Source organism: Micromonospora qiuiae (genome assembly GCF_016863555.1).
Lineage (GTDB): Bacteria > Actinomycetota > Actinomycetes > Mycobacteriales > Micromonosporaceae > Micromonospora > Micromonospora qiuiae.
Map to the genome: position 1 here is coordinate 1 of NZ_BOPC01000060.1, position 56977 is coordinate 56977.

At 70.9% G+C, this 56977-nt stretch carries 55 protein-coding genes and 3 pseudogenes; 16 read left to right on the forward strand and 42 right to left on the reverse strand.

From position 1 onward, the window contains the following. Positions 1–216: 216 nt before the first annotated feature. The 3 genes from Vqi01_RS20770 (at position 217) to Vqi01_RS20780 (ending at position 2487) form a co-directional block, all read left to right on the forward strand. Positions 217–402 carry a DNA-binding protein gene (locus Vqi01_RS20770; RefSeq protein ID WP_204036548.1) on the forward strand — a complete coding sequence of 62 codons (186 nt, stop codon included), beginning with the start codon at positions 217–219 and terminating at the stop codon, positions 400–402. 150 nt (positions 403–552) lie between these two features. Beyond that, positions 553–1596 (forward strand): DUF4192 domain-containing protein, encoded by a 1044-nt coding sequence (locus Vqi01_RS20775; protein WP_204036493.1) that lies wholly within the window; start codon positions 553–555, stop codon positions 1594–1596. Positions 1597–1776: 180 nt separating this feature from the next. After that, positions 1777–2487: a GAP family protein gene (locus tag Vqi01_RS20780; RefSeq protein WP_204036494.1), complete on the forward strand. Its 711-nt coding sequence runs from the start codon at positions 1777–1779 to the stop codon at positions 2485–2487. Here Vqi01_RS20780 and fdhD read toward each other — a convergent pair whose 3' ends face one another. Then, positions 2488–3342 carry a formate dehydrogenase accessory sulfurtransferase FdhD gene (gene fdhD, locus Vqi01_RS20785; RefSeq protein WP_204036495.1) on the reverse strand — a complete coding sequence of 285 codons (855 nt, stop codon included), beginning with the start codon at positions 3340–3342 and terminating at the stop codon, positions 2488–2490. It lies immediately after the preceding gene. A 396-nt stretch (positions 3343–3738) separates the two neighbouring features. On the opposite strand from fdhD, the gene mobA reads away from it, so the two are divergent. The 3 genes from mobA (at position 3739) to Vqi01_RS20805 (ending at position 6063) form a co-directional block, all read left to right on the forward strand. Next, positions 3739–4599 (forward strand): molybdenum cofactor guanylyltransferase, encoded by an 861-nt coding sequence (gene mobA, locus Vqi01_RS30910; RefSeq protein ID WP_239098548.1) that lies wholly within the window; start codon positions 3739–3741, stop codon positions 4597–4599. Next, positions 4596–4853 (forward strand): DUF6457 domain-containing protein, encoded by a 258-nt coding sequence (locus tag Vqi01_RS20800; protein ID WP_204036496.1) that lies wholly within the window; start codon positions 4596–4598, stop codon positions 4851–4853. Before mobA ends, Vqi01_RS20800 begins: the two co-directional genes overlap by 4 nt. A 91-nt stretch (positions 4854–4944) precedes the next feature. Continuing rightward, positions 4945–6063, forward strand: a complete 1119-nt coding sequence (locus Vqi01_RS20805) for a T3SS (YopN, CesT) and YbjN peptide-binding chaperone 1 (protein ID WP_204036497.1) — start codon at positions 4945–4947, stop codon at positions 6061–6063. Positions 6064–6069: 6 nt separating this feature from the next. Here the strand turns inward: Vqi01_RS20805 and Vqi01_RS20810 are convergent, their stop codons facing one another. From Vqi01_RS20810 to Vqi01_RS20820, 3 genes are all read right to left on the reverse strand, one after another. Further along, positions 6070–7020: a zinc-binding dehydrogenase gene (locus tag Vqi01_RS20810; protein WP_239098549.1), complete on the reverse strand. Its 951-nt coding sequence runs from the start codon at positions 7018–7020 to the stop codon at positions 6070–6072. Between the two features lie 220 nt (positions 7021–7240). Further along, positions 7241–9166 (reverse strand): beta-propeller domain-containing protein, encoded by a 1926-nt coding sequence (locus Vqi01_RS20815; protein ID WP_204036499.1) that lies wholly within the window; start codon positions 9164–9166, stop codon positions 7241–7243. A 51-nt stretch (positions 9167–9217) separates the two neighbouring features. Beyond that, positions 9218–9676: an Lrp/AsnC family transcriptional regulator gene (locus Vqi01_RS20820; protein WP_204036500.1), complete on the reverse strand. Its 459-nt coding sequence runs from the start codon at positions 9674–9676 to the stop codon at positions 9218–9220. 59 nt (positions 9677–9735) lie between these two features. Here Vqi01_RS20820 and ddaH point away from each other — a divergent pair, with 59 nt between their 5' ends. Then, a complete protein-coding gene (gene ddaH, locus Vqi01_RS20825; protein ID WP_372444393.1) occupies positions 9736–10569 on the forward strand; it encodes a dimethylargininase in 834 nt (277 codons plus the stop codon). 37 nt (positions 10570–10606) lie between these two features. Here the strand turns inward: ddaH and Vqi01_RS20830 are convergent, their stop codons facing one another. After that, positions 10607–11806, reverse strand: coding sequence for an ABC transporter substrate-binding protein (locus Vqi01_RS20830; RefSeq protein ID WP_204036501.1), 1200 nt, complete (start codon positions 11804–11806; stop codon positions 10607–10609). Positions 11807–11825: 19 nt separating this feature from the next. Continuing rightward, positions 11826–12683 carry an alpha/beta hydrolase family protein gene (locus tag Vqi01_RS20835; RefSeq protein WP_204036502.1) on the reverse strand — a complete coding sequence of 286 codons (858 nt, stop codon included), beginning with the start codon at positions 12681–12683 and terminating at the stop codon, positions 11826–11828. A gap of 166 nt (positions 12684–12849) precedes the next feature. Between Vqi01_RS20835 and Vqi01_RS20840 the strand changes: the two genes are divergently transcribed. Beyond that, positions 12850–13443 carry a bacterial proteasome activator family protein gene (locus tag Vqi01_RS20840; protein ID WP_204036503.1) on the forward strand — a complete coding sequence of 198 codons (594 nt, stop codon included), beginning with the start codon at positions 12850–12852 and terminating at the stop codon, positions 13441–13443. A gap of 71 nt (positions 13444–13514) precedes the next feature. Here the strand turns inward: Vqi01_RS20840 and Vqi01_RS20845 are convergent, their stop codons facing one another. The 3 genes from Vqi01_RS20845 to Vqi01_RS20855 all read right to left on the reverse strand — a co-directional run bounded on the left by Vqi01_RS20845 (position 13515) and on the right by Vqi01_RS20855 (position 16045). Then, a complete protein-coding gene (locus Vqi01_RS20845) occupies positions 13515–14330 on the reverse strand; it encodes an HAD family hydrolase (RefSeq protein ID WP_204036504.1) in 816 nt (271 codons plus the stop codon). Next, positions 14330–15151, reverse strand: coding sequence for an HAD family hydrolase (locus tag Vqi01_RS20850; RefSeq protein ID WP_204036505.1), 822 nt, complete (start codon positions 15149–15151; stop codon positions 14330–14332). The genes Vqi01_RS20845 and Vqi01_RS20850 overlap by 1 nt, the downstream gene beginning before the upstream one ends. Positions 15152–15310: 159 nt before the next feature. Next, the gene (locus Vqi01_RS20855) at positions 15311–16045 is read right to left on the reverse strand and encodes a hypothetical protein (RefSeq protein ID WP_204036506.1); all 735 of its coding nucleotides are present in this window, start codon (positions 16043–16045) and stop codon (positions 15311–15313) included. Positions 16046–16185: 140 nt separating this feature from the next. Between Vqi01_RS20855 and Vqi01_RS20860 the strand changes: the two genes are divergently transcribed. Both Vqi01_RS20860 and Vqi01_RS20865 read left to right on the forward strand, forming a co-directional pair. Beyond that, positions 16186–16617, forward strand: coding sequence for an OsmC family protein (locus Vqi01_RS20860; protein ID WP_204036507.1), 432 nt, complete (start codon positions 16186–16188; stop codon positions 16615–16617). A 133-nt stretch (positions 16618–16750) separates the two neighbouring features. Next, entirely contained in the window at positions 16751–17089 is a 339-nt protein-coding gene (locus Vqi01_RS20865; RefSeq protein WP_204036544.1) for a metallopeptidase family protein, read from the forward strand. 17 nt (positions 17090–17106) lie between these two features. On the opposite strand, the gene pheA is transcribed toward Vqi01_RS20865, so the two are convergent. The 4 genes and pseudogenes from pheA to Vqi01_RS20885 form a co-directional block, all read right to left on the reverse strand. Beyond that, entirely contained in the window at positions 17107–18063 is a 957-nt protein-coding gene (gene pheA / locus Vqi01_RS20870; protein WP_204036508.1) for a prephenate dehydratase, read from the reverse strand. Between the two features lie 152 nt (positions 18064–18215). Next, positions 18216–18767, reverse strand: a pseudogene (locus Vqi01_RS20875) (hypothetical protein); the annotation flags it as partial. 67 nt (positions 18768–18834) lie between these two features. Beyond that, positions 18835–19293, reverse strand: coding sequence for a PAS domain-containing protein (locus Vqi01_RS20880; RefSeq protein WP_204036509.1), 459 nt, complete (start codon positions 19291–19293; stop codon positions 18835–18837). A gap of 168 nt (positions 19294–19461) precedes the next feature. Then, positions 19462–20202: a hypothetical protein gene (locus Vqi01_RS20885; protein ID WP_204036510.1), complete on the reverse strand. Its 741-nt coding sequence runs from the start codon at positions 20200–20202 to the stop codon at positions 19462–19464. A 164-nt stretch (positions 20203–20366) separates the two neighbouring features. On the opposite strand from Vqi01_RS20885, the gene Vqi01_RS20890 reads away from it, so the two are divergent. After that, complete coding sequence (locus tag Vqi01_RS20890; RefSeq protein ID WP_239098550.1) at positions 20367–21566, forward strand: arginine deiminase; 1200 nt, start codon at positions 20367–20369, stop codon at positions 21564–21566. A 161-nt stretch (positions 21567–21727) separates the two neighbouring features. On the opposite strand, the gene Vqi01_RS20895 is transcribed toward Vqi01_RS20890, so the two are convergent. From Vqi01_RS20895 to Vqi01_RS21005, 23 genes and pseudogenes are all read right to left on the reverse strand, one after another. After that, on the reverse strand, positions 21728–22612 hold the full coding sequence (locus tag Vqi01_RS20895; RefSeq protein WP_204036512.1) for a DUF5926 family protein: 885 nt from the start codon (positions 22610–22612) through the stop codon (positions 21728–21730). An 84-nt stretch (positions 22613–22696) separates the two neighbouring features. Further along, entirely contained in the window at positions 22697–23110 is a 414-nt protein-coding gene (locus Vqi01_RS20900; protein ID WP_372444394.1) for an ATP-binding protein, read from the reverse strand. A 67-nt stretch (positions 23111–23177) separates the two neighbouring features. Beyond that, positions 23178–24404, reverse strand: a complete 1227-nt coding sequence (locus tag Vqi01_RS20905; RefSeq protein WP_204036514.1) for a sensor histidine kinase — start codon at positions 24402–24404, stop codon at positions 23178–23180. A 48-nt stretch (positions 24405–24452) separates the two neighbouring features. Continuing rightward, on the reverse strand, positions 24453–25244 hold the full coding sequence (locus Vqi01_RS20910) for a glycerophosphodiester phosphodiesterase (RefSeq protein WP_204036515.1): 792 nt from the start codon (positions 25242–25244) through the stop codon (positions 24453–24455). Between the two features lie 9 nt (positions 25245–25253). Next, positions 25254–25589 carry a rhodanese-like domain-containing protein gene (locus Vqi01_RS20915; RefSeq protein ID WP_204036516.1) on the reverse strand — a complete coding sequence of 112 codons (336 nt, stop codon included), beginning with the start codon at positions 25587–25589 and terminating at the stop codon, positions 25254–25256. A gap of 78 nt (positions 25590–25667) precedes the next feature. Further along, the gene (locus Vqi01_RS20920) at positions 25668–26738 is read right to left on the reverse strand and encodes an LCP family protein (protein ID WP_443673857.1); all 1071 of its coding nucleotides are present in this window, start codon (positions 26736–26738) and stop codon (positions 25668–25670) included. A 76-nt stretch (positions 26739–26814) separates the two neighbouring features. Then, the gene (locus tag Vqi01_RS20925) at positions 26815–27996 is read right to left on the reverse strand and encodes an LCP family protein (RefSeq protein WP_204036517.1); all 1182 of its coding nucleotides are present in this window, start codon (positions 27994–27996) and stop codon (positions 26815–26817) included. A 175-nt stretch (positions 27997–28171) separates the two neighbouring features. Beyond that, complete coding sequence (locus tag Vqi01_RS20930) at positions 28172–29392, reverse strand: LCP family protein (RefSeq protein WP_204036518.1); 1221 nt, start codon at positions 29390–29392, stop codon at positions 28172–28174. Positions 29393–29457: 65 nt separating this feature from the next. After that, a complete protein-coding gene (locus Vqi01_RS20935) occupies positions 29458–30432 on the reverse strand; it encodes an NAD-dependent epimerase/dehydratase family protein (RefSeq protein ID WP_204036519.1) in 975 nt (324 codons plus the stop codon). A gap of 95 nt (positions 30433–30527) precedes the next feature. After that, complete coding sequence (locus tag Vqi01_RS20940; protein WP_204036520.1) at positions 30528–32204, reverse strand: monocarboxylic acid transporter; 1677 nt, start codon at positions 32202–32204, stop codon at positions 30528–30530. Beyond that, positions 32182–32554: pseudogene (locus tag Vqi01_RS20945) on the reverse strand (DUF485 domain-containing protein); the annotation flags it as partial. The pseudogene Vqi01_RS20945 and the gene Vqi01_RS20940, both read right to left, overlap by 23 nt. 161 nt (positions 32555–32715) lie before the next feature. Beyond that, positions 32716–33252: pseudogene (locus Vqi01_RS20950) on the reverse strand (flavin reductase family protein); the annotation flags it as partial. Positions 33253–33271: 19 nt separating this feature from the next. Then, entirely contained in the window at positions 33272–34363 is a 1092-nt protein-coding gene (locus tag Vqi01_RS20955) for a TFIIB-type zinc ribbon-containing protein (protein ID WP_204036523.1), read from the reverse strand. Between the two features lie 38 nt (positions 34364–34401). Further along, the gene (locus Vqi01_RS20960; protein ID WP_204036524.1) at positions 34402–35529 is read right to left on the reverse strand and encodes an SPFH domain-containing protein; all 1128 of its coding nucleotides are present in this window, start codon (positions 35527–35529) and stop codon (positions 34402–34404) included. A 109-nt stretch (positions 35530–35638) separates the two neighbouring features. Next, positions 35639–37330 (reverse strand): ABC transporter permease, encoded by a 1692-nt coding sequence (locus tag Vqi01_RS20965; protein ID WP_204036525.1) that lies wholly within the window; start codon positions 37328–37330, stop codon positions 35639–35641. After that, positions 37315–38079, reverse strand: coding sequence for an ABC transporter ATP-binding protein (locus Vqi01_RS20970; RefSeq protein WP_204036526.1), 765 nt, complete (start codon positions 38077–38079; stop codon positions 37315–37317). Before Vqi01_RS20970 ends, Vqi01_RS20965 begins: the two co-directional genes overlap by 16 nt. 160 nt (positions 38080–38239) lie before the next feature. Beyond that, positions 38240–39880, reverse strand: a complete 1641-nt coding sequence (locus Vqi01_RS20975; protein ID WP_204036527.1) for a sodium/solute symporter — start codon at positions 39878–39880, stop codon at positions 38240–38242. A 1-nt stretch (position 39881) separates the two neighbouring features. After that, positions 39882–40283, reverse strand: a complete 402-nt coding sequence (locus Vqi01_RS20980) for a DUF485 domain-containing protein (RefSeq protein ID WP_204036546.1) — start codon at positions 40281–40283, stop codon at positions 39882–39884. A gap of 587 nt (positions 40284–40870) precedes the next feature. Beyond that, positions 40871–41110, reverse strand: a complete 240-nt coding sequence (locus Vqi01_RS20985) for a flavin reductase (RefSeq protein WP_204036528.1) — start codon at positions 41108–41110, stop codon at positions 40871–40873. Positions 41111–41463: 353 nt separating this feature from the next. After that, the gene (locus Vqi01_RS20990; protein WP_204036529.1) at positions 41464–42237 is read right to left on the reverse strand and encodes a LytR/AlgR family response regulator transcription factor; all 774 of its coding nucleotides are present in this window, start codon (positions 42235–42237) and stop codon (positions 41464–41466) included. After that, a complete protein-coding gene (locus Vqi01_RS20995) occupies positions 42234–43460 on the reverse strand; it encodes a sensor histidine kinase (RefSeq protein WP_204036530.1) in 1227 nt (408 codons plus the stop codon). The genes Vqi01_RS20990 and Vqi01_RS20995 overlap by 4 nt, the downstream gene beginning before the upstream one ends. A gap of 51 nt (positions 43461–43511) precedes the next feature. Continuing rightward, complete coding sequence (locus Vqi01_RS21000; RefSeq protein ID WP_204036547.1) at positions 43512–45083, reverse strand: sugar transferase; 1572 nt, start codon at positions 45081–45083, stop codon at positions 43512–43514. 268 nt (positions 45084–45351) lie between these two features. Next, positions 45352–46212: an Fpg/Nei family DNA glycosylase gene (locus tag Vqi01_RS21005; protein ID WP_204036531.1), complete on the reverse strand. Its 861-nt coding sequence runs from the start codon at positions 46210–46212 to the stop codon at positions 45352–45354. A 24-nt stretch (positions 46213–46236) separates the two neighbouring features. Between Vqi01_RS21005 and Vqi01_RS21010 the strand changes: the two genes are divergently transcribed. Next, on the forward strand, positions 46237–47505 hold the full coding sequence (locus Vqi01_RS21010) for a glycosyltransferase (protein ID WP_204036532.1): 1269 nt from the start codon (positions 46237–46239) through the stop codon (positions 47503–47505). A 456-nt stretch (positions 47506–47961) separates the two neighbouring features. Here Vqi01_RS21010 and Vqi01_RS21015 read toward each other — a convergent pair whose 3' ends face one another. The 5 genes from Vqi01_RS21015 to Vqi01_RS21035 form a co-directional block, all read right to left on the reverse strand. Beyond that, on the reverse strand, positions 47962–48309 hold the full coding sequence (locus tag Vqi01_RS21015; RefSeq protein ID WP_204036533.1) for a hypothetical protein: 348 nt from the start codon (positions 48307–48309) through the stop codon (positions 47962–47964). Between the two features lie 132 nt (positions 48310–48441). Continuing rightward, positions 48442–49155: a CDP-alcohol phosphatidyltransferase family protein gene (locus Vqi01_RS21020; protein ID WP_204036534.1), complete on the reverse strand. Its 714-nt coding sequence runs from the start codon at positions 49153–49155 to the stop codon at positions 48442–48444. Continuing rightward, positions 49139–50206 carry an iron-containing alcohol dehydrogenase family protein gene (locus Vqi01_RS21025; RefSeq protein WP_204036535.1) on the reverse strand — a complete coding sequence of 356 codons (1068 nt, stop codon included), beginning with the start codon at positions 50204–50206 and terminating at the stop codon, positions 49139–49141. The genes Vqi01_RS21020 and Vqi01_RS21025 overlap by 17 nt, the downstream gene beginning before the upstream one ends. Continuing rightward, positions 50194–50925, reverse strand: a complete 732-nt coding sequence (locus Vqi01_RS21030; protein WP_204036536.1) for a phosphocholine cytidylyltransferase family protein — start codon at positions 50923–50925, stop codon at positions 50194–50196. The genes Vqi01_RS21025 and Vqi01_RS21030 overlap by 13 nt, the downstream gene beginning before the upstream one ends. A 165-nt stretch (positions 50926–51090) precedes the next feature. Beyond that, positions 51091–51540, reverse strand: a complete 450-nt coding sequence (locus Vqi01_RS21035; RefSeq protein ID WP_204036537.1) for an NUDIX domain-containing protein — start codon at positions 51538–51540, stop codon at positions 51091–51093. A gap of 112 nt (positions 51541–51652) precedes the next feature. Here Vqi01_RS21035 and Vqi01_RS21040 point away from each other — a divergent pair, with 112 nt between their 5' ends. Further along, a complete protein-coding gene (locus tag Vqi01_RS21040; protein WP_204036538.1) occupies positions 51653–52747 on the forward strand; it encodes an aminotransferase-like domain-containing protein in 1095 nt (364 codons plus the stop codon). Positions 52748–53265: 518 nt separating this feature from the next. Further along, a complete protein-coding gene (gene corA / locus Vqi01_RS21045) occupies positions 53266–54324 on the forward strand; it encodes a magnesium/cobalt transporter CorA (RefSeq protein ID WP_239098552.1) in 1059 nt (352 codons plus the stop codon). Positions 54325–54419: 95 nt separating this feature from the next. Here corA and Vqi01_RS21050 read toward each other — a convergent pair whose 3' ends face one another. Further along, positions 54420–55232 (reverse strand): hypothetical protein, encoded by an 813-nt coding sequence (locus Vqi01_RS21050; protein WP_204036540.1) that lies wholly within the window; start codon positions 55230–55232, stop codon positions 54420–54422. Between the two features lie 59 nt (positions 55233–55291). On the opposite strand from Vqi01_RS21050, the gene Vqi01_RS21055 reads away from it, so the two are divergent. Both Vqi01_RS21055 and Vqi01_RS21060 read left to right on the forward strand, forming a co-directional pair. Next, positions 55292–55822 carry a peptidylprolyl isomerase gene (locus Vqi01_RS21055; protein ID WP_204036541.1) on the forward strand — a complete coding sequence of 177 codons (531 nt, stop codon included), beginning with the start codon at positions 55292–55294 and terminating at the stop codon, positions 55820–55822. 165 nt (positions 55823–55987) lie between these two features. Continuing rightward, positions 55988–56896: a rhomboid family intramembrane serine protease gene (locus tag Vqi01_RS21060; RefSeq protein WP_204036542.1), complete on the forward strand. Its 909-nt coding sequence runs from the start codon at positions 55988–55990 to the stop codon at positions 56894–56896. Positions 56897–56977 lie beyond the last annotated feature (81 nt).

Sequence of the window (56977 nt, forward strand, 5' to 3'; positions counted from 1 at the left end):
TGCGCACAGGACACCGCAACTCGCGGTCTCAACCGCCCCGGAAACCCCAACATGCCGCAAGCCGTGCCACCCTAGGACGGGATAGGCCGACATGCCGCAACCTGTGCCCGCCCTGGGTACCCGAACACCCCGAGATGCCGCAACCCGCGCCGTCCATATCCCAGGCACAGGGTAAGTTGCCTACCCGGTTCACCGGAGGGTCCGCCCGTGCGGGTCATGGCGCTTTCCGAGGTCGCCCAGTATCTGGGCGTCTCGCGTCAGCGGGCCGTGATCCTGGTCGACCGGCCGGATTTCCCCGCGCCCATCGACACGCTCACCGTCGGCCGGATCTGGGATGCTGCCGACGTGCGGACGTACGCCAAGCTGCGCCGGCAGCGCCTCGCTGACTCAGAAGGCGACTGACGACGCCTGCTGCGTGCCGTCGCCCAGCTGCTCACCCAGCAACGTCCTCGATCGGCCCTGAGCAGGAAAACTACCGTGAGTAGCTGTGGATAACCCGCGTGTCGTCCACAGGGACAGCGGCGGGCGCCGGCCGGCTCGCAGGCTGTTCCCATGAACTCGACCGACCTTCCTCGGCTCACCGTCCGCTCACCCGCCGACCTGATTGCCGCCGTGCCGTACCTGCTCGGCTTCCATCCGGCCGACAGCCTCGTGGTGGTGGCGCTCTCCGGCTCGCGGATCGTCTTCGCCGCCCGTGGCGATTTGCCCGGCGATGCCGATCCCCGCGAGGCGGCGGCGCACATCGCCGCTGTGACCGCCCGGCAGGGTGCCGACTCGGCCACCGTGATCGGGTACGGTCCCGCCGCCCAGGTGACTCCGGCGCTCGACGCGCTCCGGGACGCGTTGACCGACGCCGGGCTGGCTGTCCTCGATGCCCTGCGGGTCACCGGCGGACGCTGGTGGTCGTACCTCTGCACCGAGCCGGACTGCTGTCCGCCGGAGGGCAGCCCGTACGACCCCCGGGCCAGCGCCGTCCCAGCGGCGGCCGTCTTCGCCGGCCAGGTCGCGCTGCCCGACCGGGACGCGCTCGCCTCGCAGGTGGCGCCGGTCGGGGACGCGACGATGCGGCCCGCCGTCGAGCGGGCGGAGCAGCGGTTGAGCGACCTGCTCGCCGGAGCACCCGCGAACGACCTGCTCGGTGGGCGGGCGCTGCGTGCGGCCGGCGTGGCCGCCCACCGCGCCGCCCGTCGCCGGCACCGCAGCGGCGAGCGCCTGACCGACGACGAGGTGGCCTGGCTGTGCCTGCTGCTGACCCACCTTCCGGTACGCGACCACGCCTGGGAGCGCACCGACGGCCGGGTCGAGGACGTGGCGTTCTGGACCGAGATCCTGCGCCGGGCCGAGCCGGAGCTGATCGCCGCACCCGGCGCGCTGCTGGCCTTCGCCGCATGGCGGGACGGGCAGGGTGCGCTAGCGGCGGTGGCGCTGGAGCGCGTGCTGGCCGAGCACCCCGACTACTCGCTCGCGCTGCTGATGGACGACCTGCTCCGTCGCGGTGTGCCGCCGTCGCGGCTGGACGGCTGGCCCGCGGACGGGACGACGGCGGTGCCGCGCCGGGCCAGGGGAAGGCGCCGCCCCCGTCGCCGTCCCCGATGAACGCCGCCGTCCCCGATGAACGCCGCCGAACCCGACCACGCCGCCCCCAGACGATCACGTCGTCGCCGGTCGGGCCAGAAGACGCCGACCAGGGGCGGCAGGAGGGCCGGCGGCGTGGCCGTCAGGGGTAGCGGTGGTACCGGATAATCGCGGGATGTCCGAACAGGCACCGGATACCGAATGAGTGCCGTCCTGCTGCTCTCCCTCGCCGGCCTTGCCCTGATCGACAGCACCAGCATCGGGACCCTGTTCATCCCGGTCTGGCTGCTGCTCGCCCCCGGCCCGGTCAGTGTCCGGCGGATGCTGACCTACCTCGGCACGATTGCCGGTTTCTACTTCCTGGTCGGACTGTTGCTCTACTTCGGTGGCACGGGGTTGGCCGAGGCGCTGGGCGGGGCGCTGGACAACCGGCCAGTGCTCTGGGGCCAGTTGGCGCTCGGGGTCGGCTTGTTCGTGCTGAGCTTTCGTTACGACGGCAAGCGTGGTGCGGGTAGCGGCCGGGTGCTGCGGTGGCGGGACCGGGTCACCGCGGGTGACTCGTCGGCGCGTTGGCTGGTCGGGCTGGCGGTGTTCGCCGCGCTCGCCGAGGTGGCGACGATGCTGCCGTACCTCGGCGCACTCGGGCTGCTGACCACCTCAGGTCTGGGCGTACCGACCGTGGTGGCGCTGCTGGGGGCGTACTGCCTGGTCATGGTGCTGCCGGCGGTGCTGCTGCTCGGTGCGCGGGTGGCCTGGCCGAGGCGGGTCGAGCCGCTGCTCGGCCGGCTCAACGCGTGGATCGTCCGGTCGTCGGGGAGCATGCTCGGCTGGGTGCTGGGCATTGCCGGCTTCCTGATCGCCCGGGACGCCGCCGTCCGGCTGGGACTGTTCGAGATGCTCGCAAACCGCTGATCAGCCTTTCACCCGGTGTGGGCCGGTGTAGACGTTCATCGTGCGGCCGCGCAGGAAACCGACCAGGGTCAGCCCGGCCTCGGCGGCCAGGTCGACCGCGAGCGTGCTCGGTGCCGAGACCGCTGCGAGCAGCGGCAGCCCGGCCATCCACGCCTTCTGGGTCAGCTCGAAGCTGGCCCGGCCGGAGACCAGCAGGACGTGCCCGGCCAGCGGCAGTCGGCGCTCGCGTACCGCCCAGCCGACCACCTTGTCCACCGCGTTGTGCCGTCCTACATCCTCGCGGAGCACCACCAGTTCGCCGGCGGCGGTGAACAGGCCCGCGGCGTGCAGCCCGCCGGTACGGTCGAAGCCGCGCTGTCCGGCACGCAGTCGTTCCGGCAGCTCGGCCAACATCTCGGCCGGCACGGTCAGTGGGTCGTCGGCCACCGTGAACAGTGACCGGGTACGCACCGCGTCGATGCTCTCCTTGCCGCACACCCCGCAGGCGCTGGTGGTGTGGAAATGGCGGCTCGCCTGGGCGGTCGGCTCCGGCACGCCAGGCGCCAGCGTCACGTCGACCACGTTGTAGGTGTTCGGCGTCTCGGCACCCGAGCACAGCTGCGCGGTGAACACGTCGTCCGCCGACCGGATCAGCCCTTCGGTGAGCAGGAACCCGATGGCCAGATCAAGGTCGGCACCCGGGGTACGCATGGTGACCGCGAGCGGCGGTCGTCGGCTCGGTCCGGCCGCACCGACCCGGATCTCCAGCGGCTCCTCCACCGCGAGGCTGTCCGGCCGCCGCACCCGCCCTCGCCCGCCACCACTCGCGTCGAGGTCCACGCGAAGCACCCCGCGCCGCTCACTAGCCCGTCCCACCCCACCATCCTGCCCGCCCCCCAAGCCGAAAACCCACCCTCCCCCGCACACCCCCCTCCGCCACCAGCCTCGCTCGCCGGCAATCGTCGCGGTCGGGGTCGCGGCGGGGGCCGCGGCGGGGGCCGGCGGCGATCTTGCACTTATGGTCGGCGATTCACGGGTATTTGTTCGTGTTCGTGCCGACAAAAAGTGCAAGATCGCGGTCTCGGTGAACGGCCTCGTAGGCGTGAAGACCTGCATCGGCGGGGTGTCGCTCGATCTATTGCTTTGAGCAGGCAATCTTGGACACTTTCGGCCCTCGGAGGGGCCACTCTGGTCCAAGATCCCCCGGTGGGGAGGCGTGGGGACGATCAAAAAGGTAACGAGGGTGGGTGAGGAGCGAGTTAGCGTGGCGGGGTGAGGGCGTACGCGGCGGTGGTGCTTGCGGGCGGCGCGGCGCGGCGAATGGGTGGGCGGGACAAGCCGGGGCTGCCGGTCGGCGGGGTGCCGATGCGCGAGCGGGTGCTCGCCGAGGTGGCTGACGCGTCGCCCCGGATCCTGGTCGGCCCTGGACCGGCACCCGCAGGGGTACGCCTGACCCGGGAGGTGCCACCGGGAGGCGGCCCGGTCGCCGCCATCGCCGCCGGGCTGGCCCTGCTCGACGCCGACGTACCGGCTGTCGCTCTGCTCGCGGCCGACCTGCCGTTGCTGACCCGCTCCGCCGTCGGCGAGCTGCTGCGCCGTCTTGACGAGCCACCCGTCGGCGAGCTGCTGCGTCGCCTCGACGATCGACCCGTCGGTGGGCTGCTGCGTCGCCTCGACGAGCCACCCGCGGACGTGCTCGGCACGGTCGACGGGGTGTGCTTCGTCGATGGGGTCGGGCGGCGGCAGACGCTCTGCGGCGTGTGGCGCCCGGACGCCCTGCGCACCGCCGTCCATCAGCTCGCCGCCCGACGTGGCGTGGAACGGCGTGGCGTGGAACGACGTGGTGTCGAAGTCGCGGCCCGGCGTTGCGGCGAAATCGTCGTCGGGCAGGGATATCAACCTGTCGACCCGCGGGCGGCCGAGCCCGTCGATCCGCGGGCGGCCGAGCCCCTCGCCCCGCAGGCTGTCGAGCCCGTCGACCTGCTCGGTTCGGGACTGGCCGGTGCGTCGCTGCGGGAGTTGCTCGGCGGGCTCGCCGTACGTGAGGTGACGTGGTCCGGCGGCGGCCCGCCGCCATGGTTCGACTGCGACACTGAGCGCGACGTACGCCAGGCAGAGGAGTGGATGCGATGACCGTTATGGACGACTGGGTCACGGCGGCCTGCGCGGAGTTGGACCTCGACCCGGCGCTGGTGCCGGTGCCGGCCGTGCTCGACCTTGCCAGGGACGTGGCCCATCAGGTGCTGCGACCGGGCGCCCCGGTCACCGCGTACCTGCTCGGTCTGGCCGTCGGTCGCGGCGCGGATCCCGCCGCGGCGGCCGCCCGCCTCGCCGAGCTGGCCGGCACCTGGCCGGTCGAACTGGGCGGTGAACGTTCCACCGACTGACGTCCTGCGCATCGACCCTGTCCGATCACCGTCCGGGCCGATCCGTCTCCCGGTCCGCTCGGTAGGGTGACCGGAACGGACGGAGGCGATCATGACGGCAGACCACCCCTCGGCGCCGCCCGACACACCGGCGCAGCAGCATCCGCTGGCGCAGCACGGCACCCCGGCGCACCACGAGTCGATCCTGCTCGACGAACCGAGCACGGCCGACCTGCGGGCGAAGGTGACCCAGGCGTGGCAGGAGTTCGCCCGGGCGCTGGCCGACCGGCTGGCCGCTCTGCCGCCGGGAGCGCACGTTGAGCTGACCCTGGATCCGACCGCCTCCGGCACCGATGATGCCGTCTACTCCGTCGGCGTCGACATCGGCTCCGACGGTCGGTTCGAGGCCCGAGCGGTGGGCAACGCGGCCCTGCCGCAGGGGCACCGGCTGGACCGGGCGGCTGTCGCCGACATGGTCGCGCTGGGCTGGTCACCACCGGGCGTGGTGGAGGGCTCGGGGGACCAGTTCGGGCTGCACTGCGCGGCCGGGGAGAACAGCCGGCTGGCCGCCCTGCTGTCGCGTACCCTGCGTGACATCTACGGTGCCCCGCACCCGGCCTTCCTGGTCTATCTGATCGAGGACGCCGATGGTGAGTCGCTGCCCGGACCACCGCTCGGCACCGCGCGCAGCGGGTCCGGCCTGGTTCGGGAGATCGCGACGGACCTGGAAGAGGCGCTGGCCGGCGCTGGTGAGGCCGGCGCGGAGACCGAGGTGCTGGAGTTGGCCGAGCGGGTCCGGACGGTCGTCTCGACGATGCTCCGGTCGGACTCGGACCGGGTCCAGGTGGACTCCGACGGTGACATCAACATCCGCGCCGGATCGGCGATGGTCTTCGTCCGGGTCCGCGACAATCCACCGCTGGTCGACGTCTTCTCCCCGGTGCTCACCGAGGTCGAGCCCACCGAGCGGTTGTACGTCAAGCTCTCCGAGCTGACCAACCGGATGCCCATCGGGCGCCTCTACTGCGCCGATGACACCGTGTGGGCATCGATTCCGGTCTTCGGCCGGAACTTCCAACCCACCCACCTGATGCTCGCCGTGCAGGTGATGACCGGTCTCGCCGACGAGTTGGACGACCGACTGCACGGCGAGTTCGGCGGCAAGCGCTTCTTCAGCGAGGGGGACACGCCGGTCCGGCGGGGGGAGCACCGCACCGGCATGTACCTGTGAGCCCGGTCAGCGCAGGTCGAGCAGGGTCTTGCCGACGGTCGCCCGGGAGCCGATCGCTGCGTGCGCGTCGGCCGCACGTTCCAGCGGGAACCGCTGCCCGATCACCGCGCGGAGCCGGCCGGCCGCCGCCTCCGCCAGCGCCCGCTCGGTGTACGCCCGCAGCTGCTGCGGCGTCGGCGTCGGCCGGATCAACGTCACGCCCCGCTCGGCGGCCGTCTCCTCGCTGATGTCGGCCCATTCGCCGCTGGCCAGCCCGAAGCTGAGCATCCGGCCGCCCGGGTCGAGTAGCTCGAACGCCGCCCGGCCGACCGTGCCGCCCACCCCGTCGAAGACGACGTCGACTCCGCCGATTTCCGCGCGCACCCGGTCGGCCCAGTTTGGCTTCAGGTAGTCGACGGCGACCTGCGCGCCCCACCTGGGCAGCAGCGCCACCTTTCGGGCTCCACCGGCGAGCCCGATCACCCGCGTGCCGGCCGCGCCCGCCAGCTGGACCAGCAGGCTGCCCACTCCACCGGCGGCGGCCTCGACCAGCACCCGATCGCCCGCCCGAAGCCCGGCCGCGTCGGTCAGCATCAGCGCGGTACGCCCGTCGGCGAGCACTGCGACCGCCTCGTCGAGTGGCAATCCCTCCGGTACCGGTACGGGCGCGGTGGCGTCGACCACGACCTGCTCGGCGTACGCTCCGGACCCGCCGGTGCTGGTGACCACCCGGCGACCGACCAGGCCCGGGTCGGCGTCCGGCCCGACCGCGCCGATCACGCCGCCCACCCCGTTGCCGGGGATCACCGGCAGCGGAGCGGACGGAAAAGGCCCGAAGCCGGTGGCCCGGAACAGGGTCTCCACGAAGGTGATGTTGACGTGTGCCACGTCGATGAGTACCTGACCCGGGCCGGGTACCGGATCGGGCGCCGGACCCGGCACCAACATCTCCGGCCCGCCGAACTCGCGCAACCACACCGCCCGCACATCTCCCCCTCACCGGTCTGCCGAAGCTCAGTGGACTACCTCAACCAAGGTTGAGGTCAAGGCGGGCAGGCCGGAGAACCCGACGGTCAAGGCGGGCGGGGCCGGGAAACCCCGACGGCCAAGGCGGGCGGGGCCGGGAAACCCCGACTGTCAAGGCGGGTGGGGCCCGGAAACCCCGACGAAACCGGGCCCCACCCACGGCGAGGAAGGTTCAGGTCGCGGCGATCCAGTGCAGGCTCTGCGCCGTGGTCGGATCGGTGGCCCGTAGGCCCGCCTCGGAGACGGTCCAGAGCACGTCACCGATCACCAGCGATCGGCGCACCGGCGGTGACCACGTCGACCGACCGTCGTCCTGCCGTACGGCGGGGTGGGTCACCTCGCCGATCTCGCTGATCGTGTCGCCGCTGACGCGCAGCAGCCGGACGCCGTCATCGACGGGTATCGCCAGCAGGCCGGTGTCCGGCCAGTACAGAAAGGCGTGTGGATCGTGCTCGGCCCTGGACCAGGCGCGGGGCAGGTGCCACTGGTCGAGCCGGGTCGGCCGGGCCGGATCGCGGACGTCGAAGAGGGACACCTGCACACCCTCGGTCCGCCCCTCCCGGTCGGCCTCCTGACCCACCCCGAGCAGCCGTGCGTCGGGCAGCGGATGCAGGTACGCCGAGTAGCCGGTGATCTTCAACTCGCCGGTGACCCTCGGTGCGGTCGGGTCGGCCAGGTCGAGGGAGTAGAGCGGGTCGGTCTGCCGGAAGGTGACCACGTACGCGACCGGCCCGAGGTAGCGCACCGAGTAGATGCGCTCGCCCCGGCCCAACCCACCGACCATCCCGGTCGGCGCCAGCGCGGCACCCTCGCGGCGCAGCACCCGCACGGCGGACTCGGAGGTCCGGCCCTCGCCCCACAGGTCACCGGTGGTGGTGGCCACCCGCAGGTGACCGTCCCATTCGGAGAGGGCGTACTGGTTGATCAACCAGCCGGGCACGGAGCCGGCGGCCAGGAACCGGGGACGGCCGGGCGTACCGGTGTCGAACTGGTAGATCTCGGTGACCTGATCGTCCGGCGACGGCCGTCCACGGGGCGTGAGGGTCATCGGCATCGGTCGTTGGCCAGCCAGGTAGAGGCTGGTCGCCGTGCCGTAGACGGTGTCGGCGTCGGCCACGACGCCGACCGGATCGCCGTCGCCGAGCCGATCGGCGGTGAGGTCGAAGCTGAGCACGGTGAGGGTGGACGAGGCACTCATCCGCTTCGGGCGGCTGAGCCGGTCACAGCCGACCCGTCCGGTGTGCCGCTCGCTTCCGGCCGTCCACTCGTACTCCGGCAGCCATGCCTCGATGCCGGCCCGGGCGATCACCTTGCGGTTGTGTTCGGCCCGGACCCGGTCGCTGCCCTTGACGTCGAACGGGAAATCCAGGCGGGCGCTCGCGCGGACCACCACCCGGGCGGTGTCGCCGGTCAGCCGGGCGTCGACGGTGCTGCCCTGGATCCGGTACGTGCCGAGCAGCCGGGGCGCGCCGGCCAGGTCGACCAGCAACAGGCGGGTGGCACCGACCCGTCGGACGGACCGGAAGGCGTCGGCCGGGCCCAACGTGTCCTCGGCCAGCACCAGCGCACGGTCACCGAGCAGCAGGAGCGGGTGCTCGGCCCAGCGCAACTCCTCCCGGCCATCGGTCAGGTCGAGTTTTCCGATGAGCCGACGGTTGACCGGGTCGACCACCCGCAGCACGCCATTGGTGGCCGTGACGATCCGCCGGCCGTCGGTCTTGACCAGATCGGGCTCGTCCACGCCGGCCTCGTGGTTGTTCGTCGTCGAGTGCTGTGCTCCGGGGGCCGGGCCGGCCGATTTGCCTTGTGCGTCGGCGAAGGTGCGTGCGCTCGATTCGGCGCTGAGTGCCGCCCGGTCGCCGAAGAGCATCGCCTCACCGGCGAAACCGTAGGGGCCGACCGCTGCGCTGGCCGCCGCGCGCAGTTCGGTGAGGGCGTCGGCGCAGGAGTCGAAGTAGGCCAGGCTGACCGGCACCATCGACAATGTGGCGCTGCCGCCTCCGGACGGCATCGGGGCCGGCGCGGCCACACTGGAGGCGAGCAGGGTGAGCGCCACCAGCGATCCGCCGGCTGCGGCGAGCTTGCTTCCCCGTCTCATGGCCGGTTCGACGCGGCCACCGCGCATTTGGTTCCCGCCGTCGTCACGTGGTCAGCGGGTGGACGGTCCGACGCCGGGGGACTCGACCAGCCGGGACAGCACGATGGTGCTCCGGGAGGAGGTCACGAACGTCTCCGCCCGCAGCCGTTCCAACGCCTCCTCCAAGTGGGCGATGTCGGCGGCGCGCAGGTGCACCAGCGCGTCGGCCTCCCCGGAGACGGTGTAGGCCCCGACCACCTCCGGGTGCCGCCGGACGGCCGCCCCGATCTGGGCCGGAGTGGTCCGGCCGGCGCAGAACAGCTCGACGAACGCCTCAGTGGTCCAACCGACTGCCGCGGGGTCAACGATCGTGGTGAATCCCCTGATCACCCCGGCCGCCCGTAAGCGGTCGACCCGTCGCTTCACCGCCGGGGCGGAGAGTGACACCCGAGAGCCGATGTCTGCGTACGATGCGCGAGCGTCTGCGACCAGCAACGCAATGATTCGCTGGTCTACGGCGTCGATCTGCAATGTTCCGCCTCAAATAAGCAATGGTTCTGGCTGTTCCGGAAGTCCTACCCTACCTACTCTTGGTCACCGTGGAACAGCAGCGAGTGCCGCGAAAGCGGACATACCTCATGTGCTCGCCCGAGCACTTCGCGGTCGAGTACGCGATCAATCCGTGGATGGACGTGACCGCCCCGGTCGACTCGGAGCTGGCGGTCAAGCAGTGGGATCGCCTGCGGGAGACCCTGGTCGGCCTCGGTCATGAGGTCCATCTGCTGACCCCCGAGCCCGGCCTGCCCGACATGGTCTACGCCGCCAACGGGGCGTTCGTGGTGGACGGGACGGTCTACGGTGCGCGGTTCAAGCACCACCAGCGGACCGCCGAGGCGGCGGCGCATCGAGCCTTCTACGAGTCGCAGGGTTGGCGGTTCGTCGCGCCGAACGAGACGAACGAGGGCGAGGGCGACTTCGCGTACCTCCCGGAGGCGCACGGCGGGCTGATCCTGGCCGGGTACGGGTTCCGCACCGAACTGGCCGCGCACGCGGAGGCGCAGGAGGCGCTGGGCCGGCCGGTGGTCTCGCTGCGGCTGGTCGACCCGCGCTTCTACCACCTGGACGTGGCGCTCGCCTCGATCGACGACGCAAACGTCGTCTACTACCCGGGCGCGTTCTCCGCGGCCAGCCAGAAAGTGCTCGCTCAGCTCTTCCCGGATGCCGTGCTCGCGGACGCCGACGACGCCCTCGCCTTCGGCCTGAACCTGGTCAGCGACGGTGCCAACGTGGTGCTCAACAGCGAGGCGACCCGGCTTGCCGGCCGGCTCAAGGCGGCCGGCTACACGCCGGTGCCGGTGGAGTTGACCGAACTCAAGAAGGGCGGCGGCAGCGTCAAGTGCTGCATCGCCGAGCTGCGGCACTGAGCCATCCGCAGGCGCGGCGTCACTCGCCCGCACCCCGTCAGCCGAGCGTGGCCAGCTCGTTGACCAGCACGTTCGACAGCACCTGGCCGTCGCGCTGCACCTCGCGCAGATACCACTTCTGCTGTGGGGTGCGCGGCTGGTTGAACTGCCACACGCCGCGCGGGCTGTCGATCTGGCCGATCCGGCCCAGCGCGAGGTTGACCTGCTGCGGCGTGAGTGTCGGGCCGGCGAGGCGGATCGCCTGGTCGAGCACGTTGGCCGCGTCGTAGGAGGCCATCGCGTACGTCGTCGGCGAGACGTTGTGCTTCTTGCGGTACGCCGAGGCGAACCGCCGATTCGCCGCGTTGTTGAGGTCGGCGGAGTAGTTCAACGCCGTGCGGATGCCCAGCGCGTCGCTCGATGGCCGGATGCTCTCCAGCACCGGGCCCTCGGTGAGGAAACCGGGCGCGTAGATGGTGCCCCGGAAGCCGGCGTCGCGCAGCTGCATCACGAACTGGGCCGCCGCCGTGCCGGAATAGGCGCAGAAGACGACCGTGGGGTTGCGGCGAAGCGCCCGGCCGATGTCGGAGACGTAGGCGGTCTTACTCGGGTTCGGGCTGTTGGACGTCCAGGTCACCGGGTCGGCGATGCGCGGGTCGGACTCGCCGAACTCCTGGCGGAACCCGCGCAGCACGTCCTCCACCCCGAAGGCCGCCTCCGGCAGGATCATTGCAACTCGGTCGCCCTGTCCCAGCTCGTCCCTGAGGTAGCGGCCGAGCGCCCGGCCCGCCTCGTCGAGCACGTACGAGGTACGCCAGATGTAGACGACGCTCTGCAGGCTGGTGGGCGATGCGTTCGAACCGATCAGTGGGACCCGGGCCTGCTCGATGAAATCCCGGATGCCGACCATGACCGACGAGCTGGCGACCCCGGTCAGGGCGAGCACGCCCTGCTTGATCAGCCCGTCGGCGGCGGCCTGGCCGCTCTTGGCGCTGTTGCCCTCGTCCGCCACGAGCAGGTCGACCGGGCGGCCGCCGAGGCTGTCGTCGTTGAGTTCCAGGTACAGCTGGAAGCCGTTGTTGAGTTCGTCGCCGATGGCTTTGCCGGGGCCGGACTGCGGCGCGATCAGGCCGATCTTGATCGGCTCGACGGAGGCGGTGTCGGTCTTCTCGGTGTCGGAGCCGCAGCCGGCGGCGAGTCCCCCCGTACCGAGTGCAGCCAGCAGCTGGAGTGCCCGCCTGCGGTTCATCTGCGACACCGGGTTCCCTTTCAAAGACTCACCGGGCGGCCGTTCGCCCCTCCGGCGTTCTACCTGCTCGGCGACGGTGCGTCAATGGCTGTTGATCTTCAAGTAACGACCGCAATGCGCTGGTTATCTTTGGCCAGGCCGTCGACTCCGGGTCGATAAGACCGAAATGTTCACATTCCGGCAGTTCGACAAGGTGCATATCGGCACCCACTGCCTGAGCTGCGGCGACGTACGAGCGGCTCAATTCGACCGGGACCTGTTGATCCAGAGTGCCATGGATCACCACGGTCCGTGATGGGAGAGATGTCAGGGCACGTGGATCGGCCTCCGCGTACCGCTCGGGCACCTCGGCGGGCCCGCCGCCCAGCAACGCGGCCACCGCACCGGCGTCCAGGTCCAGTCGGTACGCCTCGGCCAGGTCGGCGACCGGGGCGAGGGCGAGCACTCCGCCGACGGCGGCCGGCGCCCGCGCTGCCGCGTACAGCGCGAGGTGCCCACCGGCCGAGTGACCGACCAGGATCGCCCGCGCCGGCGCGACCTGGCCGGGCAGGGCGGCGGCAGCCAGCCGGGGCAGCGCGGTCACCCCGGACAGCACGTCACTGAGCGTGCCCGGCCAGCCGCCGCCCGGCTGCCCCGTCCGGCGATATTCCAACTGGGCGACCGGGTGCCCGAGCGCCGCCAGCGCGGCGGCCAGCGGGCCGGTGTGCCGCCGGTCGTACTCGACCCGCCAGAACCCGCCGTGCACCACGATCAACAGCGGCCGGGGCGGGCCATCGCCGGCCGGCCGCCGCAGATCGGCGATCTGGTCGGGATGCTCACCGTAGGCGACGGTCATCTCCGGCTCGGGAGCTGGCCGGGTCAGCACGGCGCGTGGGTCGAGTGACATCGGCCGACGGTAGCGCGATTCGTCATGGATCAGCAGGTGGCACCTGTCGGCCGGGTGGGCCGAGAGCCGGTTCACCCGGTGCGGTGGACCGGAAGCCGTTCCTCTCAGACAGGCGGGATGCGGGCCGGGGGGCGTCGAGCAAGTCCGCTGGGTAAAGATTGATGCCATGACCGAAGCACGCTCCGCTGGACAAGACGACGAGCCCGGCCGGGACGGCACCGGGCACCCCGGCACGGTGGTGGTGGTCGGGCCGGACGGCCGACCGGTTGGCACGATGCACACCGACGACGGACCGGGTGAGGATCCGTCCCGCCTGGTCGAGCAACCGGCCAAGGTCATGCGGATCGGCAGCATGATCAAGCAACTGCTGGAGGAGGTCAAGGCGGCCCCTCTCGACGACGCCAGCCGACACCGGATGCGCGAGATCCATCAGCGGTCGATCGTCGAGCTGAAGGAAGGGCTGGCTCCCGAGCTGCGCGAGGAACTCGAACGGATATCCCTGCCGTTCACCGAGGACCAGGCGCCCAGCGAGGGCGAACTGCGGATCGCCCACGCCCAGCTCGTCGGCTGGTTGGAAGGGCTGTTCCACGGCATCCAGGCCGCCCTGGTCGCTCAGCAGATGGCGGCCCGCGTGCAGCTTGAGCAGATGCGTTCCGGCCGGCAGGCGCTGCCCAGCGGGCCGGGCGGGGCGGCGCTGCCGGGGATGCCCGGCCTCGGGCACCAGGGCGGCGAGGGCCACAGCACCGGCCAGTACCTCTGACGGAAGGCCCGTCCGAGCGACCGCGACCGCGCGGGCCGACGATGGTCGGGCCGCGCGGTCCGGCGGCCGGCTCAGTCCGCCCCGAAAACCTTCTCCAGGTACGCCGCGACCCCGTCCGTGGAGTTCGCCGAGGTGACCTCGTCGGCGACGGCCAGCACGGCGGGGTGCGCGTTGGCCACCGCCACCGCCCGGCCGGCCCAGGTCAGCATCGGCACGTCGTTCGGCATGTCGCCGAAAGCCAGCACGTCGCTCGCCGCGATCCCGATCCGGTGGCAGTACCAGGCCAGGCCGGCCGCCTTGGTCACGCCGGCCGCCGAGATCTCCACCAGGCCGGAGCGCGAGGAGTGGGTGGCCTCGGCCAGTCCGGCGAGGGCACCGGCGATCAACTGGGTGAACCGGTCCGGATCCCGGTGCCCCTCAGCTCGGGCCAGCAGCTTCACCGCTGGCAGCGAGAGGAGCTCCTCGGGGGTCTCCACCACCCGGATCGCCGTGTCGTCAGCGTCCCAGCGCAGCGGGTAGTGCGTCTCGTGCCGCATCTGCCGGCTGTCGAGGATCTCCACCGCGAGGCTCACCCCCGGCACTTCGGCCCGTAGCCGGCGAGCCACCTCGGCGAGCAGCTCCGGGGCCAGCGGGTCGGCCCGCAGCACCTCGTCGTTGATCGGGTCGTAGACCACCGCACCGTTGGCGCAGACCGCGGGCAGCGGCTCGGCCAGCTGGTCGTAGACCAGTCGGAGCCAGCGGATCGGGCGGCCGGTGACCAGCACGACCGGCGTGCCCCGGGCGGAGATCCGGGCCAGCACGGCGGCGGTGTGGGCACTGAGCGTACGGTCGTCACGAAGCAGCGTGCCGTCGATGTCGCTGGCGACCAGGCCTGGCGTCGAGTCCATCACCTGGACAGTAGCCGGTCCAGATAGACCGCTACACCGTCGTCGTCATTGCGCAAGGTGATCTCGTCGGCGGCGGCCCGCAGCGCCGGATGGGCGTTCGCGACCGCCACCCGGCCCCAGCCGGCCCACTCGAACATCGGCAGGTCGTTGGGCATGTCGCCGAAGACCAGCACCTCGGCGGGATCCACGCCGAGGCGCTGCGCCACCACGCTCAGCCCGGTCGCCTTGTCCGTCCCGGGCGGGCAGATCTCGATGAAGCCCAGGCCGGCCTGGGTGAGCGTGGCGATCTGCGGCGGGACGATCTCCTGGGCGATCGCCAGCAACTCGTCCACGTGATGGTCGGCGGTCCGGGCGAACGCCTTGATCACATCGCCGGCGAGGCACTCGTCGCGGGTGCGTACCTCGAACCGGTCCTGGTAGGGCCAGGCCGGGTGGTAGTCGCCCCAGAGTGGGGCGTCGTGCTCCTCGGACGCCTCGACCATCACCGTCAGCGGGCCGACCGCCGCCTCCAGGTCGGCCAGCAGCGTGGCCAGCACCTCGCTGGTGAGACGCTCGTCACGCAGCACCACCGGCCCGGCCGGGTCGCTCTGGTCGACGACCCGGCCGCCGCCGGCCATCACCAGGAAGTCCGCAGCACGGATGTCGTTGCGGGTCAGCTCGGTCAGTCGGGGACCGCGACCGGTCGCGCCGACCACCGGGATGCCGGCGGCGCGGACCCGGTCGAGGACCGCGTGAGTGTACGCCGAGACGGTGTCGTCGCTGCGTACGAGCGTTCCGTCGAGGTCGGTGGCGATCAGCTTGGGCAGGCCCGGGCGGGTCAACGTTCCTCCTTTGCCCGCCGCCGTGGCGGCCAGCCGACGGTCATGGCTGGACGACCCGGCGTGACGGCGGGCAGCAACCGTATCTCGCGGAACGGGCCGCAACCATGACTTCCCGGCTAATCGGGTGCCAACGGACGGCGGATCGCAGGTGGGCGTCGCTCAGCCGATCGAACCTGGACGGGGTGGTGCCTCCCGGGCGAAGGGCACGGTCGGCGTGACGGTGATATCAACCCTTTGGCCCTGCTCGTCCGGCTCCGCGTCGTTCGTGCCGGAACGGTGACGGCGCGGGCGGCCTTCCGGCTCGGCGGCAGACTCGGCCGGCTGCGGAACCGCCCGGGCGAGCGCGGCGGCGAAGAGCAGGACGGCGGCGAAGGCCATCACCAGTCCCCGCCCATGCTCGATCTTGAAGCCGTCCTCGGCAGAGTAGAACGGGACCCGCCGGCTGTCGTCGAGCGTGGCCGCGGTCGCCGCCAGCACCGCGAGCAGGCCCGCGGCCAGGGCGAGGCCGGCCACCCGAGCGTTGGCTCGCACGACGGCGGTGCCGCGCAGCGCGAGCGCGACCACGGCTGCCAGCACGAGGATCCCGACCACATAACCGACGGCCAGCCCGCCGAGCTCGGACACGCTGCTGGGCACCTGGACCGGGGTGACCCCGTCGTGCTCGTTGGCGGGAAGCGTGACCGTCACCCATTCGCCGAGCAGCGAGACCAGGGCGGCCAGGGCGCCGAGGCCGGCCAGCAGCAGCGGCCCTCGGTGATCGCCGCCGAGGCCGGAGATGGCCCGACGGAGCCGCCCGATGGCCGACGACTGCTCATCCTCCGTGCCCCACTCGACGACGCTGGTGCCGTCGGCGCGCTCGTCCTGCCGAGGGATGGGGAGGTCGTGGGCCGTCACTCACTCACCTCTCCTCATGAGACCGCGCCAGGTCTGTGTCGAATGATGGCACAGTTCGTCGTCAGCGCCGGGGAACCTGGCACAGGCAAGCCGGACCGGTCGGTCGCCGAACGGGGCGTCGGTGCACTAGCGTCGGGTGCATGCCTATCCGTACCGCTTCCGCACGCTGGCAGGGAAATCTTCCCGAGGGTTCCGGCACCATCCGCACCGGCAAGGGCGGGCTGCAGGGGAACTACTCCTTCAAGTCCCGCTTCGAGGAGGGAGAGGGCACCAACCCCGAGGAGTTGATCGGCGCTGCCCACGCCGGCTGCTTCTCGATGGCCTTCTCCAAGGCGCTCGCCGAGGCCGGCACGACGCCGACCTCCGTCGAAACCACGGCGAAGGTGCACCTGGACAAGACCGATGCCGGCTTCACCGTGACCCGGATCGACCTGGACACCGTCGGTGAGGTGCCCGGCATCGACGAGGCGAAGTTCGCCGAACTGGCCGAGACCGCCAAGCAGAACTGTCCGATCTCCCGCCTGCTCTCGCCCGGCGCCGAGATCACCCTGACCGCCCGACTCACCTCCTGACCCTCTTCGCCGCCCGACCCCGCGCCGATCTTGCACTTCTGGTCGCCGAAATGTCCCGTTGATGGCTTTTCGTCGCGACCGTGAGTGCAAGATCGGCGCATAGGTGGGGAAGAATGGCGGCGTGGCGGTCGAGATGGGGCGCGAGCGGTTCGAAGAACTGGTGGGGGAGGCGCTGGACGAGGTTCCGGAGGAACTGCTGGCGCTGATGAACAACGTGGTGATCCTGGTGGAGGACGATCCACCCCCCGGAGAGGACCTGCTCGGGCTCTACGAGGGGCACGCGTTGACCGATCGGGGCTGGGATTACGCCGGCGTCCTGCCGGACCGCATCCTGATCTACCGCAACCCGATCCTGCGCATCTGCGACACCGAGGATGACGTCATCGACGAGGTGGCCGTGACCGTGGTGCACGAGATCGCCCATCACTTCGGCATCGACGACGCGCGCCTGCACGAACTCGGCTGGGGCTGAGGGCCGGCCCCGGTTGCTCAGCTCAGCTCGCCGGCGCGCAGCCGGGCGAGCCAGGCGGCGGCGTCCGCGTAGTCGGCGTCGGAGAGGCCGGCCGGGGCGGAAACCGGGCGCTCGCCCGTCGTCGGATTCCACCGGTGCCGGGGGTACGAGCCGAGAAAGCGCAGGTCGGCGCAGACCCGGCGCAACCCCTGCAACGCCTCGCCGAGCCGGGCGTCGGCCACGTGACCGGTGCAGTCGAGGAAGAACACGTATCGCCCGAGCGCCTCGCCGGTGGGCCGGGACTCGATCCGGCTCAGGTTGACGCCGCGGACCGCCAATTCCATCAGCACGGACAGCAACGCACCCACCCGGTCGTGCGCGATGTACACCGCGAGGGACGTCACGTCGTCGCCGGTGGGTGGCGGTGGTGGACCTGGCCGGGACAGCAGCGCGAACCGGGTCACCGCATCGGGGTGGTCGGCGATCTTGTCGGCCAGCACGACGAGCCGATGCCGGGTCGCGCCGATCGGGGCGCAGATGGCCGCGTCGTACTCGCCGGTGGCCGCGCCGGCTGCCGCCGCGCCGTTGGAGAGCACGTCGACCACGACCGCGTCCGGCAGGTGTGCGCGCAGCCAGCCCCGGCACTGGGTGGACGCCTGGGGATGGGCGGCGACGGTCCGTACGGCCGGCAGGGGCGTGCCCGTACGCGCGCCGAGGACGAACTCCACCGGCAGGATCACCTCGCGGGTGATGACCAACGGATCTCCCTCGGCCAACTCGTCGAGGGTCACCCCGACCGCGCCTCCGATCGAGTTCTCCAACGGCACCAGCGCGGCATCGGCATCCCCGGCGCGGACCGCCTCCAGGGCCTCGCCGACGCTGCGGGCCGGCGTACGGGTGCCGTGCTCGGCGGCGGGCACGGTGCGCAGTGCCTGCTCGGCGAAGGTGCCCTCGGGCCCGAGGTAGACGAAACGTATCGGCGGCGTTCCCGGCATGGCGCCCAGCCTACGCACCCTGGTTTGGACGAGGAGGCCTACCGCGCCGACCCGGCGATCGTCGGCGTCGGAGTCGGGAAGAACGGCGTCGGTACGACCGTCGTCGGTGCGGCCGGCATCGTGGGTGCTGGCGGCGGCACCCCTTCCGAGACTCCGTCGCCGCAGGCCAGCGTCCGGATCCCGGGCGGACTGGTGACGCGTACCTCGATCGAGCACACGTCGGTGCCGGCGGTGACCAGGCGCAGGGTCCCGGCCTGGTCACGGGTGACCACCTGGAGTGGCTCGTACCCGGTCACGTCGAGGGCGGTGAACTGCCAGTCGGCGGCGCAGAGCGGGCCGTTGCGTACGCGTACCTTGGCGTCCCGAGGCAGCAGGTCACGGCGGCCACGCACCAGGTCGATGATCCGCTGCCGCGTCGGTCCGCCCCGGCAGGCGGCCGCCACCAGGCCCGCGTCGGCGGTCGGGCTGGGCGCCACCGTAGCCGGTAGCCCGGTGGTCGGTGGCGGTGTCGACGCGGCGGGACCGGTCGCACTCGGGGTGGCCGCCCGGGTGGGCAGGCCCGGCGTGGGGTCACTCAGCTCCGGGGGCGTGCCACAGCCGGCCAGCAGGAGCGCGACCAGCGCCAGCGCGGCGGGTGACCGTCGACGCTTGAACGGATCGAGACCGTACGACGGACGACCGGCGGCGGCGCGACGGACGGGCATGGGCGGCACGTGGCGGTCCTCAGGGCAAGCAGCGAGCATCGGGGTGGCCGAGCCCATGGTAGGAGGATCAGACCTCGGAGAAGAAGGTCAGTGAGCCCGCGACCGCCCCGTCGGCGAGCACCGGCGTGGAGATGGCATCGACCGTCGCGTCGGTTGTGCCCTCCCCAGCGGCCTCGATCCTGAGCAGGCCACGGGCCAGCCGACCGGAGGTGAGCGCGAGCAACGGCGGAATCTTGTCGATCTCGGGATCGGCCAACTCGCCCCGGTTGGCGGTGAAATCCAGCAGGCGCAGCCCACCTTCGAGCAGCGGCAGCCCGATCAGTTCTTCCGGCGTGCCCAGGCAGAGCAGCTCGCAGCCGGCGGCGGAGACGGCCAGCACCCGGGTCTCGGCATCGATCAAAAGGCAGGGCTCGTCAGCGCTGGAGACCGTCGCGGACCAGCGGCCGATGTTGTCGCACCCCGGCTCTGGCGGTGTCCTCGTCGTGGGCGCGAACACTTCCGAGAGCGAGAGTTCGACGTGGGCCACCGCGCCTCCTATGTACACCGATGGTACGTCCACGCTAGCCGGTCGTCGCGGCGCTCGCCGACCGTGCGCTGGGCATCCGTGCCGTCGGTGCTGATCGGTGCCGGGTTTGGCGACGGCGCGGGCCAGCGGGTGCTGGGCCGGCCCGGCCGCGTGGCGTCGCCGCAGACGTTACCGATGGGTGGCCCGCTTGTCAGCGGCCGTTCGGCCGTCCTCGTACCACCGGTAGTCCGCCGCCGGTGGGTACGTGCCGTTCGTCCAGGTGCTGGGGTGCTGTGCAACCCGGGAGAGCTTTTCGGCGGTGGACGGGCTGATCCGGTTCCCGCCGGCGACGAGTAGCCGGTCGAGTTCCCGGTGCGTCGCCATGAGACAGTCCTTCGGGAGGCCGTAGACGCTGATCACGCCGGAGCCGACGAAAGTGAGCACCGGCGTCACCGGGATCGGATGGCCGACCGCGGCGGTGAGCGCCTTGCTGGCCCGCCTGGCGTCACGCCGGGCCTCGGTGACGTACGGCGGGCGCTTGCCGTTGATCTGCACCACGTCGCCGGCGACCAGCACCCGCGCCCGGCCGTGGTCGGCGATGGTGACGGCGAAGAGCCCGCTCGGGCCGATGGCGAGGAATCCGGCTCGATCGTCTTCGCTCTCGCTGAGCAGGGCGTCGACGCCGTCCGTGCGAGGCCAGTCGATGACGTGCCACGCCGGCCCGAGATGGCCGAGTTGGCCGAGCGCCCGTGCGCCGGCCGCCTCCAGCCGCCGGGCGCCCCGCTCGGCTCGCCGCCGGCGAGCCCACGCCAACGGGGATGGACGAGACGCCGTGGTCACCCCTGGCGCCTCCACCCTGGGGTGCGGTACCGCCACGGGCGGTAGTGCCCGAGAGGGCGGTGCGGCTCGACGAGCGGGGAAGACAGTCATCGTGACCTCCGGCAAAAGGTCCCTCGAAGTTACCTACTCACTACCCTACGTCGCTGGTCCGGGTGGTCGGCAAGCCGGAGCGCCGGAATGAGTACGGATGAATGCCATATTCATCCACAGGCTTTTTACCGGATGCCGCCAAACCCTGCCCTACGCTGCCAAGAGTGAGCCACCACGTGCACAGTGAGGTCGGCCGGCTGGGCACCGTCCTGTTGCATCGGCCGGGGCCGGAACTCGCCCGGCTCACCCCGCGCAACAACAACTCCCTGCTGTTCGACGGCATCCCCTGGGTGGGGCGTGCACAGGAGGAGCACGACGCCTTCGCCAACACCCTACGCCAGCGCGGCGTCGAGGTGCTCTACCTGACCGACCTACTCACCGAGGCGCTGGCTGTGCCGGATGCCCGGGCCGGGTTGTCCGAGCAGGTGCTCAGCTCGCCCCGACTCGGCGACACCCTGCGCGCCCAGGTCGCCGCGCACCTGTCGTACCTCGACCCGGCCGCGCTCGCCGGTGTTCTCGTCGCCGGTCTGGCCCATGAGGAGCTGCGGCTCGGCCCGGACCGCCGCGGTGGCCTGGTCTACACCATGATGGACCGGCACGACTTCATCATCGATCCGCTCCCGAACCTCGTGTTCACCCGGGACTCCTCACTGTGGATCGGCAACCGGGTGGGAGTGACCAGCCTGGCCATGCCGGCCCGACGGCGAGAAACCACGCTGACCGACGCGATCTATCGGTACCACCCACGGTTCGCCGGAACCGAGTTCATCTACCACCCGGGGCTCGAGCCGCTGGAGGGCGGCGACGTGCTGCTGCTGGCCCCCGGGGTGCTCGCTGTCGGAGTGGGTGAGCGGACCACCCCGGCCGGGGCGGAACGGTTGGCCCGCCAGGTCTTCGCGGCCGGCCTGGCGCACACCATCCTCGTCGTCCCGATCGCTCAGGAACGGGCGACCATGCACCTGGACACCGTCTGCACGATGGTCGACGTGGACGCGGTGCTGATGTACCCGAACATGGCCAGCACGCTCTCCGCGTACACGGTGATCGCCGGCACCGACGGCGACACCCCCCGGGTGGACGGCCCGGCGCCGTTCCTGCGGGCCGCCGCCGACGCGATGGACCTGGAGCGCCTCCGGGTGATTCCCACCGGACTGGATCCGGTCACCGCCGAGCGCGAACAGTGGGACGACGGCAACAACAGCTTGGCGCTGGCTCCCCGGGTCTGCGTCGGCTACGAACGCAACGTCGAGACCAACGCCCAGTTGGAGCGCGCCGGCATCGAGGTCATCCCGATCGCCGGCTCCGAGCTCGGTTCCGGCCGAGGCGGCCCCCGCTGCATGTCCTGCCCCCTGCTCCGCGAGTAAGGAAGGGCCCCTTTTTAACGCCTGCGGTAGAGAAAGGGCCCCCTATTAACACCATGGGCGCCGGATCGGCAGCGAGTGCGCCGGCTGGGCACGGAGCGCGCCGGCTCGGCATGAAGCGCGGGCTCGGCATGAAGCGCGGGCTCGGCAGCGAGCGCGCGGGCTCAGCGCAGGGTGAGTTGGCGGCCGAGCAGGCCCTGTCGGGAACGCCGGGCGGCGGCGTCCAACTGATCGGTGTCAACCAGCGCCTCGGCGTAGCGCTTGGCGAAGTCGGCAACCGGGGTCTCCCAGTCGGTCGCCGGAGGCTCCTCGGGCAGGTCCCAGACCGGCACCAGCCGTCCGTGGGCCCGGAACATGCCGGCGAATTTGGTCCCCTCGCCGAGGGTCAGCGAGCCGGCCGCGCCGAGCCGGGCCAGCGCGTCCAGAGCTGCCTCCTCGGCCTCGGGCAGCACCCAACGGACGTGTGCCTTCTCCGGCACTCGGCACCAGTAGGCGGCCTGGGCGGTGGCCAGCCGTACGGTGGGATAGATCGCCGCGTTGGCCCGCTCCAGGGACGCCTGCACGGTCGGGTCACCGGCAGCCTCCGGAGCGAGCCAGAACTCGAAGCCCTCGTGCAGGGTGATCTCCAGTGGGCCGTCGACCAGGATGTCCTGGAGCCGGGGCCCGGGGCCGGGCAGCGGCGGCACCGAAACCGGGGCACCCGGCTCGGTGCGGATCGCGCAGAGCAGCGACTCGGCCAGATCACGGGAGATGTCACCGGACTGGAGGTGTCGCTGGAGGCCGACGAAGACGTGCCCGTCCGACCGACTCATCGCGGGCACGGCCATCGGCAGCACGGTGGCCAGCGTGACCGGCCGGTCGCCGTACTCCTCGACCAGCGCCGGCGTGAGCCGCAGCGGCGCGGAGGCGGCGGGGACCAGTTCCCGCAGGGCGATCCACTCCGGCTCGTCGGCGAGCCCTTCGAAAGGGCGGGGAACGAAGACGTCCCGTACCCGCTCCCGCTTCCCGCCCGGCGCGGCTGCCCGCTGGTTCTTTCGACGCTTGCTCACGGCGAGACAGCCTAGATGTCCTCACGACCCGATGGGGCCACGACCCACCTCTGACCGCCGCCGATGACCGGCAGCTCGGCCGGGTCAGCCGGTGACCAGCAGGCCTGGCCGTGCGGGGACCGGATCGAAATCGGCCCAGACGCTCTGGCCGAGACCGTCGCGCTCCACCCCCCACCGGCTAGCCAGGCCGGAGACGATGTGCAGGCCGCGACCGTCGGCCGCGTCCGCGTCCGCCGGGCGGATCCGCGGGCCGCCAGCGGCTCCGCCGTCGGTCACCCGCAGCCGGACCTGTGCTCCCTCGGGCGTCGTCCGTAGCCGCCAGGCCACCCGGACGACCCCGCCAGGCAGCGGGTCGGCGTGCCGGACGGCGTTGCCCACCAGCTCGGCCAGGACCGCCACCAGATCGGCCAGTACGGCCGGGGACACCACCTCGGCCAGTTCGGCGGCGAGTCGGTGCCGGGCCAACCGGGCCCCACCGGCATGGTGCGGCACCACCACGCACCATGCTCGTTCGACCGCTCCCGTCGACACTTCCAGCCCTTCTTCCGCCCCGTGACCCCACCGTTCACCTGCGGGGCAGCCGCACCTCTGCGACCGTACCGCCACCTGTCCTCGGACGGAGGAATACCCACCCATTCTGCTGTTCAACGATCCGACGGACGAGATACAGGCCGAGACCGGTGCCGGGATAGCGCCGCCGGTCACCGGAGTCGCCCTGCCAGAAGCGGTCGAAGGCCCGTTCGACGTGCTCGGGGCGTACGCCGATGCCGCGGTCGCTGACCCGGAAGCAGACGGTCTGGTCGTCCGCCTCCGCGCTGATCTCGATCGGCGAGCCGGGTGGGGAGTACTTGGCGGCGTTGGTGGCCAACTCGGTCAGTACGGTGCCGAGACTCTGCCGGTGCCCGACCGCCCTGGGTAGCTCGGCCGGCAGTTGGAGGGTGGCCCGGCGACGCAGGTCCGCAGGTAGGTCGGCGACGGCGAGCCGGAGTGTCTCGGCGAGGTCCAGCGGCGCCGGGGGCCCGTCACCCGGCCACGCCTCGGCGGCGGACGCGAGCAGCCGGTCGAGCAGCCGGGCCAGGTCGTTGGCGCGCTGCCCGATCACCCGGGCCGCCTGCCGCCGATCCGTCTCGCTCAGCGACTCCCAGTGGTCGGTGAGGGTGTCCGCGTACCCCTTGATGACCGTCACCGGGGTACGAAGCTCGTGGCTGGTGACCGCCACGAAGAGGTCCCGCTCGTCGTCGACGACGGCCAGCCCGTCCGCGAGCGCCGCCACCACCGGACCGTCGCCGCGCACCGGAAGGCCGCTCTGGTAGCCGTACATGTGAGCGATGCAGGAGCCCAGATAACCGACCACCGCGTGCTGGTCGGTGCTGGCCTCGTCGTCACCGGCGAGGTAGAGGGCGTGCAGGCTGCCGACGGTGTGCCCGGCGATCTCCGCCCGGGAGACGACCATCCGCCGCAGGCCACGCTCGGCCAGCTCGGCGGCGAGCTGGTTGGTGCAGCGATCGGTCCGTACGTGCCGCACGCGGGGCCCGGTGAGCAGACAGCTGGTGATCGGGTCGCTGGCTGGCAGCGGCCGGCCGAGCGTCCACTCGGCGGCACCGGTGGCGGCGATCACCCGACCGCCACTGGGCGCGAACTCGACGAATGCCATGCCCGCGGCACCGAGCGCCGGCTGGGCCACCTGGAGCAGTTGGTTCAGGACCGGCAGGCCCGCATCGCCCGAGTTGATCATCTCGATGATGACGGTGTGCCCGGCGATCAGAGCGGCGTAGTCGGTGCGGTCCGGCATGCCCCGAGTGTGCACCGACATCCGCGTTGTTGGGCATCCCCGAATGGGTCACCGAGGTAACCGGGCCAGAGTCTGCGCCGGGCGATCGGTGATCACGCCGTCCACGCCGGCGGCCAGCACGAGTTCGAGATCGGCCGGCTCGTTCACGGTCCAGACGTAGACCTGGTGACCGGCCGCCCGCAGCGCCGGCACCAACGTTGGCCGGGCCCGCACCAGCCCGATGCCCGGACCGGCGATACCGGCGCCGAACGGCAGTCGGCCCAGCTGCGGCCAGCGGGGCAGCACCTCCAGCAGCAGCACGGTCGGCAGCGCGGGAGCCAGGGCCCGGATCCGGCGTACGGCCAGGGGGGAGAAGGACATCACCGTCACCCGTACCGGATCTTCGGGGCGCGGCTCGGCCAGGCCGTACCGGCGCAGCAGCGCGACCAACCGGCGCTCGACGTTGCCGCCGTAGCGGGACGGGTGCTTGGTCTCCACCAGCAGCCGGACCGGCCGACCGGCGGCGAGGACCGCCTCCAGCAGGCGTTCGAGGGTGAGCAGCCGGGTGTGCGACGCGTCGAGCACCTCGTCGCCGTCGGCCGGTACGCAGCCCGGATGCCAGGAGCCGAAGTCCAGCTCCTCCAACTCGGCGAGGGTACGCGTGCTCACCAGCCCACGGCCGTTGCTGGTCCGGTCCAGCCGGCGGTCGTGTACGCAGACGAGGTGCCCGTCGCGGGTCAGCCGGACGTCGCACTCCAGCCCGTCGGCGCCCTCCTCGAGGGCCCGCAGGTAGGCGGCCAGGGTGTGCTCCGGCAGGTCGTACGACGCGCCACGGTGCGCGAAGACGAGGGGTGAACCCATCGCGACCGCCTACCGGACCTGGCCCGGCTGCCCGTCAGCGCCGACCACCGGCCGCCCGACGGCCTCCCACTCGCCCATTCCGCCCGCGACGTTGCGCACCTGCTCCCAGCCGTTGCGCAGCAGGTAGGCGACCACCTGGGCCGATCGCCCGCCGGAACGGCAGATGACGGCGACGTCGCGGTCGGTCGGCACCTCGGCGAGCCGGGCCGGCAGCTCCATCATCGGCAGGTGGTGGGCGCCCGGTGCGTGACCGGCGGCCCACTCGTCGTCCTCCCTGACATCGAGCAGGTACGTGTCGTCGCTGATCTCGGGCACGGTCACGGTGGGTATCTGAGGTCCGAACACGGGTACCAAGCCTAGAACCTCGTCGGGCCGACCGGCGCGGGCGGCGCGATCCGGTGAGCCGGCATTGCCGGCCGGCGGTCACAGCCGGGTGACCCAGCGCGGGTGGGCTTCGGCCCACTCGGGCATCCGGGTGCCCCGGACTGCTTCGAACAACCCCCGGCCGCCACCGTCGAGTACGACGTACGACACCTGGTTGATGGTCTGTGCGTGCGACGGCACCTGCACGCCGTGCAGCGCCTCGGCGGACAGGCCGTGCATCGCGAGCAGCAGATCCTCCACCGGTATTCCGTTGGTGTCCAGGGTCAGGGAGTTGCCGACCGCCTGGATGAGTCGGTGCACCTGGATGGGATCGCTACGCAGCCGGGTCTCGCCCGCGCGTTTGAGCATGGCGCCCAGCAACTGCTGCTGGTGGGTCTGCCGGTCGTAGTCACCGCCGGGCAGGTCGTAGCGCTGGCGTACGTAGTCCAGCGCCTGCGCGCCGTCCATCTGCTGACAGCCGGGGTGGAAGACCCGGTCGGTGTGGATCGAGTGCACCTCGGTCCGTACGCACATGTTCACTCCGCCGAGCAGGTCGATCACGTTGCGCAGGCCGGCGAAGTCGACCAGGGCGGCGCCGTCGAATCGGATCCCGGTGAGCCGGGCCAGGGTGGCGGAGAGCAGTTGCGCGCCGTGCTGGCCACCCCCGCCGTACTCGTACGCTGTATTGATCTTGTCTTCGCCGCCCGGGTAGCCGGCGCCGGGCGGGATGGTGACCAGCAGGTCCCGGGGTACGGAGACCAGATAGCCCGTGCGCAGCCCGGCCGGGACGTGCACGATCAGGATGGTGTCGGTGCGCTGCTGCGGCCCGATGTCGCCGGGCCGACGGTCCGAGCCGACGAGCAGGTAGTTGATCGGGCCGTCCAGGTCGGTGCGGGCGGTGCGGGCGGCGGGGGCCAGCAGTTGTTCCCGGGTGATCGTGCGCTCGTACCGGTCCGCGAGCACCCTGAGGCCGACCACGGCGAGCGCGGCCAGCAGCACCACGGCCAACCCCGCGCCGAGCAGTACGCGGGCCCAGCGCGGACGTCCTGGGCCGCCGCCCGGTGTCCGCGCCGCGCCGCCTCGCGCCGTCCTGGCCGTGACGCCCCTCCCGCGAGAGCCTGAGATGAACATTGCTCATCTCAGGCTACGAAATGCTCACGGAGCGTGACGGTGATTCCCGGATCCGAGTGCCGCGACGGCCGCCCGGTCAACTCCGGGAGGAAGAGATCACCTCGGGGTTGTAGAAGACGAACTCAGCGAGTTTGTCCTGCCGGACGGCGCGGAACATGTCCATGGTCTGCTCGTCGAGCGCCTCGTTGCCGTTGCCCCGGGCGTGGAACGTGCCGCCGTTGGTTTTCAGCATGATCAGTTCGTTGCCGGTGACCCCGCGCATGGTGAAGATGAAGTCCTCCGGCGGGACACCGCCGGTGTCGAGGATGAACGCCTTGCCGGCCGCCTTGATCAGCCCGTTCAGCTTGACCGGGTTGGTCAGCACGCCGTCCTGGGTGGCCTTCTTCGCCATCGCCTTGATCAGTTGCTGCTGGTTCGCCTGGCGGTCGTAGTCGCCGTCCTTGAGCCCGTAACGTTGGCGGGAGTAGTCCAGCGCCGCCCAGCCCTTCATGTTCCGGCAGCCCTTCTTGTGCACCACCGGAGTCCTCGGCTTGCCGGTCTTCTTGGCGTCGGCGTTCCACATCGGCTTGCCGTCGACGTACGACATGTGGTGCGACGCGACCTCCTGCTTGACGCAGATGCGCACCGAACCGAGGGCGTCGATGATGCCCTTGAAGCCGCCGAAGTTGATGATCGCGGCACCGTCGAAGCTGATGCCGGTCATGCCTTTGATCGTCTTGGCCATCAGCTGGGCGCCGCCCTCCCAGCCGCCGCCGTTGCGGGCGCCCGCCTGGAAGGCGCCGTTGATCTTGCCGATCCCACCCGGGTAGCCGGTCTTCTCGAAGGCCGGGATCCGCGCCTCGGTGTCGCGCGGGATCGAGATCAGGTATGCCTGGTCGTGGGTGGCCGGAATGTGCAGCACGATGATGCTGTCCGCCCGGACGTCGTCGGCGTCCCACCGCTCGCGGGCGTCCACGCCCAGCAGCAGCAGATCGATCGGGCCCTTGAGGTCGCCACCGCCCTCCGCCTGCGTCTTACCCGCCTCGTCGAGCAGGTTGCGCTGGGAGATGTTGCCGGTGGCCTGGCTGATCACCGCCTTGCTGCCGACGATGGCCACACCGCTGGTCATCATCAGCACGGCACCGAACACCACGGTCAGCCGGGCCCAGAGGGGATCCTTACGGCGCTTCTTCTTGCCGGGCTTCTTCTTGGCGACGGGTGAGGGTGGCGTGGCGGACGCGCGAGGCGGCTCGAGCAGGGCGGGGCCGTGAACCGGCATGCGTGCTCCAGTTCGTGTTCTGGCGAAGGGGGCGGAAACACTTTACGTACGCCGATCGGTCGTGGCGAATTCGGGTAGCGGTCAGCCAATGTTTCCTGCCACGTGATCCTGCTGAAATGCCCGAACGGACACATTGAACTGGATGGTCGGGGGTTGGTGCGCAGGAGGCGGTACGTCAGCCGTTGTCGGTCGCCGGTTTCTTGTTCGCCTTCACCCAGTCGGCCATCGTGTCGGCGGACATCGCGCGGTACATGGTCAGTGCCTTCTCCCGGTCGGAGACGACCACCGACTCGCCGTTGATGGTCTGGCTCCCCAGGTGCGGGCTGGTCACGAAGGTGAGGTTCTCTCCCCGCAGGTTGCGGAACTGCACCGCCATGTCGGTCAGCGAGAAGTCGTGGTCGACCGTGACCGCGTCGGTCACCGCGCGGAGGAAGGCGTTGAGCTTTTTCGGTTTGGTCAGCGTGCCCGTGCTCGCCGCCTTGTCCATCAACGCACGCAGGAACTCCTGCTGGTGGCGCATTCGGGCGAAGTCGCCGTCGGGGAACTGCTTGCGCTGCCGGATCCAGTCCAGGGCCTCGGCCCCGTTCATGTGGTTGGTGCCCTTGGTGAATTTCCGGTACGGCTTGTGGATCGAGGTGATGGTCCGCTCCACCTTCAGATCCACCCCGCCGAGCGCATCGGTGACCTGCTTGAAGCCGCCGAAGTCGATCGCCATCACATGATCGATGTGCACGTCGGTGAAGCACTCGACGGTGCGTACCGCCAGCGGCAGCCCGCCGAAGGCGAAGGCTGCGTTGATCTTGCGGCGCTGACCGGACCCGCAGTCGGCACCGGCACTCTCCGGGATCGGCACGTACAGGTCGCGCGGGATGGAGACGAGGTACGCCTCCTGGTGGTTGGCGGGGATGTGCATGACGATGATGGTGTCGGCACGCCACTCGCCGGCCCGGTCCATCGGCGCGTCCGGATCCCGCGAGTCGGTGCCTACCAGCAGGATGTTCAGCGCGCCGTCCACAGCCTTGGCGGGCCGGCCACCGGTGATTTCCGAGAAGGGGTCGGTCCGGGCCAGGTTCTTGTCCAGGCTGCGGGCGTAGAAGAAGGCACCCGCGGTGCCGGCCAGCGCCAGCACCAGCACGACGACACCGGCCACCAGGGCGATCCGGCGCCACCGGGGTCGACGGCCGCGCGGTGGGATCGTTCCGCCGGGCCCGCCGGGCCCCACCGGTCCGCGTGGGCCGCCCGGCCCGCCGGGGTGTGTCGGCTCGTCGTGCGACGGGTACCAGCGCGTCTCGGCCGGGCCGGTGCCGCGCCCGCCGGGACCCGGCACCGTTGCTCGGCCTGCGCCGCGCCACAGGTGGGAGAAGGGCAGCGCGGCGGGGATGGTGGCGGCTGACATGTAACTCAGGGTACGCAGCCGCGGCCAGTGTCGCCGTCAGGCGAAATCGCGTCGTGGCGAATCCATCACGCCAGCCGCTCGCGGAAGTGCTCGATGGTGCGCCGCAGACCCTCCTCGGGCGTGACGATCGGCTCGTATCCGAGCAAGTCACGGGCGAGAGTGAGGTCGGGCCGGCGCATTTCCGGGTCATCGGCGTTGCGGGTGACATACGTCACTTCCGACTTGCTCTCGCACAGTGACACGATCGTCTCGGCCAGTTGTCGCATGCTCATCTCGTGCTCGGTGCCGCAGTTCACCGGCCCGCTCTCAGTGGAGTCCAGCAGCAGCAGGATGCCCCGGACCAGGTCCGCCACGTAGCAGATCGAGCGGGTCTGGTTGCCGGTGCCGTGCACCGTGATCGGCTCACCGCGCAACGCCTGCGAGATGAAGGTCGGGATGGCCCGGCCGTCGTCCGGCCTCATCCGCGGTCCGAAAGTATTGAAGATGCGGACAATCGCCGTGTCCACGCCCCGGCTGCGGCGGTACGCCATCGTGGCGGCCTCGGAGAAGCGCTTGGCCTCGTCGTAGACGCTACGCACGCCGATCGGGTTGACGTTGCCCCAGTAGGTCTCCCGCTGCGGGTGTTCCTTCGGGTCGCCGTACGCCTCGGAGGTGGAGGCCATCAGGAACCGGGCGCCGTCGGTGGCCGCGCGCTCCAGCAGGTGCAGGGTGGCCAGCGAGCCCACCCGCAGGATCTCCACCGGCAGCTTCTCGAAGTCCGTCGGGCTCGCCGGGGAGGCCATGTGCAGGATCGCGTCGAAGCGCTCGGCCAGCGCCGGATGATCGGGCAGTCCGTCGGAGACGTCCGCCTCCACCAGGGTGAAGGTCGGCGTGCCGAGCAGGTGCGCCACATTCTCCCGTGACCCGGTGACGAAATTGTCCAGCGCGACCACCGCGCAGCCGCGGGCGATCAGCGCGTCCACCAGGTGCGAGGGAACGAAGCCGGCTCCACCGGTGACCAGAATTCGATGACCGGGCCCGAACCGCTGCTCAACCTTCATGCGGTGAGCATATAAGGAAGGGCCCCCTGTTAACGCCTGGCGTGGTAAAGGGGGCCCTTCTTAACGCTTACATCCACCCGCGTACGCGGCGCCGGTCAGTGCGCGCCGGCTCCGGTCAGGGAGCGCACCTCCAACTCGGCGTACTTCTCCTCGTCACTCTCCTTGGAGATGACCGTGCCGATCCAGCCGCAGAGGAAACCGATCGGGATGGACAGGATGCCCGGGTTCGACAGCGGGAACCACTGCCAGTCGTGGTCGGCGAACATCGCCGTGGGCGCCCCGGACACCACCGGTGAGAAGAACACCAGCACCACGGCCGCCAGCAGGCCGCCGTAGATCGCCCACATCGCGCCGGAGGTGTTGAACCGCTTCCAGAACAGGCTGTAGAGGATCGCCGGCAGGTTGCCCGAGGCGGCCACCGCGAAGGCCAGCGCCACCAGGAAGGCCACGTTCAGGTTCTGCGCGAAGATCGACAGTACGATGGAGACCGCGCCGATCACCAGCGCGGAGATCCGGGCGACGTTCACCTCCTGCCGCTCCGACGTTTCGCCCCGCTTGATGACGTTGGCGTAGAAGTCGTGCGCCAGGCTGGACGAGGAGGCCAGGGTCAACCCCGCGACCACCGCCAGGATGGTGGCGAAGGCGACCGCCGCGATGATCGCCAGCAGCGCCGCGCCACCCAGGTCACCGCCGAGGAAATCGATCCCGAGTGCCTCGGCGAGCTGTGGCGCCGCCGTGTTGCCGGCCTTGTCCTGCTCACGGATGGCGTCGCCACCGACCAGCGCCGCCGCACCGAAGCCGAGCGCCAGGGTGAACAGGTAGAAGGTGCCGATGATGCCGATCGCCCAGAGCACGCTCTTGCGGGCCGCCCTCGCCGTCGGGACGGTGTAGAAGCGGATCAGGATGTGCGGCAGGCCGGCGGTACCGAGCACCAGGGCGATACCGAGAGAGAAGAGATCGACCTTGTTGTAGAAGGTCTGTGTCGCGTTGCCGGCCACCTCGACGCCGTACCGTAGCCCGGGTTCCAGGAACGCGGTGCCCTGGCCGGAACTCGCCGCCGCGTCGCCGAGCAGCGACGACAGGTTGAACTTGTACTTGGCGAGCACCAGCAGTGTCATCAGCAGCGCGCCGCCCATGAGCAGGAACGCCTTGACGATCTGTACGTAGGTGGTGCCCTTCATGCCGCCCACGGTGACGTAGATGATCATGAGTGCCCCGACCATGATGATGGTCGCCACCTTGGCGGTTTCCGCGTCCATGCCCAGGAAGGTCGTGCCGGGCCGGATGCCGAGCAGCAGCGCCACCAGGGCACCCGCGCCGACCATCTGGGCCAGCAGGTAGAAGATCGACACCGTGATGGTGGAGACCGCCGCCGCCGTACGCACCGGACGCTGCCGCATCCGGAAGGCCAGCACGTCGGCCATCGTGTACCGGCCGGAGTTCCGCAGCAGCTCCGCGACCAGCAGGAGCGCCACCAGCCACGCCACCAGGAAGCCGATGGAGTAGAGGAAGCCGTCGTATCCGTAGAGCGCGATGAGGCCGGCGATGCCGAGGAAGGACGCGGCGGACATGTAGTCGCCGCCGATCGCCATGCCGTTCTGGAAGCCGGAGAACGACCGACCGCCTGCGTAGAAGTCGGTGGCGGTCTTGGTCTGCCGGCTGGCCCAGATCGTGATGGCCAGGGTGGCCGCCACGAAGGCCAGGAAGAGCACGATGGTCAGGTTGCGGGCGGTGGTGTTGCCCGCCTCGGCCGCGAGGATCGTCGTGGTCACGAGTCACCTCCGGTGAGTTCGTCGCGGATCTTGTCGGCCACCGGGTCGATCTTCCGGTCCGCGTACCGGGAGTAGTACCAGGCGATGAGGAAGGTCGAGACGAACTGGAGCAGGCCGAAGACCAGCGCCACGTTGATGTTGCTGTCGAACAGTCGCGCACTCATGAAGCCTCGGGCGTACGCGGAGAGAATCACATAGAGCGCGTACCACAGGAAGAACGCGATGGTCATCGGGAAGACGAAACCGCGCAACGCGCGGCGTAGCCCGGCGAACTCGTCCGACCGTTGGACCGCTAGGTACCGCTCCGACACCGAATCGCTCGGTGCGGACGCGGGCGTGTCCGTGGACATCTTGTGGATCACCACCTTCACAGACGTCAGGGATTTCGCGCACGGTAGGAGGCGCGTCCCCCGCCGGAGAAGGCCGAGATCGTTGGTGGTCGGCACATGCGCCGAACGGCAGCATCGCTGCGCCGAGTGACTCAGTTCACTCCGCTGACCGGTCGATGAGATCAGTCCAACTCGCGGTAGCGACCCCGGTGGTGCAGCAGCGGCTCGGTCTCCTCGGTCAGTTTCACCCGCTCGATGGTCGCCTCGACCAGCAGGCTCCAGCCGTACTCCCGGGCGGCGTCCAACCGGCAACCGGCCCAGCCGCCGGCGTCGGCCGGCACCGGCCCATACGGCGTGTCGGCCCAGCGGCCGGTGGCGAAGAGACCGCCGGGCGACGGGAAGAGCCCGGCGAAGCGGTCGGCGAGCTGCCGGTGCGGCGGGCCGAGCGGCGCCACGGCGAAGACACCGGACTCCTCGATCGCCGTCCAGAGGTCCGACTCGGCGTCGACCAGGCCGAGCAGCCGGCCCGGGTCGCCGTCGGCCACCAGCGTGGACGACACGGTCAGCCCGGCCGGGCCGGGCGCCGTCCAGAGGGTCACCGGCGCGGCGAGCCGACCCCGCAGCCGGCGTACGGGCGAACGCTGGCCAGCCGGCACGGCGAACGGATCGGTGTGATGGATCTGGGCACCGGGTTCTGGATTCACGTGAAACATTGTGGCCCGCCGGCCGGTGGCACCCCTACCGACTCAGCAGGTACGCCACCAGGAGCGTGGTGAGCAGCGCCAGCATGGTGAGCACCGCTGCCATGATCTTGGCGGTGCTGTACGGGCGCTCGCCGATGATCTCGCCGGTCCGGGCGTTGACCAGGACCTGGTACGACCGGCCCGCGTGCAGGTACGCGGCGATCCACACCGGCAGCAGGATCAGTTTGTACGTGATGTCCGAGTAGTTGGTGTGCACCGAGGTGACCCGCTGCTCGTCGCCGCCGATGTCCGACCGGCAGTCCCGCTCGATGACCGGCGCCATCCGGGCCTTTGCCGTGGTCAGCCCCGCCTCCGGCTCGGTGTCGTACCGCAGCGCGTGATAACCGGCCAGGTAGTCACGGTGGTACGCGACCGCCTCGGCCAGCGGCCACGGGGCCAACTGGTCCAACTGCCCTTGTGGTAGGCGTGTCGTGGCGGGCACCAGCACGTCGTCGAAGTCGCGGCGGACGGTGCCGCTCGCCGAATGCCAGCGGGTGCGCCGCACCTGCCGCGTGCGCGTCTCCTGCTTGCCATCGACCGTCACCGTGTACGTCTCGGTGACGTAGTAGTGCTCGCCGCGCTGGCCCCGGTAGTCCGAGACGGTCCGCGCGTCGAACGTCCAGTGCGGCAGGTAGGTGCCCTTGAGGGTCTCCGCCTCGCTGACCTTCTTCAGGCTGCTCGGCGCGAACCAGCGGCTGCGGCACCACTTACCCAGGGCGGTACGCACGCCCGCCCGGTCCACTGCGAACGGCAGCAACGCCTCCGGCGCGATCAGGTCCCCCGTCGCCGTCTCCGTCACCAAGGGCGTGGCGCAGAACTGGCAGCGCTCGGCGAGGGCGTCGCTCTCGGTGCGGGCGCCGCATCCCGGACATACGAAGGCGTGCGCGCCGACCTCGGCCGCCGGTTTGCGCGGCAACCTGGCCAGGTCAGCGTAGGCGTGCTCGCGCACCCTCCGGCCAGCATCGGCGATCTGCTGCCGGTGCCCACAGTACGGGCAGCTCAGCGCCGTCGTGCCCGGCGCATGCTCCACCCGGGCGCCGCAGCCTCCGCACTGGTACGACGATGGAGATACGGCCGTGTCGCTCATCCTGCACCCCTTCTAGGCCCGTTCGGCGTACCGTGCGCTCACTGCGGCGGCAGCGGTGGTGGCACGCTGGCCAGCACCGACGCGAGTTCCGGCACCTGCCCGGCCGGCTGCCACTGCGCCATCCCGGCCCGCCAGACCAGCGTGTCCGGGCCCAGCGTGCCCGCACCCGCCTGCCCGGCCAGCCCAGCAAGGTCGAACGGGCCCTGCCGCTGCCCGGCGACGCCGACGTACCACTGCGTCTGGTTCGGCAGCGGCGGCGGCTCGGTGCCGACCGGCTGCGCGGGAGCCGGCGACGGCGTCGCCCCCGCATCACCCGACATGGCCCGAGCCATCTGCTGACCCATGGCCATGCCCATGCCCAGCCCGACGCCGGCCCCTGCCTCGCCACCCGGGTTCTTCGCCGCCTCCTCCAGCGCGGTGGCCGCCTGGTACCGGGTGAACCGGTCGAGGTCCCCGACGGCGCCCATGCCGGTCCGCTTGTCCAGCGCCCGCTCCACCTCGGGCGGCACGGAGATGTTCTCGATGACGAACTTGGGAATCGCGATACCGAGGTCGGCCACTTCCTCGGTCAGCACACCGGCCAGCCGCCGGCCGATCGCATCCTGGTGCGCGGCCAGGTCCAGCAGCGGCACGCCCGCCGTGGCCAGCGCGCCGCCGAGACGGCCCACGATGACCTGACGCAGATACTCCTGCACCTCCTCGGTGCGGAACTGCGGATCAGTGCCGACCAACTCACGCAGGAGCTTCGGCGCGTCCACCACCCGCGCCGCGTACGCGCCGAACGCCCGCAGCCGGACCACCCCGAACTCGGCGTCCCGCAGGATCACCGGGTTCTGCGTGCCCCACTTCATGTCGGTGAACTGCCGGGTGTTGACGAAGTAGACCTCGGCCTTGAACGGCGAGTTGAAGCCGTACTTCCAGCCCTTGAGAGTGGACAGGATGGGCAGGTTGCGGGTTTCCAGCGTGTACGTGCCGGGCGGAAAAGCGTCGGCGATCTGCCCCTCGTTGACGAACACCGCCGTCTGGGACTCCCGGACGACGAGCTGGGCACCCATCTTGATTTCGTTCTGGTAGCGGGGGAAGCGCCACACGATGGTGTCCCGGCTGTCGTCCAGCCACTCCACGATGTCGACGAACTCACCCCGGAGCTTGTCCATCAGACCCATCGTCTCTCCCCTCCCGAGCTGCCTAGATCATCGGCGTCTCGGCGGACGATAGCAACTGCCCGCAACACCGATCGCCGTCTGCGAGAACGGTGCGACGAGGGTGCCGGGATCAGCGACGCGGGGTGACCATCGCCAGCAGTTCGGGCTGGCGGCGGTCCAGCGCGTCACCGGCCAGGTACGCGCCGAGCAGCGCAGCGCCCACGCCGTACGCCAGACCCAGCGGCAGACCCAGCCAGAGCCAGACGTCGCCGAGCAGCGCGGCGGCGACCACCATCGGTACGGCGACCGCGCCGGTGGCGACCATGGCCAGCAGCGTCAGCAGGCTCTTGACCATCCCGGCGCCGCTGTTCATCGCGAACGGGTTGCTCGTCTCCGGCAGCGAGTAGGCACCGAGCACCGACAGGAACGAGTTGACCGCCAACCCCGCGCCGTAGGTGCCGACCAGCGTGCCCGCCATGAACCCGACCCAGGCCGGCTCGCCGAGCACCAACGCGATCACCACGGCGACCACCGCCAGCATCGGCAGCACGTACAGCGAGAAGGCGGTCATCCGGGCCCGTAGCTCCACCCGTCCGGGCACCCCGGCCACCACGTTCGCGGCGTACGCGCTGCCGTCGAAACCGAACTGGTTGGCCAGGGTCACCGCGGCGAGCAGACCGACGAAGAGCATGGAGAGGCTGACCAGCACCGGTGACGTCTCGCCGACGAAGTTGAAGCCCTGTTCGTTGTCGACGGTGAAGCCCTGCCCGCCAAAGTTGACCATCACCGGCACGAAGAGACCGACCACCGCGATGGTGATCAGGTTCGCCCGTCGCCGGGCATCCCGCCACCAGTAGCGGGCCTCCCGCGCGACCAGCACCCCGAACCGGTCACGACGCAGCCAGCCGGCTGCCCGGGGGAAGAGCTGAGCCACCACACCGTCGGTTGCGACCGGCTTGGCCCGGGCCGGGCCGGAGCTCGCCGCGCCCACCATCGCCGACTCCAGGGAACGCGACCACCAGGCCAGCAGCGCGGCGATCGCCGCCAGGGTGATCAGGAGTTTCAGGGGCGCGGCCCAGACCCGACCCTGGGCCACGTCGATGCCGGCCGTCCACGGTGCGCCAAACGGCGTCCAACCGATCACCGTCGCCACGCCGTTCAACCGGTCCCAGTCGACGTCCTGGATCGCGGCCACACCGGCGATCTGCAACGGCCCGAGCAGCGCGGCGGCCACCGCGAGCAGCACGGCGGCCAGGTCGCGTACCCGCCGGGACCGGAGCATGGTGGCGAAGGCGCTGGTCACCGCCCGCGCTGCGGCCACGCAGAGCAGCACGCCGCAGACCACGCCGACCGCCGCGACAACGGCGGCGGACCAGCCGCCGAAGACACCGGCCGTGACGACCAGGCCGGAGAGCGCCACCAGCACGGCGATCGTGGGTACGCTAACCAGCGCCGCCGCGAACAGCCCGGTGACCAGGGTGCGCCGGGGCAGCGGCAGCAGCGCGAAGCGGGCCGGGTCGAGCGTCTCGTCGACGCCGAAGAAGACCAGGGGCAGCAGCAGCCAGCCGAGCACCATCAGCCCGCCGGCGAACGCGGCGACCAGCAGCGCGTACCGGTCTTCGCCGATCAGGCCGGGTGCCGCCAGGCCGAAGAAGGCGCTGACCGCGAACCAGAGCCCGAACAACGACCCGACCAGGAAGAGCGCGATGCGCCAGCCCTGACCCCGGAAGTTGTTGCCCATCACCCGCAGCTTGAGCCGGACGAAGTGCCGCGCCGAGACCCGCCGGGCCGGACTTGTCGGAGCGCTCACCGGGACAGCCACGCCAGCTCCTCACCGGTGGCCGTACGCCCGCCGACCACCTCGACGAAGACCTCCTCCAGGGAACGCTCGCCGCGTACCTCCTCCAGGGTGCCGACCCGCTTGATGGTGCCCTCGGCGAGGATCGCCACGTGCGAGCAGAGCCGCTGCACCACCTCCATGACGTGACTGGAGAAGACCACCGTCCCGCCCCCGGCGACGTACCGCTTGAGAATGTCCCGGATCAGCGCCGCCGAGACCGGATCGACCGCCTCGAAGGGCTCGTCCAGCACCAGCAGCCGGGGCCCGTGCAGCAGGGCGCAGGCCAGGCCGATCTTCTTCTTCATGCCGGCCGAGTAGTCGACCACCAGGGTGCGGCCGGCGTCGGCGAGGGCGAGCACGTCGAGCAACTCCGCCGCCCGCTGGTCGACCACCGCCGGGTCCATGCCACGCAGCAGTCCGTGGTACGCCAGCAGCTCGCCGCCGCTGAGCCGGTCGAACAGCCGTACGCCGTCCGGCATGACACCGAGCAGTTGCTTGGCGCCGACCGGGTCGGTCCAGACGTCACGCCCGAGCACCCAGGCACCGCCGGCGTCCGGCCGCAGCAGCCCGACCGCCATCGACAGGGTGGTGGTCTTGCCCGCGCCGTTCGGGCCGAGAAGCCCGTAGAACGAGCCGGTCGGCACGTCCAGATCCACGCCGGCCACAGCGATCTTGCCGTCGAAGCTCTTGGCCAGGCCACGCAGCGCCAGGGCAGGGTGCTCACCAGTCATGTACCAGACGGTATCCCGACCTGACCAGGGTCCTGCCAGCCCAGAGAATGATCCTCACATCCTTCCCCAGGCGGAGTCCGGGCGCCCGCGGCTCCCGCTTGAGGCGCGGTGTTAAGAGGGGGCCCTTTCTCTACCGTAGGCGTTAAAAGGGGGCCCTTCCTTACAGCCGGAGGCTGTCGGGGGCGTGGAGGCGCAGCATGGTGCGGCCGACGTCGGCGGGGGCGCGGCGGCGGGTGGCCAGTGAGACCGCCACCATCACTGTGAACGCCAGCGGCACGGTCCAGGCGGCCGGCTGTGCGGTGAGGGTGGCCGGCCAGCCGGTCAGCGGCGGGCCGAGCACGGTGAGCAGCACCGCCATCACCGCCGCGCCGCCGCCGACCAGGATTCCGGCCGCCGCGCCCGCGTCGGTGAGCCCGCGCCACCAGATGCCGAGCACCAGCAAGGGGCAGAAGCTCGACGCGGCGACGGCGAAGGCCAGCCCGACCACCTGCGACACGTCCAGTCCGACGACGTTCAGGGCGAGGACCAGCGGCACCCCACCGGCGATCACGGTGGCCAGCCGGAAGCCATGGACCGAGCCGCGACCGAGCACATCCGTGGAGATCACCCCGGCGACGCTGGTGAGCAGACCGGACGCGGTGGACAGGAAGGCCGCGAACGCCCCGGCGGCGACCAGTGCCGCGAGCAACCGCCCGGTGGTCCCAGCGCCGAGCGCCGCCTCGGGCAGCAGCACCACCACCGCGTCGGTCTGGCCGCTGACCAGCAGTTGCGGGGTGTAGATCCGGCCCAGCACGCCGTAGATCGTGGGCAGCAGGTAGAAGACGCCGACCAGGGCAAGTACCCCCAGCGTGGTCCGGCGGGCCGACGCGCCGTCCGGGTTGGTGTAGAAGCGCACGAGCACGTGCGGCAGCCCCATGGTGCCCAGGAAGGTGGCCAGGATCAGCGAGTACGTGGCGAACAGCCCGCGGTCGTCGGCACCGGCGGTGCTGGGCAGCAGCCAGTCGGTGACGCCGGTGACCACCCCGGAGACCTCCGGCACCGGCTCGCCCGCCGCGAAGGTCAACTCGTCGCCGGGGCGTACCTCGCGGGACTGCCCGTCGGGCAGGGTGAGCACCGCGCGGTGCTCGACCACGACGGTGGTCGCGGTCCGGAACGTCGGCCCCTCGGGCGGCGTCACCGCCGGCCGCCCGTCGGCCTGCCACTGCAGGGCGAGGAAGATCGCGGGTACGGCGAGCGCGGTCAGCTTCAGCCAGTACTGGAACGCCTGCACGAAGGTGATCGCCCGCATTCCGCCCAGCGCGACGTTGGCAGTCACCACCACGGCCACCACCAGGGCGCCCACCGGGTACGGCGAACCGGCCAGGGTGGCCAGCGTCAGCCCGGCGCCCTGCAACTGCGGCACCAGGTAGAGCCAGCCGATGAAGATGACGAAGACGGTGGCCAGCGTGCGCAGCCGGCGAGAGCCCAGCCGCAGCTCGCAGAAGTCGGGCAGGGTGAACGCGCCGGAGCGGCGCAGCGGCGCGGCCACGAACAGCAGCAGGGCCAGGTAGCCGGCGGCGAAGCCGACCGGGTACCAGAGCACGTCCACGCCGTACTTGAGGATCAGCCCGGCGACGCCGAGGAAGCTCGCCGCCGACAGGTACTCGCCACCGATCGCGGCGGCGTTCCAGGTGGGGCTGACCACCCGAGAGGCGACCAGGAAGTCGGAGGTGGTGCGGGCCAGCCGCAGCCCGTAGAAACCGATCCCGAAGGTGAGGAGGGTGACCGCCACGATCGCCGGTACGACGAGGTCGTTGCCCACCTCAGCGCTCCGGCCGCTGGACCAGGTCGGTGAAATCCTGCTCGTTGCGTTCGGCCAGCCGCACGTACGTCCAGCCGACCGCGACCAGGAACGGGAAGGAGAGCACCCCGAGCAGCAGCCACGGCAGGTTGACCCCGAGCACGGTCATCCGGCCGACCGAGGGCGCGACGGCGAACAGCCAGGGCAGCCCGCCCAGCCCCACCATGACCACCGCCGACAGTTGCAGGGCCAGGGCCAGCTGAGCGCGGACCAGGCCGTGGATCAGGGCCTCGCCGACCCGGGTCTGCTGGGTCAACTCGGTGCGGGTGCCCCCGGCCCGGTGCTTCCGCCGGGACACCTCGGCCAGCACCACCCGGGTACGCGCGGACTCCCCAGGCCGCTGCTCGGCAGCGACCCGGGTCATCGGCTCGGGTGCGTGCCGCTCGCCGGCCGCCCGGGACGGATCGGGGCGGCGGGGTGCCGGCACGGGATCCTCGGCGACCATTCACGGCAGTCTCGTCCGCCCGTCGAGAATGTCAAGGGCCTGTGGACAACCTGTGGACAACGCGCTGAGCCTGTGGATAACCCGGTGGACGAGGAGACCGCAGCCCGGCACCGCTGGCCGCGGCTGCCCCAGGACGCCGCGCACTGTCTCCGGGACAGAGCCCGGAATCTGTGCAGCCGCTCGGCGAGGATCTCCTTCAGGATCTGGCCGTTGGCTGTCCCCTCACCGTGCCGTTCTGGGCTGCCGCCAGGTCACCACCTGTGTTGTGGCCGCTGCCTTTGCTCTGCTTCAACCTACGCAACGGTTTGCCGCTGACCCTGTTGCGTGGGTTGAAGCAGAGCAAAGGCGGCACTGGAGGGGTGAGGGGCGCTGACGCGTCCACTCCGCCAGCGCCGTGGGGCCTGCGGTTTTTCCTGACCAGCCGGTGGTCGCCTGTTGGCGACAGAGCGACAGAACCTCTGGTCGGATGCTTAACGCTGTTTCGCTAGTCGAACCCGTTGACTCGCTCACCGGGTTGGCTTCCTGACCCAGCCGAGGAACCGGACATGCATGTGGTGGGGGTCGGGGGCTGCGCCGAGGCGAGTCAGGTCGGCGGTCGCCTCGGTGAGCAGGTCGGCCATGTCCAGGCCCAACAGCCGGCCCGTGCCGTATTCCGCGAGCAACTCGGCGCGGGCCTGGCGGCAGGGCCAGCCATGCGCGCACGCGGCGCAGAACCAGAGGGGTTTGACGGGTGCGTGGCGCTGCATCGAGGGCTGATCGCCCCTCCCCGATCGGGGATCCCCGAGTGGGGAGGGTGATGCGCACATACCTTCGGCCCTATGGCTGCTGGGAATGGACCAGGCGAGCTGGCCGGGCCGTGGGAGATAGCCCAGATGCTCGGCATCACCCGCTCGCGCTTCCAGCAGATCGCGATGCGGCCCACCTTTCCGGAGCCCTATCAGGAGCTGCGGGCTACCAAGGTGTGGCTCAAGGTTGATGTCGAGGCTTGGATCGCCAAGTACCGGCAGCCACGCCCCACCGACGGCGACGAGCAGGAACAGCCGAGCATCGCCGCCACGGCCGGGTCGCCGGACCGGGAAGGGGAGACCGCCAGGGACCCTCAGCGGCTCCACTCCTGCTTGGCGGCGCGGACCAGTTTGTCCTTCAGCTCCCGGGTGTGCCGCCGGCTCACCGGCAGCTCGGTGCCGTCGACCACCACCACGTATCCGGAGTTGACCAGTCTCAGCTCGGCGATCAGCCGGAGCTGCACCAGGTACGACCGGTGGATCCGGACGAAACCCGCGTCGGCCCACCGCTCGGCGAGCGTCGCGAGGGACACCCGGACCAGATGTGAGCCCTCCGCGGTGTGCAGCCGGGCGTAGTCGCCCTGCGCCTCCACCCAGCGCACCGCCGACCGGGGCAGCATCCGGGTGCTGCCGGCCAACTCCACCGGGATCGTCGGATCCTCCTCGGCGCGGGCCAGCGCGGCCGGGTGCGACGGCACCACCCGCGAGCCGACCACCCGGCGCAGCGCCTCCGCCAGCCGCTCGGCGCGTACCGGCTTGCGGACGTAGTCGGTGGCACCCAGGTCGAAGGCGTCCGCCGCGCCGTCGTCGTACGCGGTGACGAAGACGATCGCCGGTGGCCGGGCGAATCGACGCAGCACCCGGGCCAGCTCCATGCCGTCCAGGCCAGGCATCCGGATATCCAGGAATACCACGTCCACGTCGGCGTCGCGGAGCAGCCGCAGCGCCTCGGTGGCGTCGCCGGCCGTGTGCAGCCGGGCCACCCGGGGGTCGGCTCGCAGGTGGTACGCCAACTCGTCCAGCGCCGGTGGCTCGTCGTCCACCGCCAGCACACGTAGGAAACCGGGTGCAGCGCCGTTGCCAGTCACGAACTGGCCCGTACGCCGGGATGGAACTTCGGCACCCGCATGCTCACCTTCGTACCCGAACCCAGACCCGTCTCCACGACCAGGCCGAAGCCGTCCCCGAAGACCGACCGGAGTCGCTCGTCGACGTTCGAGAGACCGACGTGCTGGCCGGGGTCGTCCCCGGGGTCGCGGGTGTTTCCGGCCAGCTCGGCGATTCCGGCGGTCAGCGTGCCCGGATCCATTCCCACTCCGTCGTCCTCCACCGTGATGTGGCATTCGGCGCCCGCGTCCCGAGCCTCGATGCTCACCATGCCCGTGCCGGGCTTGCGCGACAAGCCATGCCGGACGGCGTTCTCCACCAGCGGTTGCAGGCACAGGAACGGCAGGGTCACCGGCAGCACCTCGGGAGCGATCTGGAGACGTACCTGGAGTCGGTCGCCGAACCGGGCCCGCTCGATGGTCAGGTAGCGATCGATCGAGCGCAGCTCCTCGGCCAACGTGGTGAACTCACCGTGGGCCCGGAACGAGTAGCGGGTGAACTCGGCGAACTCCAGGATCAGTTCCCGCGCCCGTTCCGGGTCGGTACGGACGAACGAGCCGATCGCCGTCAGCGCGTTGTAGATGAAGTGCGGACTGATCTGCGCCCGCAATGCGCGTATCTCGGCCCGAGCCAGCCGCTCCCGGGACGAGTCCAACTCCGCCAGGGCGAGCTGACTGCCGGCCCAGTGCGCGGTCTCCAGGGTGGCCTGCACCAGACCCGGCGCGGGTACGCCGTCGGTGACCGCGACCAGCGCGCCGGCGATCCGGCCCTCCGCGCCCGCCAACGGCGTCACCACGGCCCCCCGGATCGGGCAGTCGAGCCGGTCGCAGGAAAGCTCCGATTCGGCGAGCACCGTGGATCGCTCCGAGGCGACCACCCGCCGGGCCGCCGCCCCAAGCTGCTCGCTGTGGTGCGCGCCCTGCCCGTCGAGAGCGAGCAGGTCGTCGGTGTCGGTCAGCGCAAGTCCGTCGGCGCCGACCAGGGTACGCAGATGACGGGCGGCCTTCGCCGCGCTGGCCGGGGTCAGCCCGGCGCGCAGTGGCTCGGCGGCCAGCCCGGCGGTGTGCAGCACCTCGTAGGTGGCCCGTTGACCGGGGGTGGCGATGCCGCGGCGGCTGCGGAGCCGGGCGACCGCGACCAGGGCCGCCGTCAGGACAGTGACCAGCGAGAAGACTCCGATGATCGCGGAGAGGTTGCCACCCACGTCGATGATCCTGCTGGTTGTGGTCGCCGGGCGGAAGGGCAGACCACCAGGTCAGTACGCGCCCTTGCGAGCCACCACCACACCCACTGTCCGCCACAGAATGCTCAGGTCGTACGCGAGCGACCAGTTGTCGACGTAGTAGAGGTCGAGCCGAACCGCCTCGTCCCAGGACAGGTCGGAACGGCCGGACACCTGCCACAACCCGGTCATGCCGGGGCGGACCAGCAGTCGGCGCCGCACGTCGCCCAGGAAGTCACCATCGTCGGCGGGCAGCGGGCGCGGACCGACCAGCGACATCTCGCCCTTGAGCACGTTGATCAGCTGCGGCAGCTCGTCGAGCGACGAGGCGCGCAGGAAGCGGCCCACCGGGAAGACCCGAGGGTCCTGCTTCATCTTGAACAGCATGCCGTCGGTCTCGTTCTGGTCGACCAGGCTGGCCAGCCGGTCCTCCGCGTCGACGTACATGGTCCGGAACTTCCACACCCGGAACGTGCGTCCCTCGTGCCCCACCCGAGGCTGGCGGAAGAAGACCGGACCGGGGTCGGAGATCCGGATCGCGATGGCGATGGCGACGAAGACCGGGATCAGCAGCAGCAGGCCGAGACCAGCGCCGACCCGATCCATGATGCTCTTGGCCAGCAGCGCCGGCCCGGACAGGGTCGGCTCCTCCACGTGCAGCAGCGGCAGGCCCTCGATCGGGCGGATGTGCACCCGGGGCCCGGCGATGTCGGTCAGCTGCGGAGCCACCACCAGGTCGACCCCCGAGCCCTCCAGCTGCCAGGCCATCCGGCGCAGCTCGCCCGGCTCGGCGCTGGCAGAGCCGCAGACCGCGATGGTGTCGCCACCGACCTCCCGCACCAGGGCCAGGATGTCGCGGCCGGCGTACACCGGGACCGGGGTCTGCACCCCCTTGGCCGCCGCGTACCCGTCGGTGATGTGGATGGCCACCGGAACCAGCCCGGCGGAGGGGTTACGGGTGACCGCCGTGTAGACCTCCAGGCACTCCGGCAGAGTGCCGACCAGCACCATCCGGTGCGCTGCCTGCTGGATGTTGCGGCGGACCACGTGCAGCACGAACCGGGCCAGGATCCGGCCCAGCAGGATCAGCAGCAGGGCCATCAGCAGCGCGGTGCCCACGGTGAACCGGGACAGGTCGGTCTTGGTGGCGAAGGCGATGAAGGAGACCGCCGCGCAGACGGCCACGCCGGCCCGGATGACCCGCTTGAACTCGTCCGGCCCGAGCCCCAGGCAGCGCCGGTCGTAGGCGCCGTTGAACCAGAGGATGCTCAGCCAGCCCAGCGGCAGCAGCAGGAAGGCGACCGTGAAGAACCAGGTCGGGTCGTTCTGGGCGTTGTAGAAGCCTGCGGTGGCCTGGTCGAAGCTGTGGATCGCGGTGTAGCTGGAGAAGGCCGCCGCCGCGAAATCCAGCAGCAGCAGGATCGCGGTGTAGGGGCGATGCCAGCGGGAGACGCGCCGCCGGGCCCGGGCCCAGGCTGACCGGGGTACGCCGTTGTGGGACGGCTGATTCGGCGGCTGGATCTCGAAGCTGTCGGCGTGCCGCACGGGTCTGCTCCGGCCTTCGTTGGTTACCGGGCGCTGGAGGCTAGTCGTCACCTCACCCATGTCCTCCCGCATGACACGCGCCGCTCACTCGCCGTGAGGGGCGCGGGTCGCCCACCGTTCCAGTCTTCCACGCGGAATCCGTCGCATCGCCGACCCCGAGGGACATTGCGCGGCGGGCTCGTCTTCGCCTGGCATCTGGCCGGCTCCACGCCATCCGGAAGCCGGGACCGAGCCACTATACCGATGGATGGCGGCCCGGGTAGAGCGACCGACCGGTGGTTGTGCACCCCGCGTCCGATTCCGCTCCGTAGTCGGCGAGTGGTGTTACTCACCGTACGAGTCTGGACAACCGTCGGTCAGCGAGGGGTTTGCCCCCGGTCTGGCACGTCGGGCAGTACTGGAGGTCGGAGTCGGCGAACGAAACCTCCCGGATGGTGTCGCCGCAGACCGGGCAGGGCAGGCCGGTGCGGGCGTGCACCTTGAGCCCGAAGCGCTTCTCGCCCTTCAGCTCCGCGGCCCGCTGCCCCAGCGAACGGGTCACCGCGTCGCCGAGCACCCGCCGGGTCGTCGCGTGCAGGATCGCCATCTGGTCGTCGGTCAGCCGGTTGGTCAGCACGAAGGGTGACAGCTTCGCTGCGTGCAGGATCTCGTCCGAGTACGCGTTGCCCACCCCGGCCAGCACCGCCTGGTCGGTGAGCACTCCCTTCACCTGCCCCCGGCGGCTGCGCAACGCTCCGGCGAAGGTGCCCAGGTCGGCTGAGAGCGCGTCCGGCCCGAGCTTGGCCACGCCCGGCACCGCCTGCGGATCGGTCACCAGGTAGGCGGCGAGCTTCTTCTGCGTACCGGCCTCGGTCAGGTCGAAGCCGGAGCCGTCGTCGAGGCGGACCCGCAGCGCGATCGGCCCCTTGCCCGGACGTAACGGGACGGTCGAGGCGAACGCCTCGCGGTAGTGCAGCCAGCCCGCTCGGGCCAGGTGCACCACCAGGTGCAGCCCGCCGTCGAAGACGACGTCGAGGAACTTGCCGTGCCGCCGCGCGTCGGTCACCGCCCGGCCGGCGACAGCGGTCGGAGCCGGATCGTACGTCTTCAGGGCGCTGATCGCGGCGATCTCCAGCCGTTCGACGCGGCGGCCCACCGCGCGCTGCCGCAGGTAACCCGCGAGCGCCTCCACCTCCGGTAGTTCGGGCACCATCCAACGGTAGCCTTCTTTCCCGTGAGAATCGTGGTGGCGCACAACCGGTACCGGGAAGCTCAGCCCTCCGGCGAGAACACCATCGTCGACGCGGAGATCGCCCAGCTCACCGCGGCCGGGGTGGAGGTGCTGCCGTTCCTGCGCAGCTCCGACGAGATCGCTTCGATGCCGACGACGGCCAAGGCGCTGCTGCCGATCTCGCCGATCTACGCGCCCCGGGCCCAGCAGGAGCTGGCCCGCCTGCTCACCGAGCACCGGCCGGACGTGCTGCACCTGCACAACCCGTACCCGCTGCTCTCGCCCTGGGTGGTGCGGACCGCCCACCGGCACGGGGTGCCGGTGGTGCAGACGGTGCACAACTACCGCCAGGTCTGCTCCTCTGGGCTGTATTTCCGCGACGGCAGGATCTGCCAGGACTGCCGGGGCCGGGTGCTCGGGGTGCCGGCGGTGGTGCACCGCTGCTACCGAGGGTCCCGGGCGCAGAGCGCACTCATGGCCACCACGCTGGCCGTGCACCGGGGCACCTGGAAATCGGTGGACCGGTACATCGCCCTGACCAGCGCGGTCGCTGACCATCTGCGCGACTACGGCATCCCCGATGAGCGGATCGTCGTGAAACCGAACGGGATCCCCGACCCCGGCAGCCCGCCGCCGCTCGGCCAGGGCTTCCTCTTCCTCGGCCGACTCTCCCCGGAGAAGGGGCTCGGCCTGCTGCTGGAGGCGTGGCGGCGGCACCCGGACGGCACGCTCGGGCCGCTGCGCATCGCCGGTGACGGCGAGTTGCGCCCGCTGGTCGAGGCGGCGGCGGCCGAGCGCTCCGACGTGACGTACCTCGGTTCGCTGGACCGCGCGGGCGTACGCGACGCGTTGGCCGCGAGCGCCGTGGTGCTGGCCACCTCCACCTGGCACGACGTGCTGCCGACGGTGATCATCGAGGCGCTGGCCAGCGGTCGGCCGGTCCTCGGCACCGCACTCGGCGGCATTCCGTACCTGGTCGGCGCGGACACCCCCCGGGAACCCGCCGGCACCGGCCCGGCCGCCGTCGCCTCCGCGCCCGTCGGGGGTGGATCGGCCGTCGGGGTGAGTGCCCTGCCCATCGGGATCCTGACCGGAGAGGCCGGCTGGGTGGTGCCCCCGGAGCCGGCCGCCATGGCCGCCGCGCTGCCGGTCGCCGCGGCCGGCGCCGCCGCGCTCTCAACCGCCGCGCGCTCCCGCTACGAGCGCACCTTCCACCCCGACGTGGTCACCAAACGCCTCATCGACGTGTACGCGGCCATCGCCCGATCCTGATCACCTCCATTCCGCCGGAATGGGGGCGCTCTCAGGGCCGATCGCCGAGGTGGCGGAGCCAAGGTTGAGGGGCCGTACCAGCATCTCCAGGTCGGGGCCACCTCGTCCGGCTGAAGGCGGACCTGAGCGACTTTGGTGCCTGTCGAGCTGAACCGCATACGCTATCGGCGGCCCCTCAGCACTCCTGGAAAGCCGGTCAGTGCTTAAGTACCGCACCCCGCGGCAGGTCACCGCGATCCGTTGACGCAGTCAGCTCGACAGGGCCCACATGAGAGACTGTCGGGTAACCGGATGACTATGCGACGAGAAGTCGCTCAACGTTGATGCGTCGGGCGGCTGCCTGGTGTGGACAGGGCTGTGGCAGGAGGCGCAGAGCACCAGGGGTCTTGCGCCGCCCGTTTGGCCATGGCCGTCGCCCACCGGGGCTGATGCGGCCCGCGGCCAGTGTGGTGTCAGCTAGTAGGAGGTGAGCTTGTAGGAGAGGAACTGGCCGGGGTTCCAGCTCCTCCAGATGCCGAGCCCCATCCCGTGGCCGGTGCAGTCGTCAGTTGCGTAAGCGACGGCGTACACGGGGGTCCAGGCGATGAGCGTGACCGCGTCCTGCATCGGGTGGCAGTTGTCATCGACCGCGGTGTGCCGGGCGACCACGTAGGCGCTTTTCGCGGTGTAGAGGACCAGGCCCTGGTCAGGCGACTTGAACGTCTCCCGCTCCGGCGCGGTGGCGGCCGCAGGCGCGGCGACCAGAGAGGTGGTCAGGGCTGCGGCGGCGAAAACCGAGGCAATCCGCTTGGCGGTTCTGCGCATGAGGTCTCCAAGGGGGTGGGATGGCATGGGGCCGGGAATGGCATCAGCCTCGACCCTAATCGAACTCTATCGATGGCAGTCTCCCATGGAATTGATTGAGGTGTCAACGATCGCCGATCGTTCCGACCCCTTCTACAAAGAGGCGCGGGCGGAGAAGGCGATGCTGGCGAGGAGGAAGCCGCCGTTGACGACGGTGAAGGCGACGACGACCCAGAAGGTGAGCGCCGGAGCGAAGGCCAGCACCAACGCGGCTACGAAGATCACTGCGCCGTAGTCGCGGATCAGCTTCACCAGGCGTACGGGTAGGGAGGTGGAAGTGACCATGCTGGCGGCGTTGGGGCCGGACTGCATGACCGAGGTGACCAGGTTGACCATCCAGGTGCCGGCGAAGGTGGCCACCAGCCAGGTCGGCGTCTCCGGTCGCTGCGCCACGGCGGTCGCGCCCAGCGCGGCGACCAGAGCGATCTGGGCCGCCACGTCGCAGAGCACGTCGACCCGGGCCCCGGCTGCGCTGCCCTGCCCGGTCACCCGGGCGAGCTGACCGTCGGCACAGTCCAGGGCGTACGCGATCTGCCAGCCGACCAGGGCGAGCAGCCCGACCACCCAGGCCGGTACGTCCCCGGCGGCGACCGGCCCGGCGAGCGCCACCACGGTGACCGAGGCGGCCAGCCCGAGCACCAGGTTGGTGATGGTCAGCGCGGTCGGGCGCAGCCCGAGCCGCTGGGCGACCAGCGCGAAGACCGCGCCGATCCACTGGCTGACCGACTCGCTGAACAGGCCGCCGCCCCGATTGACCCGGTGGAAGTCGGCGACCGTGGGGCGGGATGGCTCAACCAAGGTGCTCACGGAGGGCGTCAACGTAGTCTCCCAGCCGGGTACGAAGGGCGTCAGCGGGCAACGCGAGGTGTTCGAGGATGGTGTAGCGGTCCGGGCGGGTGTTCGGCGCGAAGACCACCGCCTCGACGAACTGCTCGTCGGTGAGCCCGAGGTCGCCCGGCCGGGTGGCCAGACCGTGCCGGTGCAGACAGCGGGCGAGCTGGCCGAACCGCTCCAGGTCGCCACGGAGAAAGGTGCAGAACAGCGCGCCGAGGCCGACCTGCTCCCCGTGCGAGGCGGTGCCCGGGTACAGGTGGTCGATGGCGTGCGAGATCTCGTGATCGCCGCCGCTCGCCGGCCGGCTGGAGCCGCAGATCGACATCGAGATGCCGCCCAGGATCAGCGCCTCGGCCAGCGTGGTCAGGAACGCGTCGTCGGTGATCTTGCCCGGGTGGTTGACCAGCGCCTCCGCCCCGGTCCGGGCCAGGGTCACGGCGAGCCCGTCGATCGGCTCGCCGCGGACCCGATGGGCCAATTCCCAGTCGGCGCAGGCGCTCAAGTTGCTCACCGCGTCGCCGATGCCGGCCTGGGTCTGCCGGTCCGGCCCGTTCTCGACGAAATCCAGGTCGACCAGGACGGCGATCGGGATGTGCACGCCGTACGAGCCCTTCCCGCCCTCGTGGGTCAGAGACGCCACCGGGGAGGCGATGCCGTCGTTGGCGAGACTGGTGGCCACGGTGACCATCGGGATGCCGTACCGGGTGGCGGCGTACTTGGCGGTGTCGATGGTTTTTCCGCCGCCGATGCCGATGACCGCGTCGTAGTGCCGGCGGCGCAGCTGGTCGCCCAGCTCGTTGGCGGAGTCGACGCTGCCCCCGGCGACGGTGAACACGTCGGCCGATCCGAGTGACGGCAGGCACAGCTCCACGACCTTCTCGCCCTGCCCCGGGCCGACCACCACCGCCACGTCGCCGCCGCCGGAGATCCGCCGGTCGGCGAGCAACGCACCGAGGTTGGCCACCGCGCCCCGGCGGACCTCGATCGACAGTGGCGTCGTGACGGTACGCGCTAGTAGCGGCATGCGATCTCCCGCGCCCGGGCCAGGTCGTCGTGGTTGTCGACCTCCACCCAGGCGACGTCACCGATCGGGGCGGCCCGCACCTCGCCGCCCCGGTCGGCGAACTCCTGGTACCCGTCCTCGTAGTACAGGTCCGGGTCACGCCGCCAGGTGGCCTCCAGCGCGTCGGCGAGGGCGTCGGCCACGTGCGGCTCGATCAGCGTCGCCCCGATGTACTCGCCGTACGCCTCGCCCGGGTCCATCAGCTTGGTGATCCGGGTGAGCTGGCCGGCGGCGTCGAAGGTGGTCTTCATCTCCTCCTCGGCCAGCGGCTTGATGGTGTCGATCGCCAGCAGGACGCCGGGACCGCGCTCGGCCAGCAGGGTCTTCTCCACGCTGACCGGATGCACGGTGTCCCCGTTGACCAGCAGCACCCCGCGGGAGAACCAGTCGCGGGCCAGCCAGAGGGAGTACGCGTTGTTCCACTCCTCGGCCTTGTCGTTGTGCACGAGGGTGAGCGTGACGCCGTACTTCTGCTCCAGGTCGGCCTGGCGCTCGCGGACAGCGTCCGCGGCGTAGCCAACCACCACCACTACGTCGGTGAGCCCTACCTCGGCGAAGTTGCGCAGTGCGATGTCGAGGATGGTGATCTCGCCGTCCACCGGCACCAACGCCTTTGGCAGGGTGTCGGTGTACGGGCGCAGTCGACGGCCGGCTCCGGCCGCCAGCACCATTCCAACCATGCCGACATCGGTTCCTGTTCTTGGAGCATCCACCGAAGGAGGATAGCGCCGCCCGTTGTGCGGCCGTCGCCGGTCAGCCGGCCAGCAGCGCAGCGTGCTGCCGGCGCGGGGCGGGCCCGACGCTGTCGCTCCCGTCGGCGGCGCGGCCCCGCTGCACCGAGGCGCTCACGAACCGGTCGACCTCAGCACGGCGAAGGCCCGCTCCGCGATCTGCCGGATCAGGCCGTCGTTGACGTCGCGGTGCTCGTCGAGCAGGTCGAGGTCGTCGGGGCCGAGCCAGCGGTACTCGGTGTGCTTCTCCGCCTCCAGCACCGGCGCGGCCAGGTCACCGTCGACCCGGACCAGCCAGTCGGTTTCGACCCGGGCCAGGCCGTCGTCGCCGACGTAGTGGTACTCGCCGACCCGGCCGAGGATCTCCGACACCCGCCAGCCGGTCTCCTCGGTGACCTCCCGGCGCAGGGCCTCCTCGACGGTCTCGCCCGGTTCGAGGTGCCCGCCGACGATGTCCCAGCAGTTGGGGAAGAGGCGCCGGTGCGGGGAACGGCGCTGGAAGAAAAGGCGTCCATCGGAATCGACGATCAGCGCTCCGGCGCAGCGCAGCGGCTCGGTGGGCATCTGCGAAACAGTAGCCGCTGCGCACCGGCGTTCACCCGTCCCGGTGGCTCAGGATGCGGACATCGCCGTGCCGTCCGCGTAAGCCCCACCACCGCCCGTACGCTGAACAGCCATGACCGCCGAGCAGCTGATCTCCTTTGCCCGTGGGGCCCCCTCGCTGGACATCGTCGATGTCGAGGGACTCAAGGCCGCCGCCGTCCGCGCCTTCGACGCCGATCCTGCTGGGGTGACCGCCTACGGCACCTCGGTCGGCTACCTTCCGCTACGCAGATGGATCGCCGAGAAGCACGGGGTCGAGGCGGATCAGGTGTTGGTCACCAACGGCTCGTTGCAGGCCGACGCCTTCCTCTTCGACCACCTGGTCCGGCCCGGCGACGCGGTGGTGGTCGAGCGGCCGACCTACGACCGAACCCTGCTCAACCTTCAGCGAGCCGGCGCTGACCTGCACGGGGTGGCCGTCGAGCCGGACGGCCTGGACACCGTCGAACTGCGCAAGCTGCTGGAGTCCGGGGTGCGTCCCCGGCTGGCGCACATCATCCCGAACTACCAGAACCCGGCCGGTGTCACGCTGTCCCTGGACAAGCGTCGCGAACTGCTCGACCTCGCCGCCGAGTACGGTTTCACGATCTTCGAGGACGATCCGTACGCCGACATCCGGTTCCGCGGCGAGCCGCTGCCGTCGATGCTGTCGATGGACACCCGCGACGTCGTGGTGCACGCCTCCAGCTTCACCAAGACGGTCTGCCCCGGCGTGCGGGTGGGCTACCTGGTGGGCCCGGCGGGACTGATCGCCGACATCGCGAAGAAGGCCACCAGCCTCTACATCTCCCCGGGCATGGTCTCGGAGGCGATCGTGCACCAGTTCTGCGTGTCGGGGGACATCGAGCGGTCGATCGAGACGGTCCGGGCGGCCCTCGGTGAGCGGGCCCGCGTGCTCGCCGAGTCGCTGCGCCGGCACATCCCCGAGGCAAGGTTCGTGGAGCCCGACGGTGGTTACTTTCTCTGGGTCGAGCTGCCCGAGGACGTCGAGGTCGACAAGCTCGCCCCGGCGGCGGCCGAGCGCGGCGTCGCGGTCGTCAAGGGCAGTGATTTCGTCATCGAGGGTGGGCGGCACGCGCTCCGGCTGGCGTACTCGGCGGTGACCGCAGATCGGATCGACGAGGGTGTCCGGCGGCTGGCCGAGGCGATGGAAGCGGTCCGTGGCTGAGCTTCTGTCAGAAATCTGACAGAACGCGGATCCGGCTCGCCTCGGGACTCCCGCTCGCGCGGCTGGCAGCTCACAATGCTGCGAGCGTCACTCATCATGCGTACCGGATGACAGGCCGGCTCTGGTCGTGGCGGTCGTCCCCGGCGCGGCCCGGCCGCCCGCACGCTGGTGGGGCGCAGCCAGCACAACCCCCGCCCCCACGGCGCCGGGCGGGCCGGATCGGCCCCTCACCCCCCGGATGCGGTCCGGTCCGTCCGGCGCCACCCTTCGTTCTCCGTCGTGTCGCTGCCTGCCGGGCAGCATGCTGGTCGTTCATCGCCGACGTCTCGATGACCGGCGCGGCGGCGTAACCTGCAAGCCGGCAGCCGAGCGTGGGAGGGGGCCGCATGGCGAATCGGATCCAGCGGGGACGGACTACCTCCACCGACGATCACCGGGTCAATCCCGACGGCGGTCAGGCCGGGCTCCCGGACAGCGGCCGGGTGCTGCGGCCCCGCAACTGGTCACCGGTACGCGCCGTGACCCGCCGGCTCAATTCCGATGGCACCCCGCCCTCGGAGAACCCGGCCGGCCCGCGGCGCAGCGCGACGGTCGACTGCGGGCTCTACCTCGACGGCCGGCGGCAAGCCGGTGACTGGGACTACGCCAAGGCGCTGGCCGCGGCCCGCCGCGCCGAGACCGGCTTCGTCTGGCTCGGGCTGCACGAGCCGGACCTCACCGAGATGACCGAGATCGCCGCGACCTACGGGCTGCACGAACTGGCCGTGGAGGACGCGGTCAAGGCCCAGCAGCGGCCCAAGCTGGAGCGCTTCGGCGAGGTCAGCTTCCTGGTGCTGCGGACCGCCCGGTACTGCGAGCACGCCGAGCTGACCGAGAACTCCGACGTGGTGGAGACCGGGCAGGTGATGCTTTTCATCGGGCCGCAGTTCCTGATCAGCGTCCGGCACGGGGACGCCTGCCGGCTGGCACCCGTTCGGGAGGAACTCGAGACCCGGCAGGAGCTGTTGCTGCACGGTCCCTGGGCCGTCGCCTATGCGATCACCGATCGGGTCGTCGACCTCTACCTGGAGGTGGCCGACCGGCTTGAGGACGACATGGATGTGCTGGAGACGGAGGTCTTCGACCGCCAGTCCAGCGGCCGAATCCAACGGATATACCAGATGAAGCGGGAACTGGTCGAGTTCAAGCGGGCGGTGATGCCGTTGCAGCGCCCGCTGCTCGCGCTCGCCACACAGATGAACCGGGACGTGCCCAAGGAGGTACGCCGCTACTTCCGCGACGTGCAGGACCACCTCAGCCGCACGGTGGAGCAGGTCAACTCGTACGACGATCTGCTGAACTCGATCCTTCAGGCGCGGCTCGCCCAGGTCACGGTCGACCAGAACAACGACATGCGCAAGATCGCCGCGTGGGCGGCCATCGCCGCCGTCTGGACCGCGATCGCCGGCATCTACGGCATGAACTTCGACTTCATGCCCGAGCTGAAAATGACCTACGGCTACCCGGTGGTCCTGGCCCTGATGCTCACCATCTCCCTGACCCTCTACCGCTGGTTCCGCCGCAACGACTGGCTCTGACCCGCCTCCACCACCTCCACCCCGCCGATCCCGGTGGGGCGGTGACCCGAAGTGCGAGATCGGCGGGGCCGGAGGAGGGTTGGGGAACGGCGGGGTCAGGCGCGGCCGTTGGAGTTGCTGGCGGACTTGTCGACCGCCTTGCTGACGTTGTCGGCGGGGCGTCCGCTGGTCGTGCGGGCGCCCTCGGCGACCGAGGGGACCTTGTCGGTCGGGGTGATCTTGGACGGTGCGGTCGCCGTGCTGGTGGTGGAGGCGCCGTCGCCACCGGCCACCGCCGAGCTGCCCGCCCCGGTCGGCGCGATCGACGCCTTGCTGCCGGTGCCCGCCCCGGACGTACGCACCTCGAGGGTCTCCACCTCCTCGCGCATCGGCTCCAGCGAGGCGCCCGTCTCGTACTCGGTCCACACCTGCTGCTCCCGGTAGCGCCGCAGAGCCATCGCGCCGGCCAACCCGGCCACCGTGCCTGCGGCGAGCAGGCCGGCCATGGTGAGCCCGCCGCGGCGGGACTTCTTCTTTGCCCTCATCTTCTTCGCCTTCCTGGTGACCGCGGCCTGCTTGGCCGCGGCCTTTCCGGCAACGGCCTTTTCGGCCGCCTCGACCCGTGCCTGACGCACCGCCACAGCCAACGGCGCGAGCGCGGCGGCCGTCGTCGCGAAACCGCTCGAGGCGCGGTCCCGGACCACGATGGCGGCCGGTGCCACGGCACCCCGAGCCGCGTGGACCCGCGGACCGACTGTGGCGCCGGCCCCTCGCGCCGCGTGCGTGGCGGCCTGTCGCAGGTGGCCGATGCCACGGTTCAGCTCCACCCGGGCCAGTTGTCCCTGGGTCTTGCGCCGCCCGATTCCAAACACGGTCCCACCTCCTGGGAGTTGCTCTGTCTCATCCTCCACCTTCGGATGCCTCCGCATGTCCAGATCGGGCACATGGGAGGATCCGCATGGAACTGACCAACGAGTGAGGAGTACCCGTGGCCGAGGCTGTCTACGCCACCTTGCACACCAACGCCGGCCCGATCCGGCTGGAGCTCTTCCCCCACCACGCGCCGAAGACCGTCCGCAACTTCGTCGAGTTGGCCGAGGGCACCCGTCAGTACACCGACCCGCGGACCGGTCAGCCGGGCAGCGGCCCCTACTACGACGGCACCATCTCGCACCGGGTGATCAGCGGCTTCATGATCCAGATGGGTGACCCGACCGGCACCGGCCGGGGTGGCCCCGGCTACACCTTTGCCGACGAGTTCCACCCCGACCTGCACTTCAACCGGCCGTACCTGCTGGCCATGGCGAACGCCGGGCCGGGCACCAACGGCTCGCAGTTCTTCATCACCGTCTCGCCGACGCCGCACCTGAACAACCGGCACACCATCTTCGGGCAGGTGGCCGACGAGCAGTCCGCGAAGGTGGTCGACACCATCGCCAACACCCCGACCGGCCCGAGTGACCGGCCGCTGCAGGACGTCGTCATCGAGCGCGTCGAGATCGAGCGCCAGTCCGCGTGAGTCGACGCGGCACGAATCCGCTCGGCGACCGTGCTGGCGGGCATCGCTCGTTCCGTCCGCCGGCCGGGCCTGGGCGCGGCAGTCGGGCCACGGCGGGGTCACCTGTTCGGTGCAGCGAGGTACCTTTGCTCGCATGACTGAGCGCTCGGGCACCTGGGGCAAGCGGTGAGTGAGTCCCCACCGACCACCCCGGCCTGCTACCGCCATCCCGGCCGCGAGACGTACGTCCGATGCACCCGCTGCGACCGGTCGATCTGCCCGGACTGCATGCGAGAGGCGTCGGTCGGTTTCCAGTGCCCGGAGTGCGTGGCGGAGGGACGCCGCAGCGTGCGGCCGGCGCGTACCGCCTTCGGTGGGGGTACCGCCGGCCGGCACGGCTACGTGACCAAGGTGCTGATCGGCATCAACCTGCTGGTCATGTTGCTCTCCATCGCGGCGGACCGGGGTGGGGACGCGGCGGCTGGCGGCACCGGCTTCGGCGGCCTGCTGGGCGGCGGCACCCCGCTGACCGAGTGGGGCGCCGTGCTCGGCCGGGCGATGTTCCCCGACGGCACCATCGGCGGGGTCGCGGAGGGCGAGTGGTACCGCCTGGTCACCGCGATGTTCCTGCACTACGGCGTGGTGCACCTGCTGCTCAACATGTGGGCGCTCTGGGTGCTCGGCCGATCGCTGGAGGCGATACTCGGCCCGCTGCGCTTCGCCGCGCTGTACTTCATCGCCGGCTTCGGCGGCAACGTCGCCATCTACCTGTTCACTGCGCCCAACCGGATGTCGGCCGGCGCCTCGACCGCTGTCTTCGGCCTCTTCGCGGCGATTTTCGTGATCATGCGGCGACTGGGCCGGGACACCTCGGCCATCGTGCCCATCCTGGTGATCAACCTGATCTTCACGTTCGTCGTGCCGAACATCTCGATCGCCGGGCACCTGGGCGGTCTGGTCTTCGGCGCACTGATGGCCCTGGTGCTGGCGTACGCCCCGCGCTCGCACCGGATGTTGGTGCAGGCCAGCGGTGGTGCGCTCATCCTGGTGGCGTTGCTCGGACTGGCCCTGGTACGGACCGCCGCGCTGCTGTGATCGACGCGGTCTGATCGCCGCCGCCCGGCCCGTGCGCGTTGGTCGGGGCTGTCGGGCCTTCCTGTGCGGGGTGGCCGCCGT

Bases quoted from the DNA above. Each gene is read 5' to 3' on its own strand.
- Vqi01_RS20770 (WP_204036548.1), top strand. From the start codon at position 217: ATGGCGCTTTCCGAGGTCGCCCAGTATCTGGGCGTCTCGCGTCAGCGG.
- Vqi01_RS20775 (WP_204036493.1), top strand. From the start codon at position 553: ATGAACTCGACCGACCTTCCTCGGCTCACCGTCCGCTCACCCGCCGAC.
- Vqi01_RS20780 (WP_204036494.1), top strand. From the start codon at position 1,777: ATGAGTGCCGTCCTGCTGCTCTCCCTCGCCGGCCTTGCCCTGATCGAC.
- Vqi01_RS20800 (WP_204036496.1), top strand. From the start codon at position 4,596: ATGACCGTTATGGACGACTGGGTCACGGCGGCCTGCGCGGAGTTGGAC.
- Vqi01_RS20805 (WP_204036497.1), top strand. From the start codon at position 4,945: ATGACGGCAGACCACCCCTCGGCGCCGCCCGACACACCGGCGCAGCAG.
- Vqi01_RS20815 (WP_204036499.1), bottom strand. From the start codon at position 9,166: ATGAGACGGGGAAGCAAGCTCGCCGCAGCCGGCGGATCGCTGGTGGCG.
- Vqi01_RS20835 (WP_204036502.1), bottom strand. From the start codon at position 12,683: ATGTCACTCGACCCACGCGCCGTGCTGACCCGGCCAGCTCCCGAGCCG.
- Vqi01_RS20840 (WP_204036503.1), top strand. From the start codon at position 12,850: ATGACCGAAGCACGCTCCGCTGGACAAGACGACGAGCCCGGCCGGGAC.
- Vqi01_RS20845 (WP_204036504.1), bottom strand. From the start codon at position 14,330: ATGGACTCGACGCCAGGCCTGGTCGCCAGCGACATCGACGGCACGCTG.
- Vqi01_RS20860 (WP_204036507.1), top strand. From the start codon at position 16,186: ATGCCTATCCGTACCGCTTCCGCACGCTGGCAGGGAAATCTTCCCGAG.
- Vqi01_RS20865 (WP_204036544.1), top strand. From the start codon at position 16,751: ATGGGGCGCGAGCGGTTCGAAGAACTGGTGGGGGAGGCGCTGGACGAG.
- pheA (WP_204036508.1), bottom strand. From the start codon at position 18,063: ATGCCGGGAACGCCGCCGATACGTTTCGTCTACCTCGGGCCCGAGGGC.
- Vqi01_RS20885 (WP_204036510.1), bottom strand. From the start codon at position 20,202: ATGACTGTCTTCCCCGCTCGTCGAGCCGCACCGCCCTCTCGGGCACTA.
- Vqi01_RS20905 (WP_204036514.1), bottom strand. From the start codon at position 24,404: ATGCCGGACCGCACCGACTACGCCGCTCTGATCGCCGGGCACACCGTC.
- Vqi01_RS20910 (WP_204036515.1), bottom strand. From the start codon at position 25,244: ATGGGTTCACCCCTCGTCTTCGCGCACCGTGGCGCGTCGTACGACCTG.
- Vqi01_RS20920 (WP_443673857.1), bottom strand. From the start codon at position 26,738: ATGTTCATCTCAGGCTCTCGCGGGAGGGGCGTCACGGCCAGGACGGCG.
- Vqi01_RS20925 (WP_204036517.1), bottom strand. From the start codon at position 27,996: ATGCCGGTTCACGGCCCCGCCCTGCTCGAGCCGCCTCGCGCGTCCGCC.
- Vqi01_RS20930 (WP_204036518.1), bottom strand. From the start codon at position 29,392: ATGTCAGCCGCCACCATCCCCGCCGCGCTGCCCTTCTCCCACCTGTGG.
- Vqi01_RS20935 (WP_204036519.1), bottom strand. From the start codon at position 30,432: ATGAAGGTTGAGCAGCGGTTCGGGCCCGGTCATCGAATTCTGGTCACC.
- Vqi01_RS20955 (WP_204036523.1), bottom strand. From the start codon at position 34,363: ATGAGCGACACGGCCGTATCTCCATCGTCGTACCAGTGCGGAGGCTGC.
- Vqi01_RS20960 (WP_204036524.1), bottom strand. From the start codon at position 35,529: ATGGGTCTGATGGACAAGCTCCGGGGTGAGTTCGTCGACATCGTGGAG.
- Vqi01_RS20970 (WP_204036526.1), bottom strand. From the start codon at position 38,079: ATGACTGGTGAGCACCCTGCCCTGGCGCTGCGTGGCCTGGCCAAGAGC.
- Vqi01_RS20980 (WP_204036546.1), bottom strand. From the start codon at position 40,283: ATGACCCGGGTCGCTGCCGAGCAGCGGCCTGGGGAGTCCGCGCGTACC.
- Vqi01_RS20985 (WP_204036528.1), bottom strand. From the start codon at position 41,110: ATGCAGCGCCACGCACCCGTCAAACCCCTCTGGTTCTGCGCCGCGTGC.
- Vqi01_RS21000 (WP_204036547.1), bottom strand. From the start codon at position 45,083: ATGGGTGAGGTGACGACTAGCCTCCAGCGCCCGGTAACCAACGAAGGC.
- Vqi01_RS21015 (WP_204036533.1), bottom strand. From the start codon at position 48,309: ATGCGCAGAACCGCCAAGCGGATTGCCTCGGTTTTCGCCGCCGCAGCC.
- Vqi01_RS21025 (WP_204036535.1), bottom strand. From the start codon at position 50,206: ATGCCGCTACTAGCGCGTACCGTCACGACGCCACTGTCGATCGAGGTC.
- Vqi01_RS21030 (WP_204036536.1), bottom strand. From the start codon at position 50,925: ATGGTTGGAATGGTGCTGGCGGCCGGAGCCGGCCGTCGACTGCGCCCG.
- Vqi01_RS21035 (WP_204036537.1), bottom strand. From the start codon at position 51,540: ATGCCCACCGAGCCGCTGCGCTGCGCCGGAGCGCTGATCGTCGATTCC.
- Vqi01_RS21040 (WP_204036538.1), top strand. From the start codon at position 51,653: ATGACCGCCGAGCAGCTGATCTCCTTTGCCCGTGGGGCCCCCTCGCTG.
- Vqi01_RS21050 (WP_204036540.1), bottom strand. From the start codon at position 55,232: ATGCGGAGGCATCCGAAGGTGGAGGATGAGACAGAGCAACTCCCAGGA.